The organism is Chitinophaga sp. YIM B06452, from assembly GCF_039655965.1.
Lineage (GTDB): Bacteria > Bacteroidota > Bacteroidia > Chitinophagales > Chitinophagaceae > Chitinophaga.
On record NZ_JAWLKY010000004.1, the window covers coordinates 288,358 to 345,351 of the forward strand.

The window sequence follows — 56,994 nt, forward strand, 5'->3', positions numbered from 1 at the left end:
GCTGGTCGTACCTGAAAAGCCCGGTATTGGCGGCCAGCCATAAGCCGCCCTTGCGGTCGGTTCTCAGGCAGTTGCCTCCCTGCACCTGGTTGTTCACAACAGCGAGCGTGTTGTTGCCGGCATCGTAGAGGCATAGGCCTTTGTTTTGTACGAACACCCAGGCATACCGCGCGTCCGCATCAAAATCGATCGCCATTACTTCGTAATCCACGATCCTGCCGGAGCCTTGCAGCAAAGGTATCTGCCGCCCTGTTCCCCCACCGGCGCCGAACAGGAGCAGGCCATTATTCTCGGTGCCTACAAGTACTATCTTCTTTTTGTCGGATCTTATCACATGGACATTCCCAGCCAGTTTTTCAGCCCTGGCTGAACCAGCGGGCAGGTACATAGCCGGTGAGAACTTTTCATGGAAAGGATCAAAAATGCTGACGCCCTTTCGGCCGCCGATCCAGAGCCGCTCTGCGCCATCCTGCTCCAGCGTCCATACACCGTTATCCGCCAGGGATGTGCTGTCGCCGGTCTTGTTCCTGTATATCCTGAATTTATAACCGTCGTAGCGGTTGAGTCCGTCGTAGGTGCCAAACCACATGAACCCTTTGCTGTCCTGGTAAATGTTCACCACGGCGTTGTTGGACAGGCCGTTCTCTATTCCCAGGTATCTTACCGGGTTGCTGGCAGCTAAAAGGGAGTTGGCTGTAATGATCAGCGGGAATAGTAGCCATGCTCTAATTCTCCTCACACTCATATGGCAATTTTAATTTCTATAAAAACTGGCAGAGCACCTTCGTTTAGATTTTGTTGCTTCGTAATAACGAAGCAGTAAATTGTCAATTTAACACTTTTTGGCGTTAAATGATTGTCCGTTTATTTATACCAACGTATTCGCGTCATTGCGAGGAGCTGCGGGGGATTTGTGGAAGGGGCGACGAAGCAATCTCCCAACGCTGGGTGTGACAATCCGATGCAGGAGATTGCTTCGTCGCGCCACCGCGTTGGCTCTACTGCTCCTCGCAATGACGCGCTGGGATACGCAATAAGGCAGGTCATGTTTTTCTTGCTGCAATTCATCAAAATTGCCTAATATTAAATAATGGAATATGCTTATAAAGAGGTGGATTCCCCGGTGGGGAAACTGAGGATAGTAGCCAGCAGCGAAGGCCTGGCCGCTATTTTATGGGAGAACGATAAGCCCAACCGCACGCGTGTGCGGAAGTATGTGGAAGAACCACAGCACCCGGTGTTGCTGGAAACAGAACGCCAGCTGGAAGAATATTTTGCAGGCAAACGCAGAACCTTTTCCGTTACATTGGACCCGGATGGAACAGCCTTCCAGAAAGAGGTCTGGCGCATACTCTCCACCATTCCCTATGGAGAAACAAGAACTTACCTGGACATTGCCCGGCAGATGGGCAACATTAAAGCCGTGCGCGCAGTAGGCGCTGCGAACGGGAGAAATCCTATTTCCATCATTGTGCCCTGCCACCGCGTATTAGGCACTTCAGGGGAACTGACGGGCTTTGCCGGCGGCATCGAAACAAAAGCGGCACTGCTGGCTATGGAAGGGGTAAAGCGGGGAACGAAGCAGGCCGAACTGCCATGGTAGCTCAGCGGCCGATCATTTTTGAAGTTCTTTTTCCAGCAACTGCAGTTTGCTCATATACAGCACATGTTTCCGGTGCTGCCTGCCCCAGGCGCTCAGTAAATTAACGATTTCCTTAAGCGATTCGCTGTATGGCGTAAGCTCGTAAGATACCTGGCCGGGGTTGCCGTTTACTTCGATCCGTTTCACAAAACCGTTCAGCTCCAGGTCTTTCAGCTCTTTTGAAAGCACCTTCGGCGTGATGCCGTCTATAGACCGCTCAATTTCATTGAACCGCTTTGCATTGTTGAGCAATGCGGAGATCACAAGCAGCTTCCACTTTCCGCCAATGGCGTAAAGTGCGTCCTGGACCCCGCCAATGTGCGACTTGCATCTTTCCACGTTATGGGTAAGTTCGTTCATTTTTAAGGAGAATTTTTGGTGTCACTATCCTTTTGTATACCGCTATCCCACTGGATAGTCGCGGCTTTTGTAAAGCTAGTGAAAATAATTTTGCCTTACCAAAAAGCAAAAAGAATGAACATTTTACATCTCATTTCGAGCCCGAGGCAAGAGGGCTCATTCAGCATTCAACTCGGCAGAGCCATTGTAGCGCAGCTGCAATCCAAATATCCCGGCAGCACGGTCAAAACCCGCGACCTGACCGCCGCGCCTTTCCCGCACCTGGAAGAGGTACATATCACTTCATTTCACACGCCGGTGGAGGCGCGTTCACTGGAGCAGGTGGAGGCGCTGAAGCATTCGGATGAAGCGATCGATGAGCTGATGGAGGCAGACGTGGTGGTGATAGGCGTGCCTATGTACAACTTCGGTATTCACTCCGGCCTCAAAGCGTGGATAGATCATATTTTCCGCGTGGGGCGCACATTTAAATATGGTGAACAGGGGATAGAAGGGTTGGTGAAAGACAAAAAAGTGTATCTCGCCATTTCAACCGGGGGGATTTACAGCGAAGGCGCCATGAAATCGTTCGACTTCACGGAACCTTACATGAAAAGCGCGCTGGGCTTCATTGGCCTTACGGACGTTACCGCTTATCGTGTAGAAGGGGTGGGGCTTCCAGATGTGAAAGAAACCGCCCTCGCGAAAGCGATCGAAAAGGTGGCCGTGTAAATTTTTATGTTGAACAGGAAAGGGCTTTCCCGTACGGGAAAGCCTTTTTTATGCGCCTTCACTGATCACTTCCCCGTATACTTCTTCAAACGGCCGCCCGCGGTGTTTGGGCCAGAGGGCAGAAAATTTTATCTCGACGTTCTTCAGCAACTGGATGCACAGTTGTTTATCGTCTTCCGTCAGGTCGTTCAGCATCATTTCCGCCATTTTCCGCACCCTGGGAAAACTCATGGCGATCACCTTTTCGCCTTTGGCGGTGAGCTCAATGCGTTTGGAGCGCTTGTCTTCCACGTCGTCGTATTCTTTGATAAGCCCTCTTTTGATCATGCGGCCCAGCATATCCGTGCCGCTGCTCAGCTCGAAAAGGTTGGCATAGATCACTTCCGTTTTCCGCGGATTCTTTTCCTGCTTGATAGTGAGCAATATCCCGAATTCTTCGATCTGGTTCAGCTCCGTGCCTTTCAGCGCCATGTTGGCGTAGGAGAAGTTCAGCTTATGTATGCGGCCGATGATCTTTAATAATAACCCATCGGCCACAGGCGGTACCACGCCGCCTACGAGCGGGTCTTTGGTCTCTTTGGCCTGCGGCCGCCGCCGGGCAAGATAGTGCCGGCAAAAATCTTCAATATCCCCGTCCGGGTGGTTCTCCTCAAATTTTCCCCAGGCATTGACCAGTGCAACAGTCTTATTCATAAATAGTTAGTTCGATTTCGGAGCAAATATAAAAAATATGCTTCGGTTATTTGGTTTTTGCTACGTTATCGTCTTATATTTGATATAAATTTATTCGAAAACGAAATAAAAGTATTTACCATGACGACCATGACTATTTACAACATTGCGCTCATTACGCATCTCGCGGGGCTGGCCATAATGGCGGGCGCCACCATACAGGATTTTTCCATCACACAGCAATTCTGGAAACATTTCGCCGCCGACCGGTCGCGCGGGCTGGCTATCCGTGAAGCGCGTGCCCGGTCGCCTTTGTTTTTCGGCATCGGCGCGGCCTGCCTGATTGTTTCCGGCGTTACCATGATGTTTCTCACCAATGGTGTGTTTGGTGAGCAAGTGTGGTTCCGGATCAAGTTCGGGCTGGTGATCCTCCTCATCATCAACGGCATCCTGCTGGGCAGGTTGCAGGCGGGCAGGCTGGGCAAACTGTTGAAGGAAGGCGCGGGAGAAAGCAGCCTGCTGAAGGTGAAAGGCAATATCAGCCGCTTTCACCTGCTGCAGCTGACCTTGTTCCTCGTGGTATTTTGCCTGAGTGTATTCAAATTCAATTAACCTTTCATTTGCTTCAACATGGAAAAGACAAAAAGGAATCATTTTGCCATCACCGCGTTTATCAGCGCGTTCATGCTTTTCAGCGCTTATTTTACGCTTACCAACAAAGTGGCCATGGGTCTGCTGGGTTTCCCGGATTATTTCAGGATAGAGCTGACGGTGGCCAAGATCATCGGCGCCATCGTGATCCTGCTGCCGGGCGTGCCGCAGCGTTATAAGGAATATGTGTTCGTGGGTTTTTCCATCTGCCTGGTATCCGCTTCCATCGCGCACTACTTCAGCGGCGACCCGTTCTATAAAGTGATACTGCCGCTGAGCGAGCTGGTATTGCTGCTGCTGGCTATGCGCTATTTTAATAAACAGGCTGCGAAAGCGAAATGATGGGCAGTGGGGCGGGTTCTGATGGAATATTAGCTGTAAACGCTATCAACGTGTGATTTTCTTAAATTCACGGTATGAAATTCAATTGCGTTATCCCCATATTGTATTCGGCCAATGTACCGGCGAGCCTCCGTTATTACACAGAAGTGCTGGGGTTTGAAGAGCACTGGGGAGGGGGCGACCCTCCTGATTTCGGCGGCGTCTCCAAAGGAGAGGTGTCTGTTTTCTTTTGTGAAGGCGGGCAGGGGCAGCCAGGCACCTGGTTGTCCATTTTCGTGGAGAATGTGGATGAGTATTACGAAAGCATCAAAGCGAAAGGAGCAAAGATCGTTTCCCTCCCGGAAAATAAAGATTGGCACGTGCGGGAAATGCTCGTGCAGGATCCTGACGGGCATTATATCCGTTTCGGGCATGGCATTTAGTTTCCTTCCTGCGGCCAGTGGAATACCACCAGGAACCCGTCCGGGTCGCGGAAATAAAGTGCTTTGAAGCCGTAACCGGTATTCACCGGGCCTTCCACTTCCACGCCGTTGGCCGTTAGCCGCGCATGCGCGGTATCCAGGTCCGGGCATCCGAAATACAGTACCATGTCTTTCTTCTGCGTCGCCGGCCCGCGTTCCGCGGGTTGCGCATCTTCTTCGTAAATAGATTCCAGCATCAATTGGATGCCGCCCAGTTCCAGCAGCACCCAGTGGTAGTTCTCCGGCTTTACGGGTGGCACGGAGGTTTGCGTGAGCTGCAGGCCGAGCACGTCCCGGTAAAAGCGGAGCGAAGTGGCCATGTCGGCCACGGGGATGAGCGGCGCCATCCCGCGGAGGTCAAGCGGATTTTCGGGCATAGATCATTTTTCTTTGAGGTAAGCTTCGATCACGGCGTAATTTTCCTTTTTCTCCGGTGTGCTTTCATCTGTGCTTTGCATATACACGGCCCAGCCCAGCGGCGTGCCGTGATATACCCGGTCGGGAATGGCTGGGTCTGCGCCGGCTTCCATCAATACTTTCACGGCATCGAGTGAACCAGAGAACACTGCCTGGTGCAGGGCGGTGGCATGATGGTGAAAACCGTGGTCTTTTTCAGGCAGGGCATTGATGTCTACACCATGCTCCAGCAGCAGGCGCAGCATATCGGCGTACCCGTAGAACGCCGCGGCAACAAACGCCACCTGCCGCTCGGCAGCGCTGGACCGTTCCAGCAGCGCGGGCAGCCAATCCGTACGCCGCAGGCAAACCGCCGCGGCCAGCGTGAGATCGCCTCCCCGGTCTATCAATCTTTGCGCGGCATCTATATTATTATGCGCCAGCGCGCCGATCCCACTGCCCGGCCTTGCGCCGTTGTCGATCAACAGGTCAATAAGTGTCAATTGCACACCATATTCCCTCGGTACCCTGCCGGTGGCTACCAGGCCGAGCGCATAATCCAGCTGTTCCTGCAGGGTTTCGGGAGCGTGCTGCCGGATAGCCTTTATGATGGCGGCGGCGATAGCAGTGATGTTTTCAGGCAGCTGGCCCTTTTCTACGGGATTGTCTGCAATGAACCAAAGGAGATATGGATGCCTGAAATACCCGTCTTCCGGTGTATGATGACGGTAAGATGCAAGCTGCGGATGCCAGGCAAGCAGGTGTTCCAGTTCAGGCAGGTCGCCGGAACTGACGGCGTCCGCCGCTTTCATGAAAATGGTATCTGTGATGGCAGGGTCGGGCATATAGATAGTTTAAACGGCTCTGCTGTCAATTTACTGAATTTGATCTTGCGCATAAAACAAACAGCGGAGATTAACAATCTGCGTCCTTATCCGTGATGAAATGTTAAGCGCTAAAATTTATTATTGATAATCAATCGAATGTGATAAAAGGTATACATTTCAATACCTAATTATCAACATATGCCTACCCCCGTTCATGATGCGTTCAGTTAATTTCGGGCATGATCAGCTTGAGATCATCCACAGCAAATTTATTGAGAAACGAACGTTATGATATCCAGACAGATTCTTCGCACAGCATTATTTTCAATTTCATTTTTGTTATCCATTCACGTTTTTGCGGGCGACCCGGTAAGGTTTATCCGCGAAAAGGACGGGGTGACCGTATACCCGGAAGCGTACCTGTCGGGCAACGCGCGCGCCGTTAAATTGCAGGTGATCACAGACCGCATCATCCGCGTCACGGCTTCGCCGGAAAAAGAAATTTCCCCTCGCAAAAGCCTCATTACCGTTTACAGCGCGCCCTCCCCGGAATTCACCCTCACCGAGAGCCCGGACAAGATCGTACTGCAAACTTCCGCCCTCACCGCTACTATGACGCTGGCCACCGGGGCGGTCGCTTTCACCGATAAAAACGGCCGGCCGCTGCTGGCTGAAAGATCGCACAATGGCCGGGCCCTGCAACCCGCAGTGTTCGAAGGCCAGCCCGCATACGGCGTTACGCAGACCTTCGAAACCACCGAAGGCGATACATATTACGGCCTCGGCCAGCACCAGGATGATGTGTTCAACTACCAGGGCCGCCAGGTATTTCTTTTCCAGAACAATACCGAAGTAGCCGTGCCATTCCTGGTGAGCAGGAAAAACTACGGTATCCTCTGGGATAATTACTCGCTTACCAAAGTGGGCGACACGAGGGAGTACCTGCCGCTGAACAGGCTGAAACTCTTTTCCGCCAAAGGCGAGGCAGGATGGCTGACCGCTTCCTACAGCAATAACCATCTTCAACCCGGGAAAGTGGCTTTCACCCGCGCGGAATCCAACATCGACTATGCTTACCTGGACGATACCAAAAAACACCTGCCTGCGGAATTCACGATGAAAACCGGCATGCTCACCTGGGAAGGAAGCATTGCTTCAGACTTCGAAGGGCTGCATACCCTGCGCATGACCTACGGCGGTTACCTGAAAGTGTGGGTAGATGGTAAGTTGCTCGCCGATAAATGGCGGCAGGCCTGGAACCCGGGTACTGCGTTGATGGAGATCCATTTGCAGAAAGACAAAAAATATCCCATCAAAATATCCTGGGTGCCCGATGGCGATGCCTCGTACATCAGCGCCCGGTGGATCAATCCTGTTGCGGAAGAAGACCGCAACACCTTTACTTTTCAATCCGAAGCCGGCCGTATGCTCGATTATTATTTCATTCACGGCGATAATATGGACGAGGTGATAAGCGGCTACCGGCAGCTCACCGGCAAAGCGCCCATTGTGCCGAAATGGGCCATGGGCTTTTGGCAGAGCCGGGAAAGGTATAAAACGCAGCATGAATTATTGCAGGCAGTGGCCGAATACCGGAAAAGAAAACTCCCGCTGGACAATATCGTGCTGGACTGGAGTTATTGGAAAGAAGACGCCTGGGGCAGCCAGGAATTTGACCCGCAGCGTTTCCCTTCGCCGGACAGCATGATACAGGCGCTGCACAACCGCTACCACACGCATTTTATGATCTCGGTATGGCCCAAGTTCTACGAAGGCATTCCGGCCTACCGCGATTTTGACAAGCAGGGCTGGCTGTACAAGCGGAATATTGCGGACCGGCAGCGCGACTGGATAGGAAAGGGGTACGTGTCCACTTTCTATGATGCGTTCAATGACGAAGCGAAAAAAGGATTCTGGGAATTACTGAACCGGAAGCTGTATAGCAAAGGAGTAGACGCCTGGTGGATGGATGCCAGCGAGCCGGATGTATTGAGCAATGTGAGTCCTGAAAAGCGCAAAGAGCAGATGTCGCCCACCGCAAACGGCACCGCTGCCGAATACCTGAATGCCTACCCGCTTGAAAACGCGAAGGGCATTTACAACGGCCAGCGCAGCGCTGATCCCGGCAAGCGGGTGTTCCTGCTGACGCGTTCCGGGTTTGCAGGTTCGCAGCATTATGCGGCGGCCATCTGGAGCGGCGATATAGGGGCCAGGTGGGAAGATATGCGGACGCAGATCTCCGCGGGCCTGAACTTCTCCCTGTCCGGCATACCTTTCTGGACGATGGATATTGGCGGGTTTGCGGTGGAGCCGAGGTTTGAAAAACCATCCGCCAAAGACCTTGAAGAATGGCGGGAATTGCAGGCGCGGTGGTTCCAGTTTGGCGCGATGGTGCCGCTGTTTCGCTCCCATGGGCAGCTTCCGTTCAGGGAGATCTATAACATCTCGCCTGAAGGTCATCCTGCTTACAACAGCATGCGTTATTACAGCCAGCTGCGTTACCGGCTGATGCCTTACATCTATACACTGGCAGGAATGGCCTATCACCGCGATTACACCATCATGCGCGCGCTGGTCATGGATTTCCCGGGAGATGATGCGGTGAAGGAAACCGGCGATCAATTCATGTTCGGGTCCGCATTGCTCGTGAACCCGGTATACACCTACAAAGCGCGTGAGCGCGACGTATACCTGCCGGCGGGCCAGGGCTGGTACGACCTCTACACCGGCGCCTATCATGAAGGCGGGAAACATATCACCGCCAAAGCGCCGTACGAAACCATGCCGGTATTCGTGAAAGAAGGTTCCATTTTGCCTTCGGGGCCGGCATTGCAATACACCGCGCAGAAAAAAACGGATACGCTTACATTGTATGTCTATACCGGGAAAGACGGGTCTTTCACCTTGTATGAAGACGAGGATACCAATTACAATTATGAAAAAGGCGCTTTCAGCAATATACCGCTGACATATTCAGCATCAGACCGGAGCTTATTGATCGGGGAGAGGCAGGGCAGTTTTCTGGGTATGCTGCACAACCGCGTTTTCCGCATCATCTGGGTAAGCCGCAACGCCCCAAGGGCCTGGCTTCCGGATGCAGCGGCCGATGTGACCGTGCAGTATAACGGCGCGCCCGTAAAAGTTCGGGAAGCACAATAACCTGACTATTTATTTAATATCCAAAATCAAAAAAACGAGATGTTTATGGCAGTTCATTCCACGAAAGGGAAGCCCCCGGCTTCCTGAATCTACAGTTTCACGTTACCATTTCAATTAACCATCTAAATCGAAGCAAAATGTTCTTAAAATTACTCCCGGTGCTGCGGCAGCTGTCCGCACGCGCCATCCGGGCCATCCCGGTGCTGTTGCTGCTATGCTGGTCGGCAACCGTGATGGCGCAAAACACTAAAGTGACCGGCAAAATAACTGACGATAAAGGAGTGGCGCTGCCCGGCGCTTCCATTGGAGAGGAAGGTACGGGTAACGGCGTATTATCTGACGGGAACGGCAATTATTCCATCACCGTAAAACCCGGTGCCCGCCTCCTTGTTTCTTACATAGGTTTTGCAACCCAAACTATAACGGTGGATGGGAAGACCACCATCAATATCACTCTCCGCCCCGATGCAGACGCCAGTCTCAACGAAGTGGTGGTGATCGGTTACGGTACTGCGCGCAGGCGTGATGTGACGGGCGCCATCAATACCGTTACCACGAAAGATTTCGGGAACAACTCCGCCACCACGCCCAGCCAGTTGCTGCAGGGTAAAACGCCCGGCGTGCAGGTGCTCAACACCAGCGGCGTGCCAGGTAGTGGCGCCAATATCATCATCCGCGGGGTAGGTTCTTTCACGAACGTAAGCCCGCTGTATGTGATAGACGGCATACAGAGCGATGCCGGCCTTTTCAACGCCATCAACCCGCAGGATATTGAAAGCATCACCATCCTGAAAGACGCTGCATCCACCGCTATTTATGGTGCGGCTGCGGCCAACGGCGTGGTGCTGATCACCACTAAAAGAGCGAAAACGGGCGCACCTAAAGTATCCGTTACCAGCCAGTGGGGCTGGGCCAAACGCTCCAAAAAGCTGGATGTGCTGGATGCCGCGCAATACGCCGAACTGGCGAAAGATTACGCAGCAGCACAGGGCTCCACGCTTCCTGATAAATTCAATTCACCTGACATACTTGTTACCCGCACCGACTGGCAGGATGCCATCTTCCGTACCGGCGCGCTTTCCAACAATGCCGTGAGCGTAAGCGGCGGCACCGATCATGTGCTTTACAACGCTTCCTTCGGTTATATCGACCAGCAGGCCATCGTGCAGGATTATCGCTACCGCGCCATGAACTTCAGGATCTCCCTTGAAGAAAAGCTGGGCATATTCCGTTTTGGGCAGGCACTGAATGCACAATTCCTCAACAATAAAGGCAACCTCGCGGATGTTACGTCCGCGCTGTACATGCCTCCTTACTTCAGTATCTACGATCCCTCCCGACTGGGCGGCTACACGGCGGCCACCAACGTGCTGGACCTCAGCAATGCCGGTAACCCGCTCGTGAAAATAGGCAACACCAACACGGTGAACAGGAACTACATCCTGTATCCGCAGTTCTTCGGGGAAGTGAACATATTGAAGTCGCTGAAAGTGCGCTCGCAGATCGCATTGTCTATCGGCGGGAATAACCTTTCCGAATATCAGCAACCTTATATCGACGGGAACGACCTGGCTACCGGCCGCTCCGCCACCGAAGCGCAGAGCAGCTACAACTGGTACCTGCTGGAAAACTACGCCACGTGGAACCAATCCTTCGGCAAACACAATCTGGAACTGACCGTAGGCAATACCTACAAGGACAAAGGCCGTAGTTCCTTTGTGCGCGCGCAGGGAACGGGCATTGCCAACGACCAGGTGCAGAACATTTCCGTGGCGCTTACCAACACCGTTACCGGCGCGAATGTGGGCTATGGCAACAACAATGTTGGTATCTCCTACTTCGGCCGTGTGATGTACAACTTCAACGACCGTTACATCCTGACCGCCAGCCTCCGCCGCGATGGGTCCTCCGTGTTCGGCCCTGAAAACAAATTTGGTAATTTTCCCGGCGTGGGGCTTGCATGGAATGTGTCCAATGAAGAATTCATGCATAAAGTTGCATTGATCACCGACCTGAAACTGCGGGTGAGCTGGGGCAAAACCGGGAATAACAATATCGCCGCATTCCAGACCACGCCGACCACTTACAGCGGCAGCCCGACCGGCAACCTGGTGTACAGCTTCGGCCCGGGTGAAACATTTGTTTCAGGCACAACAGTCAATTCTATTCCCAATCCCGGGCTGAAGTGGGAAGAAACCGTGCAGACCAACGCAGGGTTCGATCTCGGCATGTTTGACAATAAACTGAACCTGAGCTTCGATTGGTATAACCGCAAGAACAACGACCTGCTGGTGCAGGTGCCTGTGCCCAATTCCACCGGGGCGGGCGGTGTGTCAGGCAGTCCTACTATTGCCAGCAATGCCGCTTCTGCGAAAAACACCGGCGTTGAATTCGCGGTAACATACCGTGCGCAGACCGCGGGCGGTTTTGGTTATAGCATCGGCGTGAACGGTGGATATAACAAAAATGAAGTGATATCCCTCGGTAACGAATTTTCCGCGCCCATCCGCGATGGTGCATTTAGTCAGAACAGCGCTGCAACCTACACTGCCAAAGGTTTCCCGATCGGTTCGTTTTACGGCAGGCTGGTAGATCATGTTGCCATCGACCAGGGCGATATTGATACCTACAACGAAATTGCCCGCAAAGCAACGAACGATCCCAATGCCGTGTACCAGGCCAACCTGAAGCCCGGTGATTTTATTTTCCGGGACATCAACGGCAACGGCTTCATAGACGACCAGGACATGACCGTGCTGGGCAACCCTATTCCCAAGTTCGTATTCGGCGGCACCATCAACCTGAGCTACCGCAACTTTGATTTCAACCTTGCGGCCGCGGGTGTTTCAGGATTAAAACTTTACAAAGAACAAAACTCCGTACTGCTTGGCACTTCAGCTTTGCATAACGTAAGTACTGATATGCTGAACCGTTGGCGGAAACCCGGCGACCGCGCGCCATTGCCGAGAGCGGGGCAGAACCAGACAGCCAATCTCCAGCCTTCTGATTTTTATATAGAAGACGGTTCATACCTGCGTGTGCGGATGATCACGCTGGGGTATACCTTCCCGCGTTCCATGCTGAATACCGCCACGAAAGGGGTGCTCAGCAGCGTGCGCCTGTACATATCCGCCGAAAACCTTATTACGCTTACAGGCTATAGCGGGTACGACCCGGAAATAAGCACGCCGTCCGGCTCCAGCTTCATTTTTGCGAGAGGCATAGACAGGGGCCAGCTGCCGCAGCCTAAAACTTTTTTAGTAGGTGTTCAGCTTGGCCTTTGATTCTTTCAGTTTTAAAAACGAACGTATGAAAAAGATACTTTCCATCATATTCGCCGCTGCTTTGCTGACAGGCAGCAGCTGCAAAAAATCCCGCCTGGACGTGGTGAACCCCGGCGCTTACGGATACGACAACTACTTCACCAGCGCGCCGCAGATCAATGAAGCACTGGTAGCATCGTACGCAACGCTGCTGCACCCTGGCCTCTGGAGCCGCGAATATTATTTTATCCTCGACCTGATGGGGAACGATGCCGAGCGCGACGCTCCCCTGCAGGGCGACATCCGGCCTATTTCAGATTATACTTTCACGCCTGCCAACAGCATCCTCACCAACCTATGGGCTTCGTTGTACAGGCTGGTGCTGCGTTCTAACGTGGTGATAGACCGCGCCGGCGTATGGAATCCCACCGCCGCGGCAGACCAGGCGCTGAAAAAACAATATACTGCCGAAGCGCGCTTCCTGCGGGCTTATGCGAATATGCAGCTGGTAACGTTGTGGGGAAGGGCGCCGCTGCGCAGCAGCTATTCAGAATCCACCACGGACCTCTATCCCAAACGCGCGGATGTTTCCGCCCTCTGGGCCGCTGTGGAAGCCGATCTCACCGCCGCTATCACAGACCTGCCGCTGCCTTCGGCCCAGGCTGCTGCCGACCTCGGGCGGGTGAACAAAGGGGCCGCCATTGCGCTGCTGGGCCGGGCATATCTCTATCAAAAGAAATGGGCCCAGGCGCAAACCACGCTGCTGCCGCTCACACAGGCGCCTTACACTTACGACCTTGCACCGGCGTACGACAACCTGTTCAGCACCAGCAACCAGGTGAACGTGGAAACCATTTTCCAGGTGATGCATGCCAAGTGGACAGACTGGGGCATCGGCAACCAGTACTACGTATTCGGCGGCCAGGAAACCTGGGGCGGTAAAGCCACCCACAGCGACCGTGCGCAGGAATATGGTTTCAACGACTGGCGCAACGTGTATGTGTCTGACGCATTGGTGAAAGCCTTTAAATATACCACACCGCAGGGCGCTCCTTACACAGACCCGCGGGCCGCGATGATCATGTACGGCGATGCTGCCAGCGGCGGCAAAACCACGTACTGCGATAAATGTCCCGGCGGCGCGGTGGCTTATCCCTTCGCACAAAGCCAGGGCGGTTACCGCTGGCGGAAATACGAGTATTACGAAGAAGTAGCCAGCTACGGCGGCCCTCAAAGCAGCATCAATTCGCAGGTGATCCGTTTTGCGGACGTGCTGCTGATGATCGCGGAAACATACATTCAAACCAACGCGCCCGAATCTGCCCGGCCATACATCAACCGTGTGCGCCAGCGCGTGGGCGCTTTCCAGTACGCCACGCTGGGCAGCCAGGCCGCAGCTATGCAGATACTCATGCGTGAACGGCAGATCGAGCTGGCCGGCGAGCAATCCCGCTACTTCGACCTGCTGCGCTGGGGCTTGCTAAAGCAGGTGCTGAACCCTGAATTGCAGGCGCAGTACGGCGCGGCCACTTTCCAGGACCGGAATGTATTGCTGCCGATCCCGCAGCAGGAAAAAGACACGAACCCGAACGTGGCCAACGACGTAGCCAACAGCTGGAATTAACCATATGGGGCCGTTTTAAAAGTAATTTGAAGGGCTTGAGAACTGCGTAAGCAAACTTTTCTCCACCAGGTACCCGGAAAAATTGGGTGAAAATTACTTTTAAGACGGCCTCATTTTTTCTATATTTCATAAACAGGATGGACACCATGAGATCAATCGCGCTAATGCTCCTGGCTTTACCTGCCGCGGCGCAACAACAGATACAGCTGAACCAGTCAGGCTTTTACCCGCTGGCGCCCAAAATTGCCGTTGTTACCGGGAAGGTTTCCGCAAAGGAATTTTTTGTACTCACCCGAAATGGTAAAGACACCGTGCTCAGCGGCGTGCTGGGCCCGCAACAGCATTCCGCCCATTCATCCACCCTTACCCGCATCGCGGATTTTTCTGCCCTTGCCAAAAAAGGCGAATACGTATTGCATGTTCCCGGTGCTGGCACTTCGTATCCTTTCCAGGTGTCGGCGGATGCGCTTAAACCCGTGGGGATCGGCAGCCTGAAAGGGTTTTATTACCAGCGCTCTGATCTCCCGCTGGAAGAAAAATACGCCGGCAAATGGCGCCGCGCCGCCGGACATCCTGACAATACCGTGCTGATCCATGCTTCCGCGGCCGACAGCAAGCGCCCTGCCGGCACCGTGATCGCTTCGCCGGGCGGATGGTACGATGCGGGCGATTACAATAAGTACATCGTGAACTCCGGCATTACCATGAGTTCGCTGCTTTCCGCATACGAAGACTTCCCGGAGTATTTCGCAACGCTCCGGACCAATATTCCCGAAAGCGCGGATGCGATCCCCGACATCCTCAACGAAGCCATGTATAATCTCCGCTGGATGCTCACCATGCAAGATCCTAACGACGGCGGCGTATATCATAAATGCACCAACGTCGCGTTCGATGGAATGGTGATGCCCGGTGTAACAAAGCTGCCGCGCTACGTGGTGCAGAAAAGTACCGCCGCTGCGCTGGATTTTGCGGCCGTCACCGCGCAGGCTGCGCGCATCATGGGGCCATTCAGTAAACCCCTGGCAGACAGCTGCCTGAAAGCTGCACAGATGGCCTGGCAATGGGCCGAAAAACATCCTGCCGTGCTGTACGATCAGCCTGCCATGAACAAACAATACCAGCCCGCAATCTCCACTGGTACCTACGGTGATAATGACGTGCGTGATGAATGGAGCTGGGCCGCCGCTGAAATGTTCGCCACTACCAGGGATGAAAAATATTACGCAGTATTCCGCCGAAGCCTGCAGGACAGTGTGTATCTGCCGGCCTGGCGGAATGTAGCCATGCAGGGGTATTACACGATCCTCCGCACATCGGCCGGGTTGCCCGGTGCCGTGCAGCCGGATATAAACATCATCAAAGAGCGGGTGCTGCGCATGGCCGGCGAATACATCCGCAAACAGCCGCAGAGTGCTTTCCGTACGGTCATGGGCCAGTCGCGCCGCGACTTCAGCTGGGGTGGAAGTTCTGTAGCGGCCAACCAGGGTATATTGTTAGTATATGCTTACCGCCTTACAAAAGATAAAACCTACCTTGATGCCGCGCTCAGTAATATGGATTACCTGCTGGGCCGCAATGCTACCGGTTATTCCTTCCTCACCGGTTTCGGCAGCAGGCATACGATGCATCCACATCACCGCCCGTCCATTGCGGACGGTGTTGCGGAACCTATACCAGGCCTGCTTTCAGGGGGGCCGAACCCGGGGATGCAGGATAGCTGCCATTATGAACATACCGAACCTGAAACCGCCTATTCAGACACTGCTTGTTCCTATGCTTCCAATGAGATCGCCATCAATTGGAATGCGCCGCTCGCGTACCTTGCCAATGCCCTGGAGGCGTTGAAGAAAGAGGCTGCATACGTGGAAAAATGATCATTTTTTCTTTGTCGCGGTGGTAGATTGCCCTCCTTTTGTAAGCTGAAGGAAGATCACCTGTCCGTAGCTGTCCATTTCAAACTGGGCGAGGATCTCTTTATCAGGCACATAGAACTGGTGCTGCCCGGTGCGCACCATCAGGTGTTTGTTGCCGCTTTTGGGTATGCCATATAGCTTTCCTTCTTCCAGGATGATATCCAGGTCTGGGTCGTCCGGTATCAGGTAAGTGCCGGTGTATGCCGCCAGCATTCTTAGGGAATCCGGCTGCGCGGGCTGCTCCGGCAGGCTGTCGCGGTGCGTCGCAATGGTGGCGGATTGAATGGTTGCAGGCCGGGCAGACGTATTGCCAATGGCAAAAGCGCCGGTCACGAAACAGATGGCAAAGCAATGCCAGGCCCCGGAAGGCAATAAAGATCGGAGTTGCATGTATTAAGAATTAAGCGTGAATATTAAGGTTGCCCGTTGTATTTGAGGTACAGGAAATAGGCGAGATAACTCAATGCGGTGCTGAATGCCATGATGGCCAGCGAATGTATATCCAGCGGCAGCGTATAATACACGGCAGTAAGCCCTATGCCTGTGCCGGCAAGCATCAAACACCATTTAAGCGCCTGGGCGCGGAGGTCGCGGTTGACGGGCTGAAGAAATTGCTCAGCTACTTTGTCCGTCACGCCCTTGTCTACCAGCTTCGACCGCAAACGGTGATCCAGCGCGGTCCTGATAATATGCAATATGAAAGCGCCCACAAGGTACATCGCCAGGATGGTGGCGGGAATGGAAATGAACTGGCTGCTGATCCGCCGGTTGTCCGGCAGGTGGTAATACTCCTGCGCAAAAAGCGCTACAGGAGCCAGTATGGCTATCGTCATTACAAAAAACTTCTTCATTGGGTGAGGGTTTATGATCCTTTTATTTTGTGCTTGTTGTTATTCCTTCAGTGCCTGGTCAATAATATTCCAGCCGCGTCATTTTCTGCCGGTGCGAACTGAACAGATCCGCTGCCAGCACTACCAGCAGTGTGAGCGCAGCAGGACCGAGGCAGTACAGCAGGTAGGGGACGGACGGGTCAGCTATCCCGCTGAGATATTCCCTGAAATACCAGCCCGCGCCCCCAAGCGCCAGCAAGCTGCCGGCGATGACCACTAATACCGGGACCAGTACTGGCCGTGCTTTTGCCCGCGCCGGCAGTTGCGGCAGCACCAGTTCTTTCACCTCAAAATCAAACGTGGCCACGGGCATTTCTTCCAGGGCTGAAAACATCCGCGCATACGATTCCGCCATCGCCCTGCATGTTTCACATTCATGAATATGCGCCACCACGAGTGGATCTTCATGCGTTCCGTTGAGCGCATACGCCTGGATAATTTCTTCGGTTAAATGAACACTACGCATAATGTTGCTTTAATTGATCAGAATAGTTTCGGATAATCATTTCTCCTCCCGCTTCGTATCCTTTTCCCCGTAATACTCCGCCAGCTGCTCTTTCAGGGCTTTTCTCGCCCTAAACAGGTAACTCTTCACCGTGCCCGGCGGCATGCCGGTGATCTCGCCGATCTCTTCATAACTCAATTCCTCCTGGTGATACAAAGTGATCATGGTGCGGTATATTGGTTGCAGCTTATCCATTCCTGACTGTAAAATGCCCGCCAGCTCTTTGCGGTGCACCACATCGTCCGCCAAACCGTTGCCTGGCCTGTCTACCAGCTCCCCAGGGTACAGCAACTTCTTCTTCCGCAGGTAATCCATGCAGGTATTGTAACTGATCTGCGCGATCCAGGTAGACAGTTTCGAAGCATGTTTGAACACTGCCAGGTTCCGGTATGCCTTCAGGTAGATCTCCTGCGCCAGGTCCTTCCGGTCTTCCACATTGCTCACCATCCGGCAAACGATCTGTCCCACCAGCTTTTCAGTATCACGGATAATAATCCCGAAAGCCTGGGCGTCGCCGCTCAGCGCTTTGTGAACCAGTTGCTTGTCAGCCAGTTTATCGGGATCTGTGTACATTGACCTATTTGACGGGTATGGGTGGATAATGTTGCAGTTTGATGAAAATAAATTTTAAACGCGGATTTGTCGCATTTTGCCCCCTTATTTGACACGCCCGGCCCGGCTTTTTTCCTTTTTTGTCCTGAAATTTGTTTAAAATCCTGCCATATGGAAATCCGCGAAATGCAGATCGAAAAAGACATTCCCGTTTTCTACGTGAAAGCTCAATCCATGGCCGCCATCTGGGGCGCGTTCAGCAGCCTTCACACGAGCCTCGAAGATGCGCATGAACGGGCATCATACGGCGTTACCGAAATGGTAGATGGCGAACTGACCTACAAAGCCTGCGCAGCCTTGTTTTCCCCGGACGAAGCCGGGGAGATCGACCTTCCCGTATGCCACATCCCCGCCGGCAAATACCTCTTCATGAAAATACAACCCTTCGGCCCGCAGATGCAGAACTTCCCGCAATTCTTCCAGGCGCTGCTGGACCATCCCATGGCCCGGCCCGGTGCCATCGGCATTGAGCATTACAAAACAATGGATACAGCCATCCTGGCGGTACAGGCACGCTGAATTTGCATAAGGCTTTCCCGCCATATGCAGAATTTCAATAAACCCTTCCTGCTTCCCCGCAAATGTATTTTCTTTGATACCTGGTAAATGGAACGCACTTTGCAGTAGCGCCCCCGCCAATGATATCAATATGCATTTATTACAGGTTTCCGATATATACAGGAAGGATCAGCTGGGATTTGAACTGAAACCCATTTCCTTTACGCAGCAAAAGTTCCAGAAACTAGCCATAGCAGGGGCTTCCGGCTCAGGCAAAAGCACGTTGCTGCGCATCATCGCGGGATGGATACAACCGGATGGGGGAACAGTGCTGTTTGAAGGGAAAAAAGTGAAAGGCCCGGCAGAACAGCTCATCGCCGGCCACCCGCAGATCGCCTACCTCTCACAGCACTACGAGCTGCGGAATAATTACCGCGTGGAAGAGCTGCTTTCCTACGCCAATAAACTCACGCAGGAACAGGCGGGCCGCCTTTTCGAGATATGCAGGATCGGCCACCTCGTGAAACGTAAAACTGACCAGCTTTCCGGCGGAGAAAAACAACGCATTTCCCTCGCCAGGCTGCTGCTCACCATGCCCAGCCTGTTGCTGCTGGACGAGCCCTTTTCCAACCTCGACCTCATTCATACCCGCATCCTTAAAGATGTGATACAGGACCTCGGGCAGGAACTCAATATCACCTGCCTGCTCGTTTCCCACGATCCAGACGACATCCTGCCCTGGGCAGATGAAGTGCTGATCATGAAAGACGGCGCCATCGTGCAGCAGGGGCCGCCCGCGCAGGTATACCGCCAGCCGCAGAACGAATACGTGGCCGGGCTGTTGGGCGCCTACCATCTTTTCACGCCGGAAAAAGCAAAGGTCTTTTCCCTTATGCCGGGCATTACCGCGAATGGTAAAAGTCTTTTCGTAAGGCCCGAACAGTTCCGCCTCGTGCGCGAAGGCGGCGATGCGCTCAAAGGCCGCGTGAAGGCCGTGTATTTCGGCGGCAGCTACAACGATGTGGAGGTGGAAGTGCCGGGCAATATCATCCGCGTGAGAACCACCGCCGGCAACTATAAAAGCGGGGACGCGGTGTTTGTTTCGCTGCCGTCTAAAGGCATCTGGTACATGCCGGTTGCGGAATAACGGCGCTTTTGTTTATTTTGATCTTCAAATTTCAACATCTTGAACCTTACCTCGAAGCTGCCGAGCTCAGGCACCACTATTTTCAGCGTGATGAGCGCGCTGGCGGCGGAACATAAATCGGTGAACCTCGGCCAGGGTTTTCCCGATTACCCGATGAACCAGGAGCTGATCGCGAAAGTGAACGAAGCCATGTACCAGGGGTTCAATCAATACGCCCCCATGCAGGGCTACCTGCCGCTGCGCGAAGTGCTGGCACAGAAAGTGCAGTTCCTCTACGGCACCGCCATTGATCCAGACAGCCAGATCACCATCACGCCCGGCGGCACTTATGGCATTTATACTTCGCTCACTACGGTGCTGCAGCCCGGCGATGAAGTGATCATTTTTGAACCGGCGTACGACAGCTACGTGCCCAATGTGCTGGTAAACGGTGCGGTGCCTGTGCTGATAGACCTGCAATTCCCTGAATACAGGATCAACTGGGAAGAAGTGCGGGCAAAGATCACCCCGCGCACCCGCATGATCATGCTCAACACGCCGCACAATCCCACGGGTTCGGTATTAAGTGAAAACGATATCGTTGAGTTGAGAAGAACGGTGGAAGGCACCGGCATCTTCATCCTGAGCGATGAAGTGTATGAGCATCTTATCTACGACAACATTCCCCACCAAAGCATCCTGCGCTATCCTGACCTGCTGGAAAGAAGCTTCGTGTCTTTTTCATTCGGAAAGCTGTATCACTGCACCGGCTGGAAGCTGGGCTATTGCATCAGCTCGCCCGCGCTGATGAAGGAATTCAGGAAAGTGCACCAATACAACTGCTTCTCCTGCCACAGCCCTTCGCAGGTGGCGCTGGCGGAGTTCCTGCAAAACAGGGATTCGTACCTGCAGCTCAGCAGTTTCATGCAGGCAAAGCGCGACCGCTTCCACAGCCTGATGGCGGGCACGCGTTTTACGCCAATGCCCAGCTACGGCAGCTATTTCCAATGTTACCAATATCACCGCATCAGCGAAGAAAGTGATCACGAGTTTGCCGTGCGGCTCACGAAGGATTTTGGCGTAACGCCGGTGCCCGTGTCGGCATTCTACCAAAATGGCACCGATCACAAAGTGATCCGCTTTTGTTTTGCGAAGAAGGATGAAACGCTGGAAAAAGCCGCGGAGCTGCTGATGAAGGTCTAGTTATTCAATTCCTCTTACTTTCATTTTAAGCGTGTATACGGCCACACCGGCTGTAATGAAGAGCACGTCCCTGTTCTCTCCGCCGAAACACGCATTGGCTGTCCATTTTTCAGGTACGGGTATCTGCGCGATCTGTTTGCCCCCGGGATCGAATACGGAGATGCCGTTGCCGCAGATGTAGAGGTTGCCGCGCTCGTCCAGCGTAATGCCGTCGCCGCCTTTGCTGGTGAAGAGGATGCGGTTGGCGAGGGAGCCATTGGGTTGTATCTCGTAACGGTAGGTTTTGTTATCCCCGATATCCGCCACGAAAAGATATTTCCCATCCGCAGAGCCCACTATGCCATTGGGTTTCACGATATCGTCCGCCACTGCTACCGGTTCTTTTTCCCCTGGCGCGAGGCAATATACGCGCATGGCTTCAATATCCGGCTTTTGCCTTTCCCAGTATTTGCGCTGGTAGTAAGGGTCTGTGAAATAAATATTGCCATTGGGGTGGATCCAGAGGTCGTTCGGGCCATTGAGCTTCTGCCCCTTGAAGTTCGTCATCAATACGGTGGGCCTGCCTTTGCGGTTAAAGGACCATAGCTCGTTCTGCTCATCCGCACAGGCAATGATGCGCCCTTTTTTATCGACGTACAGGCCGTTGGAACGGCCGCTTTGGGAGGCGAATTCGGTGAGCTTGCCGCTGGTATGATAGATCCAGATGCGGTCGTTGGGCTGGTCGGTGAAATAAACATTGCCTTTTTTATCCCGGGCAGGTCCTTCGGTGAAGCTGAACTGGCTGGATACAAGGGTTACCTGCGCATTGTCTGCAACCAGGGATTGCAGTGAATCGGACTGTGCCTGCACGGAAAGCGAAAGCAGCATTAAGGCAGCTATTTTCATGTGGAATCTCTGTTTCCGTTCAAGATAGTAAAAAAAGCATGCAAAGCATAGCTATACGGATTGCAGCTGCCGCAACAGGCTGTTTTTGTCGGTAGTGCCCGCGTGCCGCCATACGATCTGCCCTTTCCGGAAAATGATGAACGTCGGCACGGCGCTTACGTTGAACTGCTGGGCTGCCGCCTGGTTCTTGTCTATGTTCACTTTCACCACGCGGGCTTTGCCTTCTACCGCTTTGGCTACTTCTTTGATCACGGGCGTCATGGCGTGGCAGGGCTGGCACCAGTCTGCGTAGAAGTCCACCAGCACCGGCTGGTCGGATTGAATAAGGTCGTTGAATGCTCCCATGGCTCTTATTATTTTTGAAGGGCGGCCATGATGGAATCCCGGTCGTGGCTGCCGTTGTATCGTATTTCGTTGATAAAAAACGTGGGCGTACCGTTCACCCCGCTGCGCACGCCGCTCTCAAAGTCTTCTTCCACTTTTTCTTCCAGCGCGCGGTCGTTGATGTCTTTTTCAAACTGCTCCATATCCAGCCCAATGATTGTGCCGAATTCCCACAGGGCTTCCACGCTGAGCAAAGCCTGGTTTTCGAATATCTTATGATGCATGGGCCAGAATTTCCTTTGCCTGGCTGCGGCCTCGGAGGCAATGGCGGCGGAAAGGGCCAGTGGATGGGCGGTGGCCAGTGGGAAGTGCCTGTAAACGAAACGCAGGTCATGGCCCAGCTCGCGCACGATATCTTCTATGATAGGATATGCCTCGCCGCAATGCGGGCACTGGAAATCGCCGTATTCCACGAGAGATACGGGAGCGTTGGCATGGCCTCTTATATGATCCTGCTTGCCGATAGGGGGCTTGAGTTTAGACATCGGGTTTATTTTTTGGCGTTGATCTTCCCGAGCGCATCCAGGATACCATCTGCTCCGGGGTTCACAGATACCGGCGAGAGGTAATTCCAGCGGACGATACCGTCTGCATCCAGCACGTATAGTGAACGGAGGCTCTGGCCTTCCTGGTCGTCGTAAGATTCATAGGCCTTTGCGATGGCGCCTTTCGGCTCAAAATCGGCCAGCAGCGGGAAGTGCAGGTTGCGGCTTTGCATATAGGCCTGGTGGCACCATTTGCTGTCTACCGAAATACCCACGATAGCCGCGTTCTGCTTGCGGAACAATTGCAGCATTTCGTTGTAAAGCGTCATCTGGTCGCCGCAAACCGGGCTCCAGTCTGCCGGGTAAAATGCCAGTATGAGATTCTTCCCGGAAAAGTCCTGTAATGAATACTGCTGGTCTGGGGTGGAGTGAAGCCGGAAATCCGGCGCTGCGCTTCCGATCGGTAACATGCCACAAGATTTTAATGCTGCAATGAGGTTTTTCGAATACTGTAAATGTACGAGCAAAAACCGTGCGCGCCGTCCGGCGGCATTGTATTAACAACCAGGATACGTTGTACATCACCACCCGATACCGTAATCTTCCCCGTGATTGCTGCTGCCGCCCCAGATGCTGCCATGCAGCCTGTCCAGGAAAATGGCGTTGATGGGCCCGCTGCTGCGCGGCGTGAAGCTGAGGGTATAACCCATCTTCTGAAGAGCGGCGCGGGTACTTTCGGGCGTATTGCTGTTCAGCAGCAGGCTGCCGGGCTTGGGCATGCGGTCTTTCAGCGAAGTGCCGCCAAGGCTCAGCCACAGCTGGTTGCTGTTGATATTCGGGGCTTCGGTGGCCTGTTGCACCGTCATCCCGAATTCCACCATGTTGAGGAAAAATTGCAGCAGGTTCTGGTCCTGTGTGTCTCCACCCTGTACTGCGAAAGAAATGTAAGGCTTGCCATTTTTCAGTGCCATGGAAGGCGTGAGCGTAACGCGTGGCCGCTTGCCGGGAGCTACTACGTTGAAGGGGCTGAGCGCAGAATCGAGCACAAAGCTCTGGAGCCGCTGGCTCATGCCTACGCCTGTGCGGCCTGCAATGCAGGCGGGCAGCCATCCGCCGCTGGGTGTGATAGATACCACCCAGCCTTCTTTATCAGCGGCTTCCACGCTGGTAGTGCCGCGCCAGAGACGATCTGTATAAGCGCTGTCTGCCTGGCGCATATACGCCACGGCGTCGTGCCTGGGCACGAAGATCTCGTTCTTTTTTTCGAGGGTGGTGTCGGCGTATGCTCTTCTTTGTTCCAGCAGCCGCAGCAAGGGATTCTTCTTTCCTTCAAAAGGGTAGGGGTCGCCCGGCCCTGCGCCTGCATCGTTGTGCTTGCGGTTGATCTGCGCAGCGCGCTGTTTTGCGTATTCCTTGCTCAGCAAACCTTTGATGGGCGTGCGGGAGAAATAAGGATCGCCATAATAAAAATCACGGTCGGCAAAAGTGAGGTTCAGCACCTGGTACAGCGTGTGAATGTATTCGGGGGAGTTGAAGCCCATCTTTTTCAGGTCAAAATTCTCCAGGATGTTGAGGCCCTGGAGCAGCATGGGCCCTTGCGTCCATTCCTGGAGCTTGTATACTTCTATGCCTTTGTAGTTCACATGCAGGGGCTCTTCTTCGATGGGTTTCCACCTTGCAAGATCTTCCAGGGTAATGAGCCCGCCCTGTTCCTGGCAGCCCCGCACGAATTCTTTCGCAATATCTCCTTTGTAGAACCGGTTATAAGCAGCCATGATGGCTTCTTTCCGGGTCTTTTTATTTTTCAGTGCCTGCTGTTCGGCTTCCACCATTTTGCTGAGGGTGGCCAGCAGGTCTTTCTGCACGAATATTTCACCGGCCTCCGGCGCTTCTCTTTTTTCCCCGGGATGTGTGAGAAAAACGTTTTTGCTGTACGGCCACTGTTTGATGTGATCTTTGCCGCGCTCAATGGCGTTGGCGGTCTGCGCTTCTATCGGGTAGCCGGCGGCCATTTCCATGGCGGGCGCGAGCACTTCTTTGAGGCTCATGGTGCCGTATTCAGCCAGCATGTGGCAGATGCCGCCGGGCGTGCCGGGCGTTACCGCGGCCAGCGGACCATATTCCGGCGGGAAGTTATAGCCTTTGCCTTTGAAAAAAGCCGGTGTGGCGCCGGTAGGCGCAACGCCCAGGGCATTGATGGCGATCACTTTACCTGTTTTTGGATTGTAGATCAGCGCCTGTGTTTCCCCTCCCCAGCTGAGTACGTCCCACATGGTGCAGGTCGCTGCAAGCATGGCGCAGGCAGCGTCTACGGCGTTGCCGCCTTTCTGGAATATCATGGCGCCGGCGGTAGCGGCCAGCGGTTTGCCGGTAACGGCCATCCAGTGTTTGCCGTGCAGCGGCGGTTTCTGTGTCTGCTGCGCAAACCCGGCAGCTGCCAGCAGCAGGAATAGGGGGAGGAAGATTCGTTGCATAGGTCTAAATTAATAAAAAAGGAAGCGCGGAACAGCATATGCCGTTCCGCGCTTCCTGTAAATATCGTGCCTGGGGATTACCCGAGCTTATTGCTTTCTTTCACTTTCACCGGTACACCCCTGATGTCCCATACAATGCCCATCCAGCCGAGCATGCGGATGATGTAATAGGTGATGTCTATTTCCCACCAGTAGAATCCCTGCCGGGCGGCGCTTTGGTAGTAATGGTGATTGTTGTGCCAGCCTTCGCCGAGGGTAACCAGCGCCAGCACCAGGCTGTTCTTGGATTCGTCGCCGGTTTTATAACGCGGGCGGCCCCATTTGTGCATCAGCGAATTGATGGTGAAAGTGCCGTGAAACAGCAGGATGGTGCTCAGGAAAAAACCGATGAACAGGGTGGAAAGCCCTGCAGACCAGTCGAACCATCCCGTTCCGTTCACTTTGTTGCCGATGAAATATACTATCACGGCCAGCACCAGCGGCGGCACGAAATGATATTTATTGAGCCAGAACAGCTCTTTGTGTTTCATGTCCTTGATAAGGTCGTAACGCGTTTCTTTATGCTCCTGGTCCATGATCCAGCCGATGTGCGCATGCCAGAAACCATATATTTTAGCCGAATGCGGGTCTTCTTCGGTATCGCTGTGCTTGTGATGCACGCGGTGATTGGCAGCCCACCACAGCACGCCTTTCTGGAAACTGCTCTGCGCGCCGCAGGCCAGTATGAACTGGAAAAAGCGCGAGGTCTTGAACGAACGGTGCGAAAAATAACGATGATAACCGCCGGTTACGAAAAACATCCTTACAAAATAAAGCACTGCGCAAACGATCCAGTCAAACAGCCTCACGTGCGTAAAAAATGCGAGGAAAGGAACCAGGTGTATCCCGATGAAATCCAGCTCATGCAGCCAGTTAATTCCTTTGTTCGGTTTAAGGGTAGTATTCATTGCCCAAAAGTAATGGACGTTTTTAAAAAGACCAATGATTTATATCAATGTTAATATAGATAAGATATATAGATTTAACATTGCTTTAACGTATGGTGTATCCGGCGGACCGTGCGCCAGGGCATAGCCTATAACGGCAACGGGTATACAAAACCGGCAGCGGTCTTTTCATTGGATTTTACATTTCTTATAAACTGAAAACGGCTCCTGTTATTGCGGTAACATGGAGCCGTTTAGCATATATGTAGGAGTTGAGATGTAAAACGTTTAGGCAAGAGACTCCTGGGCTTTGCCGCTCATCTTTTTTGCTTTGTGATTCATTTTGTGATAAGCGTTCCTTGCTGCGTCTTTTACATCATTCAACGCCTGGTCGGCACGGTGGCGGTTCTTCATATACCAGAAAACGCCTGCTGCGGCTGTGCCTAATACGGATGCTGCAATGATTATCTTTCTCATGACTATGATGATTTAGTACGTGAAATAACAAACAATGCGCGTGCCAAATTGAGCGCCATATTCTGAAAAAAATGCGCTGGGTAGATAATTCCACACCTTTTGTTCCCGACTGTCCGGCTAAAACCTTTCCCCTCGCGGAATGCAACAGCAGTAAGGCTTTGGCGCACTGATTGCGCCTATTTCCCGTGATATACTATCCTTCTAAATAATTACAAATCACGGTTATGGCAAATCAGCAAAATGGGAACAGCAAAGACCCTAAAAAACAACAGTTGGAAGAATATACCGAAGAATCTACCGGCCAGTTTCTCACCACGAACCAGGGAGTTAAGGTAAACGATGATCAGAACACGCTGAAAGCAGGAGACAGGGGGCCTTCGCTCCTGGAAGATTTTATCATGCGCGAAAAGATCACGCATTTCGACCATGAGCGCATACCCGAGCGCATTGTGCATGCAAGAGACTCCGCCGCGCATGGCGTGTTTAAAGTGTATGATAATAAGATGAGCAAATATACACGCGCTGCATTTCTTACCAATTCATCGCTGGAAACGCCTGTGTTCGTGCGCTTTTCCACCGTTGCAGGCTCGCGCGGGTCAACAGACCTTGCCAGGGACGTGCGCGGTTTTGCCGTGAAGTTTTATACGGACGAAGGCAACTTCGACCTGGTGGGCAACAACATGCCCGTGTTTTTCATACAGGACGCTATTAAGTTCCCGGACCTCGTACACGCCGTGAAACCTGAACCGAATAATGAAATGCCCCAGGCTGCCAGCGCGCATGATACCTTCTGGGACTTCATTTCCCTGATGCCCGAATCTGCCCACATGATCATGTGGCTGATGAGCGACCGCGCCATTCCCCGCAGCTACCGCATGATGGAAGGTTTCGGCGTGCATACCTTCAGGCTGGTGAATGCGAAAGGCGTTTCCACCTTCGTGAAATTCCACTGGAAGCCATTGCTGGGCGTGCATGCTGTAGCGTGGGACGAAGCACAGAAAATATCCGGGAAAGACCCGGACTTTCACCGCCGCGATCTTTGGGAGGCAATCGAAAGTGGTCATTTCCCTGAGTATGAGCTGGGCGTGCAGTTAGTGCCCGAAGAAGACGAACATAAATTTGAATTCGACCTGCTGGACCCGACGAAGATCATACCGGAGGAGCTGGTGCCGGTGCAGAGAATAGGCAAGATGACGCTGAACCGTAATCCCGACAACTTCTTTGCGGAAACGGAGCAAGCCGCGTTTCACCCCGGCCACATTGTGCCGGGCATCGATTTTACGAACGACCCGCTGTTGCAGGGAAGGCTGTTTTCCTATACAGATACGCAGCTGATACGCCTTGGCGGCCCCAATTTCCACGAAATACCCATTAACCGCACCGTGGCGCCGATGCACAACAACCAGCGCGACGGCTTCATGCGCCAGGAGATCAACCGCGGCAGGACCAGCTACCAGCCCAACTCGCTGGGCGGCGGTTGCCCGTTCCAGGCCAAGATGGTGGAAGGCGGTTATAATTCTTTTTCGGAAAGGGTAGACGCACATAAAGTGCGCGGCCGCAGCAAGAGCTTCTTCGATCATTTCAGCCAGGCCACGCTTTTTTACAACAGCCAGTCCGGGGCGGAGAAGGCCCATCTCGAAGATGCACTGAGCTTTGAACTGGGCAAAGTGCAAACCGTGGAAGTAAGGCAAAGGATGGTAGGAATTCTTACACAGATCGATGTAGGGCTGGCCACGAAAGTGGCAGATGCACTGGGCCTGCAGGTGCCGGCACGGCCCGAACATCCTGTCAATCACAGTATCCCGGCGGATGGCAACCCGCAGGACTTCCAACCTGTAAAAGTCAAAAGTTCCATTACCGCTTCCACGGCACTGAGCATGGCCAATACGCTGAAAGACACGATCAGGAGCCGCAAGGTGGCCATACTGGCAGCAGACGGCGTGAACGCAGCGAATGTGGAAGCCATGCGCAGCGCATTGCTTGCAGCCGGCGCCGTTGGAGAGATCATTGCACCCAAGCTGGGTACGGTGGAAGGCGACACAGGTAAAGAGTTGCCGGTAAAGAACAGCTTTCTCACCGCTGCATCCGTGTTGTACGACGCAGTATACCTGCCCGGCGGAACGGCTGCACTGGCGGGAAATGGAGACGCGCTGCATTTCCTGAATGAAGCATACCGTCACTGCAAACCCATCGCTATAGACGCGGATGCGCTTGATGTAAGACGATCTACCTGGTTTGGAGAAGGCGAAACACCGGGCGTTTTCACCGGCAACGCCATCGGCAAGCTGGCGGAAAGTTTTATGGAAGGCATGAAGCAGCACCGTTTCTGGGAAAGAGAAAAGATGGGGAAGGTGCCGGCATAAGATCTATTTTATTTTTTCCTTGGCCGCTTTGGGCAGCAGCCCCGTCCAATTTTTGAAAGCGCGGCGGAAGCTGGTGTGGTCCGCATATCCCAGCAGCACGGCTATTTCGTTTACATTTTTATTATCGCTTTCCATGAGGGCCAGCGCGAGTTCCTTGCGCAGGCTGCTGCAAATGGCGCGGTAACTGCTGTTTTCTTCCGCCAGCCTCCGCTGGAAGGTGCGCGTGTTCATGCCCAGGTGCGAGGCGGCTACGTCTACCGGCGGGGTTTGGCCTTTGAAATCCGTCAACAGTGCCAGGCGCAGCTCTTCAGAAAATGTTTTGCGCGCGGACAATTTTTTCTGCTTTTCAGTAAGCATGCTGTTAAAAAGCGCGAAGAGCGATTGATCGTGGCTGGTTACCGGCACATCGAGTACGGACCGGTGAAAGGCAATGCCGTCGCGGGGGGCGTTGAATACCAGCTCGCACTGCAGTACACGCTGGTATTCCGTGACGTGCTTTTTGCCGCAGGTAAACAATGCTTTTACCACCGGCGCGGGTTTGCCGGTGAGTATCTGAAAAGTGCGCAGGGCCGATGATTTGCCTATGTCTGCCGCCTGCTGTGCGCTGCTGGGGTATTTGCTCCACCAGAGCGGCATGGGTTCCATGAAAAGATACACCAGGTCGCCTTCATATTCCAGGGAATAACGTAAGACGGTGGAGAAGGTGTCGTTGAAGCTGCATACGGCCTGCATGACCTCGCCGAAATTGCTGCATGACTGCAGCAGGTAGCCGATCATGCCGTAGCCCGTGGGGCGGGATTCCTGGCCGATATGCAGGCCGATCAGCTCGTCTCCCGTCATTTCCACAATATGATCCCAGAGGTAAGGTGAATATTCCCAGTGCACCATTCTTTCCGCATCGCTGAGTTCCTGGGGTGTAACGCCCGCCTTCCGGCAGAGCTGGTGGAAATTGGCGCCATGAGAAGCGGCGCCGTAAATGAGGTCCCTGATAATGGAAAGCTGGAATTCCATGGCGTCAAAAGCATTGAATTTGTCGCAAAATACATCATTTGCCCGCCCGTAAACCATCTACTTTTGTTCCCGGTGGCCGAATTGAGTAAAAACGCCTCCGAAACCCCAAAAATCCTGCATGATGAAGCGATTTTTTAAATGGGTGCTCAGGGTATTCCTGGGCATAGCGACCCTTATTCTTCTATTGATCCTGTACATCCAGCTTACCTACAAGCGGAAATTTGACGCTTTGCCCACTGGCATCAAGGCCAGTACAGATTCCGCGGTGATAGCCCGCGGAGAATATCTTGTGATGGGCCCGGCGCATTGCTGGGCCTGCCATACGCCCGGCGCTCACGAGAACCTGCAGGAAGCCCCTTCCGGCGGCATGTCTGGCGGTCTTGAAATAAAACTTCCCTTCGGCACGCTCTACGCGCCCAACATCACCAACGACGCAGCCACGGGCATCGGCACGTATACAGATGAAATGCTGGCCCGCGCCATCCGCTTTAACGTAAAACACGACCGCACTGCGCTGGTCCCTTTTATGACCTACAACGGTATGAGCGACGAGGACCTTACCGCCGTGATCTCGTACCTGCGCAGCACCAAACCGGTGGTGCACGAAGTGCCGCAGCACGATCTTAATGTGTTGGGTAAAGGCGTGATGCGTTTCCTGATGAAAAGTTATGAGCATGCAACCCCGCCGCCTGCGGCTTTGCGGCCGGATACTTCCGCGGAGTATGGGAAATACCTGGCCATAAACGTCGCGAATTGCCACGGTTGCCATACCAACCGCGACAAGAGCAGTGGCCAGTTCATTGGAACGCCTTTTGCCGGCGGCTACGAAATGCCCACCAAAAGCGGCACATTCACTTCGGCCAACCTCACGCCGCATCCGGCAACAGGTGTGCTTGCGAAATGGAGCGCGGGCGATTTTGTGCAGCGTTTCCGGGCAGGTGCGGCATATCCCGAAAGTCCCATGCCCTGGAAGGCTTTCCAGGAAATGACGGACAACGATCTGAAAGCATTGTATTATTTCCTCAGGTCAATAGAACCCGCAGAGCAGAGGGTGACTGCGTTCAGGCCGAAATTGGCAGAGGGGGAAAAGGAATAGCTACCTGCCTGTTTTTTATTTCAATATAACCTTAACGGCTATACGGTGGGTGTTTCCAGGTACTTTCCCGGAAGGAATAGTGGTAAGCGTGATAAGTAACCTTAACGGCTATACGTGTAAATCTCAGGCGCTGTAGAGTTCTTTTCCGAAAGGGGTGAAAGTAAGCGTAAGCAGCTTGAAATGCTGTCGGGCAAGGGGTATGCCGATGATCGTGATGGCCAGCAACAGGCCGAAGAGCAAATGTCCCAGCGCGATCCAGATGCCGCCGCAGAATATCCAGAGGATATTCATCACTGTCGCCAGGCAGCCGGAAGAGCCGGGTATTTCACGCACCTGCGTGCCGAACGGCATCAGCGTAAGTATCCCGATCTTGAATAATTGCAGTCCAAACGGGATGCCGATAATGGTAAGGCAAAGCGCGAGCCCGCCGATCATATACCCGACAAATGTGAAGAAGCCGCCGAAGATCAGCCAGATGATGTTACCTAAAAGATTCATAGGGATAAATGTAACAAAAAAAGCCGCTGTGTTATACCCCCTTGTTATGACCGGCAAGCTGCGCTGCCACTTCAGTATGCCCTCTTCGTTCTGCCCATGCCAGCGGGCGCGCCCAGGCATGCTCTTGCGGCAGGCCGGGGTTTGCCCCCTTCCCCAGCAGGAATTCCACCATCTCTTTATGGCCGTGCTTCGCGGCGTAACCTAAGGGCGTAGTGGAATTTTCTTCATCCAAAGCATTCACATCCGCGCCGTGCTCTATGAAACTGGCCGCATTTTCAAGATCGTTGTTGCCTGCGAACTTGTGCAGCGGTGTAATGCCCAGCCAGCTGCGGTGGTTGGCATCCATACCCTGGCTGAAGAGGTAATCTCTCAGTTCTTTGCTCTGCACCGCTTCCTGCGGCCCGCGGCTGCTAACGCCAACGGCAATACGTTTTGCAAGGTTGGGCTGATAGCGGAGCATGAGCTTTACGAATAATTCATGCCCTTCACTGGCTGCATTTTCCAGTGCATTTACATTGTCGGCCAGCGAGGGTTTGGCGGCGAACATGGCGGCGGCGGTTAGCAGGTCGTTGTAATAAGCCAGCAAATGCACGTTGCGGTATGCGCCGTAGGAGCAGAGCAACGCTATCATCGGCTTGTTGTCGCGGTGGATGGCGGCTGAAAGGGTGTCTGCCGAGCTTTCGATTTCCACGTTGGGATGCGCGCCGTATTGCAGCAACAGTTTAACGGTTTCCATATCCCCGTTGATCACGGCGGAATGCAGGGCATGGCCTTTCGGGGCTATGCCTGGCTCGGGGAGGTTCGGGTCTGCCCCGCGCTCCAGCAGCAGCTTTACGATCTCGCGGTGCCCGCCTGAAGCAGCGTTGTTGATGGCGGAGCCGGAACCCTGGTAATAGGTCACGTAATCGGAGAGGCGGTTTACGAGGGAAGGATCTTCATCGAGCAGCTGGCGCACGCGGTTGATGTCGCCGGTGAGGCTGGCCATATAGATGTCCACGTTCGCACCTTTGCTCACCAGCAGCTGGTAGATATCTTTGGGGGTAGCTGGATTATCGGCGGGCACATCGCGCCATCCCCGAAAGCCGTAATCGCCGTTGCACAGCTGGATCGGGCGTGCGCCGTCGAAACGCCGGGCATGAATATCGGCCCCGCGTTCCAGCAATAATTCGATCATTTCAGGCTGGCGTGTCATGACGGCCCAGTGGATGGGCTGGTTCGTATGTTCATCGGGCGCATGCAGCAGCTGCGGGTTTGCATCCAGCATTGCTTTAACTTTTACCAGGTCTCTTTCTTTGATTGCTGCCGCAATTTTTTGCCCTTCGGGATGGATGTGCTGCCCCATTGCTTTCTCCAGCAGGGCCTGAATTTCAGTGAAACCGCGGTCTTTTGCCATTTGCCACAGCGTATCCGATGTCCCGGAATTCACAGGATTGGCGCCCTTTTCCAGCAGGAACTTTACGGCTTCCACACGGTTTTCTTTCACGGCAAAATACATCGGGCCGCGGTAATCATAATCACAGGAAACCAGCTTCGGATCGCGGACAAGGAGGGACTGAAGGGCAGGCAGGTCGCCGGCAGCGGCCGCCTGGAACATGTTCCATACGTCGGTGCCTGTGCCATAAGACCATACGAGCGGTTCGTTTTTGCTGAGTGCTTCAGGGCGCGTCATACAATAGCATTTAGGGGTGGGGGAGATGATTAAGGTAATAAATTCCACCGGTATTTTCGAGGGATGGGTGTTATTTTTGAGCTATGAACAACGAGCATCAATTCTACCTGGACCGATGCCTGGAATTGGCCGAAGCAGCCAAAGCGGCAGGCGAAAGCGCGGTAGGAAGCGTTATCGTAAAAGACGGGCAGATCATCGGCGAAGGGATCGAACAAAGCAGGCAGCTGAAGGACGTTACGCGCCATGCGGAAGTAATGGCTGTGCTGGACGCGACCTTCAAAGGCTACCAGCTTGCAGGCGCCACGCTTTATTCCAATGTGGAACCCTGCCTGCTATGCACTTACGTGATCAGGCACCACCGTATCGGCAGGGTCGTGTTCAGCAAGCCCTGTGGAGAACTGGGCAGTACCAATCCCAGGTTCAACCTGCTCACAACAAACGAATTAGGCCCGAGGAGCAATGCGCCGGAAGTGATCATTCTCTGAAAGAAACCAAATAAAAAGGCAGCTTCGCGAAGCTGCCTTTTTCAATGTACCGGTAGGAACTATATCTCCGGCTCCTGCTGGCTCAGGCAGTGGAAGCTGCCAAGGCCCCAGATAATATCGGTGCTGTCTATACCCACCACTTCACGGTCTTTAAAACATTCCGCGATCACGCCCAACGCTTCATCGTCTTTTTTGCATTGAAAAGTAGGTACGATCACGTATTTGTTGCTGATGTAAAAATTGGCATAGGACGCGGGCAGGCGCTGGTCTTCAAACACAACAGGGTCGGGCATGGGCAGCGTTACAATGTTCAGTTGTTTGCCGTTGAGCAGGCGCATCTGTTGCAGCTGTTTGAGGTTTTGCCGCAGCAGCTCATAATTCTCGTCCTGTTTGTCGGTCTCTATCACGGTGAGCACCGTGTCTTCGTTCACGAAACGGATCGTATCGTCGATGTGCCCGTCCGTATCGTCGCCTATAATGCCTTCTTCCACCCACAGCACTTGTTCTGCGCCGTAGTACTGGTACAGGTATTCTTCCACCTGGCCGCGGTTGAGATGCGGGTTGCGGTTCTCGTTCAGCAGGCAACAGGTAGAGGTGAGAATGGTGCCTTTACCGTTAAATTCCACCGATCCGCCTTCCATGATAATGCCGGGATTGAACAGCGGCAGTTGATAATGGTTGGCAATCAGGGTGGGAATGATATCATCCTGGTCGAACGGCGGGTATTTGCCGCCCCAGGCGTTGTAATTCCAGTCCACCACGGCCTTTTTCTGTTCTGCGTTTGGGTTGATCAGGAATGCGGGGCCATGGTCGCGGCACCAGGCGTCGTTGGTGGCGTGGAAAAAGAATTCCACGTTTTGCAGGTTCACGCCCGCTTGCAGGAGATGCCCTGTGGCGAAGGTTTTCATGGCTTCGTCCGCCACGTTGATGCGCACTTTTTCACTGTCTGCCAGGTATTTTACAAACCGGGCGTAGTGCGGGAAAATGGCATGGATCTTCCCGGGCCAGCTGGCTTCTTTATGCGGCCAGCTCAGCCAGGTAGCGGTATGAGGATGGAATTCTGCCGGAAAATAATACCCTAGTTGCTTGGGAGTTGGCTGCGTCATGCTTCGTCGTCAATATATCTTTTGGTAATAGGTTGGTAGGAATCGATCCTCCTGTCGCGCAGGAAAGGCCAGTGGGTGCGGTAACGGTCCGTTTTATCAAGGTCCAGTTCCAGCACGGTCACTTCTTCCGCTTCGTGGGAGCCCTGGTGGAGGATGGAGCCGAAGGGGTTGGCAATAAAGGAACCGCCCCAGAACTTCATGGCGCCGTCCTGTTCAAAGCCCACCCTGTTCACACTCACCACGTGCACGCCGTTGGCCACGGCATGGCTGCGCTGCATAGTTTGCCAGGCATTGTATTGTTCCACGTTCGTAGCCTCGTCCTGGCTCGTAGCCCAGCCGATAGCGGTGGGGTAGAAAAGGATCTGCGCTCCCATCAGCGAAGTGATGCGCGCGGCTTCGGGATACCACTGGTCCCAGCAGATCAGCACGCCAATGGTGGCGAATTTTGTTTTAAATACTTTATAACCCAGGTCGCCCGGGGTGAAGTAGAATTTCTCATAATAAGCCGGGTCGTCCGGGATGTGCATCTTGCGGTATTTGCCGAGGTAAGCGCCATCCGCATCCAGCACGGCGGTGGTGTTGTGATACAATCCTTCCGTCCTTTTTTCGAAGAGGGAAGCGATGATCACCACGCCCAGCTCTTTGGCCACTGCGCCCAGCGATTCCGTGGAAGGGCCGGGGATGGGTTCCGCCAGTTTGAAGTTCTCATAATCTTCCACATCACAGAAGTACAGGGAAGTGAACAGCTCCTGGAGGCAGATCACCTGCGCACCCTTGGCTGCGGCTTCTCTCACTTTGGTGATGGCTTTGGAAAGGTTCTGCGCCTTGTCTGCAGAACAGCTCATCTGTACGTATCCGACTTTTACTTTTGCCATGGATGCAAAGGTATAAAAAACGCAGGGTTTCATACCATATTCCCCCTGTTTCATCCCATTTCGGTAAAAACCGGAGAACTGTTCACTAATATTGCATGAAAGAAATATTAAATGGAAAGAATCAGGAAAACGGAATTCTGGCTGGTTACCGGTATTTACCTGCTGGTGATATTCACCATGATATTCCCTTCCCTCTATACCGATGGGGCCGCTTATTCAGGCTGGCTGGAAGAACGTTTTTTGGTGAACAACATGGAGTTCGACGGCTTCATGCATTTCCTGATGCCCAAAATGCTGATCGCCACGGTGAGTTACCTCACTTTCGCCGCGCTCAACAACTGGCTGGTCCCTTTTTTCTTTGAAAAGAAAGATGGGCTGGCATGGGGTATTATCCTTAGCGCGGCCGTACTGCTGTTTTACTGGGGAATGCTGACGATCGCCTTCACCTGGCGCTTCGGGTATATGCTGGGATACCGCGGCCTGGGCAGTTTTTATAATCTTTGCGGCTGGCGCGCTTTTATCGTGACATTTACCGCTGTACTGTGTTACGTGGTATACCACCTGGTAAAGCTGCTGTATTTCGCATACCTGCACAATATACTGGTGGAAAAGAAGGTCTGGAAAAAAGCACCGCTCGACCTTGTGCTGCTGCTGTTCCTCTGGGTTTTCACCCTGTTTATTATGGTGGCAGACAACCGGCCGGCGCGTGTGCAGGTTGTTGGCTGGGGCGGCGCCGCATACATCATGGCGTACCTGGCTTATTGCCGTTACGTTTTCCAGCCGCTGCTCAGGAAGGAGCAGCCTTTCAAAAGACTGTTGCCCGTCCTGCTGCTAATACTGGTGGTATCTTCCTTGTTCGCCTGTATTACGATAGATATGGGTACGCGGATCGGTGGCATGACTTCCATTTACCTGCTGATCGTTTTTTGCAACGTGATGTTCGTGATACCCCTTGCCTGGGGAGTGTCATATACCCGTTTATCGAGAAAGAATGAGGTGTTGAACCTGGAGAAGGCATTGGGTCGTTCTTCCGCCAATCTGGACTTCCTGCGTTCCCAGATCAACCCTCATTTCTTGTTTAACGCGCTCAATACCCTTTATGGAACCGCTCTCCAGGAAAACGCGCCCCGCACCAGCGAAGGCGTGCAGAAGCTGGGGGATATGATGCGGTTCATGCTGCATGAGAACAACCAGGAGAAGATCGAGCTGGACAAGGAAGTGGGCTACCTGCAAAATTACATCGCACTGCAGAAGCTGCGCACGCAGGCTTCGCCGGACATCAAGATAGAAGTGAACATCAACGAAGCTAACTGTGAGCACGATATTGCGCCCATGCTGCTGATCCCTTTCGTGGAAAATGCTTTCAAGCACGGCATCAGCCTCCGCAACCGTTCCTGGATCGTAGTGTCGCTTTCCTGCGATAAAAACCACATCTATTTCGACGCGTACAACAGCGTGCACCAGAAGCCCGACAACGACCCGGAGAAACACAGCCTTGGCATCGGTCTTGCCAACGTGCGCAACCGCCTGCAACTGCTGTATCCCGGCCGTCACGAGCTGAGCATCCGCGAAACGGCCAGCGAGTTTTTTGTGCACCTGACCATCACCACCACCAAATAAATCCAGATCGTTCTATTCCTTAAACCGACACAATGAACCAACAGCAACAACCGGTCACCGCAGAGCAGAAACCCTATGAGCCGGATGGCTTCACCCGCTTCCTCTGGTGGCTGGCCACCGCCGATGCGGATATTCTTAAACAATGCCAGGCAGACCGCGAGCGGTACCGCATCATCGGCATCGCCGTGCTGGTTACCGGGCTGTTTGCCGCGTTGGCCTGGGGGTACTTCTTTTCCACTGTAGTGCAGGACGATATTGCCATCATCGGCCTGGCGCTTTTTTTCGGTTTCGCTATTTTGTCTATAGACAGGAGCCTGATCGCCGCCATGCACCGCAACGGCGGCAAACCGCAATTCATGCCCGTCGCCTTCCGCCTGCTGCTGGCCATTACCATCGGTTTGTTCATCTCACAGCCCGTTGTGCTCATGCTGTTCAAAAAGGATATCCATGCGCAGATGGTGCTGGACCGCCAGGAGAAAATGGACAAGTTCCGGAAGGAGCAAACCGAGTTCAACGCGCTCAAAACAAAAGATATCCGCCAGCACCTCGCCAACTACGAAAAGCAGCTGGTGCAGAAAGAAACGCAGGTAAAAGAATATAAAGACGGCTATATCCGTGAAACCGACGGTACCGGCGGCTCCGGGAAGATCGGCGAAATGGCCGTTGCCCGCGTCAAAAAAAGCGAGTACCTGAAGGCCGAGGAAGAATTGCGCAAGCTGAAAAATGAACTGGAGCCGCTGAAGCTGGAACAGGCTGAAAAGCTGGCGCTGATCAGGACGGAAGACAGCGTGAAAGAAGCAGCTTACCACGCCACGCTCACAGACGGGTTCCTGTCGCAGGTGGAGGCGCTGAACAAGCTCACAGACGAGCATCCCCCGCTAAAACAACGGTACCGCCTCATCGTATTCATCATCACCCTTATTGAAGTGATGCCCCTGCTCACCAAGCTGCTGATGCCCAAAGGCGAATACGACGCCCGCCTGGCCGCGCTTACGGAAGGCAGTGTTCAATCGTCTGAACTGGCGAAGGAAAAACAAAAAGAACTACAGGAGCACTACCACGAAGGAGCAGCGGCGGCAGACAAGGAAGTGATGGACCACCTGTTCCAGCTCACCGAAAGCCAGCGCCGCCGCGAGGCGGAGAGGCTGGTAAAGGATTGGGAACAGACGGATGGGCGGAGCTTCCAGCGGCTATGGGCCGCCGCGCGCCGTTTACTGCTCCTTCATAAAATGTAATTTGCCGTATCTTGTATAACATGACCATGACTGCCATTGCGATAGACGACGAGCCCGTTGCCCTGAGCGTGATACAGGCGCACGCGGCCAAAGTGCCATTTATGGAGCTGAAAGCCTTGTTCACCAATGCCTTCGAAGCCATGGACTTTCTCCGTAAAGAAAAAGTGGACCTCATTTTCCTGGACATCAAAATGCCGGATATTTCCGGGCTGGACTTCCTGAGCAGCCTACATGAGCCGCCCATGACCATCTTCACCACCGCCTATTCGGAGCATGCCGTGCAGAGCTTTGAGCTGGACGCGATAGACTATCTGCTGAAACCCTTTTCCCTGGCCCGTTTCCTGAAAGCCTGCAATAAGGCCCACAGCCTCATGCAGCTGAAGCAGGAGCGTGCGCAAAACCCCGTGCAGGCAGATTACATCTTTATCAAAAGCGGTTACGAGCAGCTGAAGATCCAGTTGCAGGATGTGCTTTACATCGAAAGCGCGGGCAATTACGTGAACTTCGTGCTGCCGGATAAAAAGCTGCTCTCCCGCCTGTCTATGCAGGAAGCGCTGGCCCTGATGCCTGCGGCCCGTTTCACGAGGGTGCACCGTTCTTATATTGTGGCAAACGATAAAGTGGACAGGATAGACCGGAGCTGCGTTTACATCCGGCAGGCCGTGATCCCGATCGGCGCGGCTTTTGGCGAGGCGGTGAACAGGATCGCGGGAGAAGAGTGATACCCCGGGAAAAAAACAGGCGCTGCAAAAGCAGCACCCGTGTCCTGTCAGTGTACTCGGTTTTAACACTTTCTTATATAGGATCCAAATTATAAACCTTTTGAGCAAAGTACAAATATATATTAAAATTATTTGCAAATTAAAATAATATTAATATAGTTGGATGCAGTGGAAATATCTATATTTGGACAAATACCTCCAGATGAAAAAGTTATATGTATTGTTACTGGGCGGCCTGTTATGCAGCACTGCAACGTTCGCCCAGCAGGAGATCGCCCCTGCCCAGCCTGGCGTAACCTATGGAAAATCCATCAACGCGGAAGCAGCGATCGGCATGGCCGACCTGGGCGCGAAATTGCAGGCCGATACGGCTTATACCGGTAAAATTGAAGGCAAAGTGGTGGAAGTATGCAAGAAAAAAGGCTGCTTCATGAAGCTGGAAAGGGCTTCCGGCGAACCGGTGATGGTGAAGTTCAAAGACTATGGTTTCTTCATGCCCCAGAACATCGTGGGCAAGACCGTGGTGCTGGAAGGCGTGGCCAAAGTAAATGAAACCTCTGTGGAGAGGCTGAAACATTTCGCGGAAGATGCCGGTAAAAGCAAAGAAGAAATTGCGAAGATCACTCAGCCAAAGAAAGACATCGTGATCGTGGCAGATGGTGTGGTAGTGGTGAAATAAAATATGTTTACAGTGCATGAAAGGCTCCCCGGCTCAACCGTGGGGCCTTTTTTCATTCCAGGATGCTCATAACATCATAAAACTCCGTATCTCCCACAACAGCAACGCGTTATTCACCTTGTCCAGCGGATGTTTGGTATCCGGCAGCACCGCCATGGAAGCCTGTGGCAGGCTTTTGAAGGCGGCCAGCGTTTCTTCGATGCCCACCATGGCGTCGCGGTCGCCCACCATCAGCCGTACGGGGATATTGATCCCCGCGAGGTTTTCTTTGGTGAGCAGGGGATGGGTGCCCAGGGCGGTCATGAGTCCTGCCGTGGCGGTCAGCAGGTTCTTCCAGCCTTCGTCTCCATGCAGCGCCGCAAGCTGCTCCGCGAATGCCGGCGCTTTCTCCAGTAAAAATGCGGCATCCAGCTGCCGGGCTTCTCTGGCGGCTGTTTCGGGCGACCAGTTGAACTTGGTGGCCAGTGTTTGCACCCGCCCTACGGCGCCCGGCGCCTGCAGGGCTGCGCGCAGGGCTACGTAGCCGCCCATGCTGTAACCGAATACCGCCACCGGCCCGAGCTCTCTCGCGCGGATATAATCCAGCAATTGCGCAGTATATAATTCAATGCTCAGCGGTGCTGCCGGTAACGCCGTACCCCCGTGACCGTGAAAGTCGAAACGGTGAATAGTGTATTGCTCATTTAAGACGGGAACGATAGGATCAAAGTGCCGGGATGCGCCAAGAGCGCCGTGTAACAGCAATAAGGCTGGCTTCATGAAACAACGGGGTTTTTAAAAAAGACTTAGAATGTTGGCTAATTTACTTATATTTATTGTAAATCTGGACTTGCTATCTCCCAACACCGATCTCATCTATTTTATATAAAACGTATTTCCGTTTATAAACGCATTGTCCTCGAAAACCCTACCGGCGCAGAAGGAAAGTGAGTAAAAATGGATAATATCCGCAGCGTGCGCGCTGCGGTTTTTTTTTTGCATAGCCGTACCCGGAGCTTGCAGGAAGCTCTTTTTTTATGTAGGAAATACGATGAAATAAAGATCAGGCGCTCGCCCTGATCTGCTCTCCGAATTGCAGCAGGTACCCGTTGTTGTCGTAGATACCAAATTCGCGCATCCCGTAGTCGAAATTCTGTACGGGGAAACATACTTCGGCTTTGTCTTTCACTTTTTCCCATAGTTCATCCACGCCTTCCATATGTATATAAATGGCGCCGGTAAACACAGGCTGGTCGAAAGGATCTTCGCTGCCAAAAGGGAATTTGGCCTGAGGGTGTACCAGTTGCATGGTCACCTGGTCTTTTTTGATGGAAGCAAATTTCCATTGCTCGTCCATCGTTTTACAGGTGAAGTCCAGCACGTTCACATAAAAATCGATCGTTTCCTGCAATAAAGGAGTAGTTAATGTCGGGATTGCGGCCAGCAGTTCCATACTTGCAATATTGTTTTGGGTTAAAGGTGAATAACAGTTGTAATATGACAGTTATGACAGTTGAATAAAATGACTCTCTTTATAAATGTAATAAATTATTCTGCATCATAATTGCTGTTCCATTAATTTTTCTGCACATCGCTTTATCCTATATTTGTCCCGGAGGCAAATTCAGTTCGGGCTATGCAGCAATCATCTTTGTTAACACTATTAAAGCATCATTTCGGTTACACGCATTTCCGCCATAACCAGCAGGCAATCATAGAAAACGTTCTCGCAGGGAAAGACACCATGGTGCTGATGCCCACCGGGGGCGGGAAATCCATCTGTTACCAGCTGCCAGCGCTCGCGCTGGACGGGGTGACGGTAGTGGTATCTCCCCTCATAGCGCTGATGAAAGACCAGGTGGACGCGCTGAAGCAGAACGGCATCGCCGCTGCCTTCCTCAATTCATCCCTTTCCATGGCGGAGCAGCAAACCGTTATCCACCAGCTGCGCACCGGGCAGCTGAAGCTCCTGTATCTCGCGCCGGAGCGGCTTGTAGGCGAAGGCAACTTCATGGCCCTGCTGGCAGAAGTGAAGGTGGCGCTCTTTGCGATAGACGAAGCACACTGTATCAGCCACTGGGGGCACGATTTCAGGCAGGAATACCTGGCGCTGGGCCAGCTGAAAGACCGCTTCCCCCGCACGCCCGTGATCGCCCTTACTGCTACGGCAGACGGCGTTACGAAGCAGGACATCCTCGAAAAGCTCAACCTCCGCGGGTACACCGTATTCGAAAATTCCTTCAACCGTCCGAATATATTTTACGGCATCCGGCCCAAACGCAACCACTACGACCAGTTGCTCACTTACCTGGGTGAGCACCGGGACGACAGCGGGATCATCTACTGCCTGTCCCGCTCCTCCACCGAATCCCTTGCGGCCGACCTCCAGGCCGAAGGCTTCTCCGCCGCGGCATACCACGCGGGGCTGGAGCGGAACGTGCGCGAAGAACGGCAGGAGAAATTCCTGCGCGACGAAGTGCGCATCATGGTAGCCACCATCGCCTTTGGCATGGGCATCAATAAAAGCAATGTGCGTTTCGTGGTGCATGTGGACCTTCCGAAGAACATCGAAGGGTATTACCAGGAAACAGGCCGCGCGGGCCGCGACGGGCTGGCCAGCGAAGCCATCCTGTATTACGGCGCCGGCGATGTTTTTAAAATGAAACGCTTCGCCAGCGTGGAAGGCAACGAAGAGCAGAGCGCCGTGATGCTCAAAAAGCTGGAACAGATGGCCGGCCTCGCCGAAACCCGGCAATGCCGCCGCCGGTACCTGCTGCAATATTTCGGGGAAGATGCGCCGGAACATTGCGGCAACTGCGACAATTGCCTGGGCCAGTATGAACGGGCAGACGGCACCATTGCCGCGCAAAAGCTCCTGAGCGCCGTCTACCGCCTCCAGGGCCGTTTTGGGCTCAATTACGTGGTAGACTTCCTGAGGGGCAGCACGACAGTCCGCGAAGCGCATAAGGAACTTAAGACCTACGGCATCGGGAAGGATATTTCAAAAGAACAATGGAAACAATACGCCCGCGAGCTGATACAACTCGGCTATCTCCAGCAGGCAGCGGGCGAATATCCCCTGCTGCAGCTCACCGATACCAGCTGGCAGGTGCTGCGCGGGGAAGATAAAGTGGAATTCACCGTGGCCGCCGCAGGCAAAGAGCAGCCTGCCGGGCCTGCGCCTACCAAACAAAGCGCCGAGATCGCACACCCCGCACTGTTCAACGACCTGAAACAATTGCGCCGGCAGATAGCGGACCGCGAGAATGTGCCGCCTTACATCGTGTTCTCCGACGCTACGCTCGCCGAGCTGGTGGCTTACCTTCCCGTTACGAGAACAGACATTTCCCGCATCTCCGGCTTCGGCGATGTGAAGCTGGCCAAGTACGGCGATCCCTTCCTCGACGCGGTGCAAACCTATTGCCTGCGGAATGGCCTCAGCACGCAGATACATCTTAAAGCGGCCAAACAGCGCCCGAAAAAAACGGCAAGGCCCGATGCGGGCGGCAGCCAGCGGCAGAGCCTCCAGCTTTTCCTGGAAGGCAATGCCATCGAAGAAATTGCCGCACGCCGCAGCCTGGCCGTGAGCACTGTGGAAAGCCACCTGAGCGAATTCATCCGCAAAGGCGAGCTGGACATCCGCGATGTGATACCCGACGAAAACCGCCTGGCCCGCATCCTGAAAGCAGTGGAAGACACAGGCGGGTATTCCCTGGGCACCGTAAAAGAAAAGCTGGGAGACGATGTAGGCTACGGCGAGATCAAGGCTGTGCAGAATTATTATCACTGGTTGCAGGAGCAGGCATGATAATTTTAACTTTTTTTCAGTACTTTGTTCAATGCTTCCACGTTTCATACGTTAAGCGTATATTCTTTACAGTTATGAACTCATTACAAATCTCAAACTCTTAACACAATGTCATCATCCACGAACCGCAGACATTTCCTGCGCCAGCTGGGCCTGGTAACCGCAGGCGCAGCATTCGGCCCCGCATTTCTCGCAGCCTGCAACAGCGGCGGCACCAACGGGGGAACTGATACCAGCAAGACCGATACTACCGGCACAGGTGGCGGCGGTACCGCGAAAGACCTGTTCTTCAAGATCTCCCTCGCTGAATGGTCCTTCCATAACGCCCTGTTTTCCGGTAAAATGACCAACCTGGATTTTGCGGAGAAAGCCAAAAAAGATTATGGCATCACCGGCGTGGAGTACGTGAACCAGTTCTTTAAAGACAAAGCGAAAGATAAAACATACCTCACCGAGCTGAAAAAACGCGCGGACGACAATGGCGTTACCAGCGTGCTCATTATGTGCGACGGCGAAGGCGAGCTGGGCGACCGCGATATCAAGAAGCGCACACAGGCTGTAGAGAACCATTACAAATGGGTGGAAGCCGCGCAGTTCCTCGGTTGCCATTCTATCCGCGTAAACGCTGCGGGCGCGGGCACCGAAGAAGATGTGAAAAAGGCCGCCATCGATGGCCTCAGCCGCCTCACAGACTTCGCGAAAGATTTCAACATCGGCGTGATCGTGGAAAACCATGGCGGTTATTCCTCCAACGGCATCTGGCTGAGCGATGTGATGAAAGGCGTGAACAAACCCGGCTGCGGCACCCTGCCGGACTTCGGGAACTTCTGCGTAAGGCGCCAGAAAGACGGCGATTACAGCACGCCCTGCGCTGAAGAGTACGACCGATACAAAGGCGTTACCGAGTTGATGCCCTTCGCCAAAGGCGTAAGTGCCAAAAGCCACGATTTTGATGCACAAGGCAACGAAACGCACACCGATTTCCGGAAAATGTTGGAAATTGTGAAGGCCGCCAACTACAAAGGATTTATCGGCATAGAATATGAGGGCAGTAAAGACAGTGAAGAAGTTGGCGTGCGCAAAACCCTGGAGCTGCTGAAAAGAGTAGGCCAGGAGCTAAGCTAAACAGGGCAAATCCCGTAAATGATCGTATATGGAAACATCTCCCAATGGAATGACCACGCTGAGCGGCGTGATGGAAGTACTGAAAGAACGCGGTGTGGATCATGAGCTGCGGCTGCTGGAAAACGGGCAGCTGGAAGACCAGGATTCAGGCCGGGTATACAACCCGCAGGGCATGAAGATCATCCGCAGCTACCGCTTCGAGGGCGACAGCAATCCCTCCGATTCCGCGGTGCTGTACCTGCTCGAGAACGCAGACGGTTTCATCGGCTACATCATCAATGCCTATGGCGCTTACGACGATTATGAAGGGGATCTTTTTGATAACCTGATCAGGAACCTGCCGGTGGAAGAACGCGAGTTCTGAAGCCCGGGCTTAAAAATAAAATGCCGGTTGTCTGCTTCGCACAACCGGCATTTCTTTTTTTGTTGCGGGTCAGCAACTATCTAGGATATGGAAATTCCTGAAGTTCAGAATTTGATCACCACTTTATCGCGGGTGATGCGGTAGGTGAAACCGATGCTGTCTCCCAATGTAGCCAGCAAATCCTGTACCGAGTCATTATTGAATACACCGGTGATGTGTTTGCTGCGGCCGCTGCTTCCCCGCATTTCCATTTCAACCCCAAACCAGTCTTCCATCTTCTTTAACGCTGCGGGCAGCGGTGTGTTGTTGAAAACCAGCTTTCCCTGCAGACAATCTTCCTGCTCGGCCAGTTCAAAGGTCTCTTTTTCCATGAGGTCTATACCCTTGTTGGCCAGCACGCTTTGCCCGCTGGTCAGTTCTTCTATGGCATTGTCTGTCGGGGAATGGTAGCTTTTGCCCACGGTGGCCTGCCCGCTGAGCACCAGGCAATACGCGCCGCTCTGGCTTTCCAGGGAACGGAGGCGGAAAGTGGCGCCGGGCGTGCGGGTTTTGAGCTTATCCGTTAAAATGACCATCTCCCCGCCGGCAGCCGGCACGGAAAAGAACGCTTCGCCATCCAGCACCAGGGTGCGGGTTTGCGGGAAGCCTTCCGGCATATAGAGCTTTGAACGGGAGTTGAGGATCACGAGCGTGCTGTCTGGCAGCTTCACCTCTTTGCGCTGGCCGTAGCCGCTCTGGTAGGTAATGTACCGCTTGCCGGGCTCCAGCATTACGGAGCTGCGCTGGTGGCGGCCTGCCACATAATACAGCGTGCCGGCTGCTATGAGCATAACGACGATCAGCGTAAGGGCAACGGGTTGCCAGTTACGCCGTTTTTTCATATACAGTGGAAGCCTTGGCCGCCGGAATTGCGTATGTGCTGCGCTCATGGTTGGGAATACGGATTTTGGTGTAACACTGTCCCGGGATAAATATAATAAAAAAAACACCAGATCACAGTAGCTCTTTCTGCTTGTATGTCAGAAAACTATCATGAGTGAACGGACTTTTTTGTTAAACCAGCAGCAGCCCCTTAACTTTGCCCGCCATGGAAAAGCAGCAACCACCATTAACATTCGAAAACACGGCCATCGCATTCGAGCATATGTCGGATAAGGCATTGAAGCGGGCCAATTTCCTGTTCAGTAATATCGGCAAACCCTGGCTGGTGAAGCTCGGAGCATTTGCGACCCCTCTTGCTTTCAAACTGCGCCTGCCTGTTAAAGGCATCATCAAATCCACCATCTTCAACCAGTTCTGCGGCGGCGAAACCCTCGAAGAAGCCGTGAAGGCAGCGGAAGAGCTGGGCCGCTTCGGCGTGGGCGTGGCGCTGGATTATAGCGTCGAGGCCGTAGAAGGGGAAGATAACTACGACAATGCCGTGCCGGAATTCCTCCGTGCCGTTCAATATGCTGCAGGCAAACCGCATATCCCTTTTATTCCTATCAAGGTGACCGGCTTCGCCCGCTTCGGGCTGCTGGAAAAGATGCATAAAGGCGAAACGCTCACGCAGGAAGAAAAAGAAGAGTTCGAAAGGGTGCGCAAACGCATCCATGCCATTTGCGCCGCTGCGGCCAAAGGCAAAGTGGGCGTGCTGGTAGACGCGGAAGAATCCTGGGTGCAGCAGCCGGTAGACGACCTGGCCGATGAAATGATGAGCCTGTTCAACAAAGAAATGGTGATCGTGTTCAATACTTTCCAGATGTACCGCCACGACCGGCTGGACTTCCTGCACCAGAGCCTTGCAAAGGCCAAAACCGCGGGTTACCTGCTGGGCGCCAAGCTGGTGCGCGGGGCGTATATGGAAAAAGAAAGGAAACGCGCAGAAGAAAATGCTTATCCATCGCCCATCCAGCCTAATAAGGACGCGGCGGACGAAGATTATGACGCGGCAGTGCGCTTTTGTCTTGATAACCTGGAGCACCTGGCCGTTTTCATCGGCACACACAATGAGGACAGCTGCATGCTGGCGGCCCGCCTGCTGGACGAGAAAAATATCCCGCACAACCATCCCCGGGTAAGCTTTTCACAGCTTTATGGCATGAGTGACAATATTACCTTCAACCTGGCGCATGCGGGTTACCGCGTATCCAAATACCTGCCCTACGGCCCCGTGAAGGACGTGGTGCCTTACCTGATCCGCCGGGCGCAGGAAAACACCTCCATTGCCGGCTCCATGGGCCGGGAGTTGAGCCTGATACGGAAAGAAATGAAACGCAGGGGTATTTAGCCCGCCGGGATAATGTAACATTTTGCCGGTTGTGCCCGTTATACGGGTTCAACAACGCAAATTACCAACGCATTATAACCGGGAACCAAATACTGCTATGCAAAGAAAAAAGCCGCTCCTTACCAGGGGCGGCTTTTTTATTCCCGTCAGATTGGCTGTTATTGGTTTGTTTCCGGCAGCGGGATGGGGAATTTATCCCACACTTTATCCTGCGGCCGGTCGTTGGGCAGCTGGTTCAGGCGGTTGTAACGCCGCATATCTATCCAGCGGTGGCCTTCTGCAAACAATGAATACCGGCGCTGGTTCAGCATTTCAGTGATGAGGGCGGCCGGGGTGATAACGCCTGCATATACGGGCAGGTTGTGCTTCGTCCTGATCACATTCAGCGCCACAATGGCGTCCGGGATCTGGTTCAGCTGGATCTTCGCTTCCGCGTAGATCAGGACCAGTTCTTCGTTCCGGATGATATAGATAGGCGCGGTGTTGCTGGTATGGATCCACACATCGCGGTTAGACACCAGCCCGTCCAGTGAGGCAGCGGCGGACCTGAGCGAGGCTTTGGCAAGGCGGTCGTCTCCCGCGGCTATCTGTGCGGCATACGAAGGATGGGCCAGGCGTTGTTCGCCGGCGTTGTTCTGCGGCAGGAACACCGGGTTCAGTATGTCGCCGGAATTAGCGCTGAAGATGTGTACATACCCATTGTATAACGGGCCGTTCAGGTCAAAGAAAGATTCGTTCAGCGCAGTGAGCGCGGCAGCCCATTGCTGGCGGTATACCGCCACACGCGCGGCCAGCGCGCGGTTGAAGCGCAGGAGCTTAAGAGGCGTCACGTCTGCCACGATAGACACCGGGAAAGTGATCTCGCTCCCTGTCAGTTCTGTTTTCCCCTCGTCCAGCAGTGCGGCAATATCTGCAAGGCTTTCAGGGTAACCTTTGATCGGCCCGAGGTTGTTCGGGTCTTTTACGTCTGTACGGATGCCGTTGGTATACTGCATGTTGAGCGTGATCAGCAACTGGTAGGCCATGATCGTTTTGGCGTAACCCAGGTATCCTTTTTTCTCGTTGGCGGAAAGCCTGGTGGAAGCGTTCACCGCGTCTATCAGCGTATTGGCCTGCCTTACCACCCGGTAGCGCGATGCCCAGGGGTTGGTGGTGTAAAAAGTATTGTTGTCCAGCCCGGTGCCGCCCATCAGTTCCTGGGTGTATCTTGGTTCGGAGCCGGAGAAACGGTATATCTCGCGGCCTTGCAGACCGATAGCGTCGAAATACGTATTCAGGGTAAAGCGCATGCCCGATTCCATGGCTACCGCCAGGTTATCGATCTGCTCCTTGCTGCCGTTGGCGATGATCTGGTCTGCCACCGGTGTGTTCAGGTTAGGTATCTCGCCCTTCTGGCAGGCCCCCAGGCCGAGCATCATTGCGCTAAACAGTAATATGCTATGTTGTTTCATAATGATTCTTTTTTAGGTTGAACGGATCAGAAAGTAACGCCCAGGTGAAACATTGCCCGCTTGGAAGCCGGGAACGGCGTTACTTCCACCCCGGTGCTGATGCCGTTGCTGCCACGCGCCGTGGCCGTGGAAATGGTGTTGCTGCCGAAGTTGGATGACTCGGGATCGTAACTTACATAGTCCGTCCAGGTGAACCAGTTGTTCGCGGATATGCCCACGTTCACAGCGGAAATGACATTGTTCTTCGGGATGGGAATGTTGTAATACAGGCCTATCTCACGGATACGTACATACGAAGCATCCTGCACCCTTACGCTGGCATCCCTGTTGCCGGCGGCATTCATCCTGTCCACCCCGTCTTTCACGCCGTTGCCGTTCTTGTCATCATCGTAATCAAACGAAGTCTGGAATATGTCGGACAGGTACTGGGTCAGGTTGATGTTGTCACCGCCTTTTTTCCAGTGCAGCATTACGCGAAGGCTGAAATTGGTGAGGAACGTGACGTCGTTGTAAAAGCTCAGCTGGAAATCCGGCTCTGAATTGCCCAGCACGCCCACGCCTTTGTTGCCGCCCAGTGTGCCGATGATCTGCGTGGCCGATTTGCCTTCTTCAATGAAGAAGTTGCCCAGAGTATTGCCGAACGCGCCCAAGGGGAAAGCAGGAATAGTAAGCTTGGTCACTTCTGAAGTGTTCTTCCAGAAATTCAACTGCGTATTCCAGCGGAAATTTTTACTGTTCACAGGAATGGCGCCGATGCCGATCTCCACGCCTTTGTTCTGCAGGTCGCCGCCGTTCACCCATTGCTGGGTAAAGCCGCTGGACGATGGTACGTTCCTGCGCAGCAGCAGGTCGTAGATCTTTTTGTTGTAGTAGGTGGCTTCCAGTGAAAGGCGGCCGTTGAAGAAGCTCACGTCGAGCCCTGCTTCCAGTTCTGTCTGGCGTTCCTGCTCGATGTCAGGGTTGCCAAACTGGTTATCTACAAAAGAGCCTGGCTGCCCGCCGATGTTGCTGGCGGTAAGCGCCAGGAATTTCGCGCCGTAAGGCGCTACGTTGCCCGCCTGGCCGTAAGCCGCGCGCACCTTGAAGCTGTTGATGGACTGGATGTTCCAGAAATCCATCTTGGCAAGGTTCCACGAAGCGGCTGCTTTGGGCAGCACGTAGTATTTTTTATAATCGCCATTGTTGGTACTGCGGTCGAAACGCACGCCGGCGCTCAGGGTGATCGCGTCCATGAGCAGCACTTCTTCCTGGATGAAGATGCCGTTGTCGCGGTACTTCTGGCGGAATTGCTGCAGCTGAGAGCTGGCGGCCTGGTCCACGTTGTTCTGGTCCGGTATCAGGTTGGTGGCGATAGACAGGATGTGGTCCAGGTAATTGGTTTCCAGCGTGGCGCCTAAGGATGTGGTGAAGTTCAGGTTCGGGTTCGGCGCGAAACTATTCACCAGTATGCCTGCCAGGTTAGTGTTGAGGTTGTTGGTATTTCCCTGGATGGAAGCGCCGTTGAGCTGGCCTTTCATGAACTGCAGCGTACGGGGGAAAATGGCTTCGGTCTTGAGGTTGAAGAAGTCTATGCCGCCGCGCACGATCAGCCTGGTGTTGGTGCGGTCGTTGGAATGCAGGGTGGCCTTTACTTCGCCGCCGGTGATCACGCGGTTGGTGGTCTCGTTGTTCCGCATCTTGTCCCTCGTTTCAAGCGGGTTGGCTGCTGCGGGGTTCACGGGATAGTTGCCGAGCGCATCGGGGTGCAGGTCGAGGTATTCCGGGATAGTAGCCAGCGACACGCCGTAGGTAACGCTGTTGTTGTCGTTGTTGGTGAGCCCGCGGTCTGCGGAAGTATTCATATAGGTTGCGCGCAAAGCCAGGCTGATGCGGTCGTTCAGCTGGTGGTCTATATTCATGCGCACAGAGTTGTTCAGGTATCCGCTGTTTTTGACGATGCCTTCTTCGCTTTTGCGGTTAGCGGAGAAGTACATGCCGGTGCGTTCTGTGCCGCCGTTCACGCTCACGTTCGTGTTGGAAACGAGGCCGGTTTCGCCGTACATCTCTTCTTCGTAGTCGTAGAGTTTGCCTGCGTTGCGGGCTGCGATAAACATATCCCTTTCGGTAGCACCGCCTCTTTCGAACGCGGTCTGCTCGGTGAAACGGCGTACGCCCAGCAGCTTGCGGGCTTTGGCAAAACCAATGTCCTGGCGTGCGCGCACGATGGTGCGCCCCAGGCTGGTGCCTTTTTTGGTAGTGATGAGAATTACGCCTGCCGCTGCTTTGGAGCCGTAAATGGCGGCTGCGGAAGCGCCTTTGAGTATTTCAATGTTCTCGATATCGTCCGGGTTGATGTCTGCCACGCGGCTGGACGGGTTGTCCTGGTTCTGCGGGTTGCCCGCGGTAGCCGCGCCGGTGATGAGGTTGAGACCGGCGGGCACGCTGATATTGGAAATGAACACACCATCTACCACGTACAGCGGTTGCGAGTTGCTGAAGATGGAGGTCACGCCGCGCATTTTTACTGAAATGCCGCCGCCGGGCGCGCCTGAACTGGCGGTGATCATTGCCCCGGGTATCTTGCCGCTCAACGCCGCGTCGAAGGTGGGCGCCGGCGCTACGCCGTAAAGTTGTTTGGCTGAAATGGTGGCCACGGCATTGGCAAGATTGCTTCTTTTTACAGAAGTGGCCAGGCCGGTGATCACTACTTCATCGAGGTTGGCGTAGTCTTCCGTGAGGGTAACATCCAGCGTTGAACCGCTGGCTACCAGGTTCTGTGTTTTGTACCCGGTGTAAGAGAAAATAAGTGTGCTGCCGCCGGGCGCTTCGATGGAATACCGGCCCTGGGCATCCGTAACGGTGCCCCGGTTCGTCTGCTGAAGCCTGACGGTAACTCCGGGCACGGGGTTACCGGAAGCGTCAGAAACTTTCCCGGTCACTCTAAGCTGGGCCGCTGCCGCAATGGAAATGCACAGCAGCAATACCAGCAATGTGAATTGTTTGGTCAGATACATGTTCTGGCGATTTAGAGGTTTAAGAATGATTACAGGTTGATAAAAAAAATCTTAAGAGCATGGCTTCGGGTAAGGCAATACAATGCCGAGCCATGCTTTAATGTGGTACATTTTGTTGCATGATAAAAGAGTTTAGAGGTTGATAAATTCATTATCAACTGCAAGGCCAGATGGGAAAGTTCTGCATTGTTGTGTCAGCTCTTCAGGCTCCGGGTTTCTATATTCTCACGTGTTCGTTCTGCTGCATGGTCTGACCCTGCAACGGATAATTTAGGGTTGATAATAAACGAGTAGTGCCTTTTTTCTTTATAAGCGTTTAGATTTATAGTTAGTGCCGTGATTTTGTTGATATGGTCTTATATAATATCGCAGATTAACGAAATTTGCCGGAAAGTAGATTTGTTTATTTACCCCCTTTTGTTTATATTATTTCTGACTGTAATCTGATAGCTGTGATAGGCTATTTCCCAATTTACATTTAACTTGCGGGGTCATGCAACAATACCTGGATTTACTACAACATATTATCGCTCAGGGGAATAATAAAACCGACCGTACAGGAACTGGCACCCGGAGCGTGTTCGGCTACCAGATGCGTTTTAACCTGCAAAAGGGTTTTCCGCTGGTGACCACTAAAAAACTTCACCTCAAATCCATCATCTACGAACTTCTCTGGTTCCTGAAAGGAGACACCAATGTGCGCTACCTACAGGATCATGGCGTGAAGATCTGGGACGAATGGGCGGATAAAGACGGCAACCTCGGGCCCGTTTACGGCAAACAATGGCGCAGCTGGGAAGGGGCCAACGGTAAAACGATCGACCAGGTGACGGACCTCATCAGCCAGATCAAAAAAAATCCTGACAGCCGCCGCCTGATCATCAGCGCCTGGAACGTGGCCGAATTGCCGGATATGGCGCTCAGCCCCTGCCATTGTTTATTCCAGTTCTACGTGGCGGATGGCAAACTTAGCTGCCAGCTTTACCAGCGCAGTGCAGACGTGTTCCTGGGCGTGCCCTTCAACATTGCATCCTACGCGTTGCTCACGCTCATGATCGCGCAGGTTTGCGGCCTTGAACCGGGAGAATTCGTGCACAGCTTCGGCGATGTGCATTTATACAATAATCACTTCGAGCAGGCACAGCTGCAGCTCACCCGCAAACCTTACGCGTTGCCGGTGATGAAGCTGAACCCGGAGGTGAAGGACATCTTCGCTTTTGAATATGAAGATTTCACCCTCGAGAACTATGAATTCCATCCTCATATCAAAGCCCCGGTAGCAGTATGATATCCATTATAGTTGCGGCGTCTGACAACAACGTGATCGGCATCGAGAACCGCCTGCCGTGGAACCTTCCGGCGGATCTCCAGTTTTTCAAGAACACAACCTGGGGCAACCCGGTGATCATGGGCCGGAAAACTTTCGAATCCATGGGAGGAAAGCCCCTCAAAGGCCGCCAGAACATCGTGATCACCCGCCAAAAGGACTACGCGCCCGAAGGCGCCACCGTCGTATCTTCCATCGATGCTGCCATCACCATAGCGGAAGATTTTGATGTAGACGAGATCTTTATCACCGGCGGAACCGAAATCTTTCTCCAGGCCTTTTCGCAGGTAGATAAAATATACATAACGCGGGTACATGCCACCATACAGGGCGATGCCTTCTTCCCGGCGATCAATCCCGATGAATGGGAACTGACGCATGCAGAGGATCATGCTGCGGATGAAAAACATGCCTACGCCTTTACCTTCCAGACCTGGGAGCGCCGTTAACATGCGTGTCAAATAAAAAGTAAAACTTTGCTGCGTTTTTATTCGCAGCGGGTACAGCTACTTTTTATTTGACACGCATGTTAACGGCTTTGCTGTAATAACCTGGTTTTTTTGTGGCTGGATTTTGTTGTTGGCTATTTGACACGCATGTTAACGGCTTTGCTGTAATAACCTGGTTTTTTTGTGGCTGGATTTTGTTGTTGGTTATTGGACATGGGTGTTAACGGCTTTGCTGTAATAACCTGTTTTTTTGTGGCTGGGTATTAATTTTATTGATTGTGGAAGTTTGACGAGGCGCATTAATATCCCTGATACTTTTCCTTTCTTCTCTGTTACCTATTCAATCAAGCCTGCACGCCTGGTAAGAATAAACCGGTTTCCTTTGCCTGAAATAGCGGTAAAGACTTTAAAAAAAATAAAAAAGTTCTGAGCCCATTGCTACTTACAGCCAAAGCCCAGTTTACTTTTTTATTTTTTTTAAAGTCTTTACTCAGCGCCCCTTATTTAATGATCACCGTCCCCACCTTATCCGTCAGCTCCTTCGCCATTTGTTTGAGCTGGATATCCATTTCAATGCATTTCCTGGCCACGTCGAAGTCTGTGGCGTCTTTCAGTTCCTGCTGGTTTTCTTCGATAAGTTTGCGGATCTTCCGCAGGATCAGGTAGTGGGTGGCACTTACGGTGTCTTTCACGAAAGCATCGTCGCCGTAAATGGTCTTGATCTCGAAACGGTCGCGCCAGTTGGCGCTGAGCTCGGCTTCTTTGTCTTCAAGAATAAGGGCGACGTTTTTGGAGATATCGGGATCCTGGTGATAGAGGAACCATTTTTTATCGAGAGGTGCTCCCTGGTCGTATTGGGCTTTGTATTCGTGCAGGATCTTTTTTACCACTTCGCTGTCTGCCAGTGATTCGAAGTCGTAGGGGAGATGGAAGATGTAATCCGCCACCGTGATCTTCTGTTCTTCGTCGAACATCATATCACCGAAGCGCAGCAGTACTTTTACCAGCTCGCGTTCCTGCTTTTCGTCTTTGTTGAAAAGATTTTCCGGGACGGCATCCGGCTGGGTGCCTTCGTCGAAGTACTCGGGGTACATTTCGGCGAGGGAAGGGCCGCCTTCTTCGCCGGCTGGCGCATCCTGCCCGCGGTTTTTGAAGCGGTTCTGCTCTTGTGTGGCCTGTTTGGTAAGACGGTCGCGGATGTATTTGTTCACCAGCGTCACCATGCCTTCCTCGTCTATTTTGAGGAGCTGGCTGCACTGGCGGATATAGTCCTGTTGTTTGGTGAAATCCTCCACCTTGTCTATCCGGGCGATGGTTTCGGCGATCTCGTTCACCAGCTGGCTCTTCTTCGTGGTGTCGTTGCCGGCTTCTTTCAGGGAAACCTGTAGCTTGAAGAGGATGAAGTCCTGCTTGTTGTCTGCAATGAACTGCCGGAAACCTTCCGCGCCGATCTTCCGCACGTAGCTGTCGGGGTCTTCGTTGTCGGGAATAAGGGCGAGCTTTACATTGAGCCCTTCTTCGATCGCCATGTCGAGCCCGCGCAGCGCGGCTTTCACGCCGGCGTTGTCGCCATCGTAAAGAATGGTGAGGTTGCGCGTATATTTTTTGATCAGCCGCAGCTGGTCGGTGGTGAGCGAGGTGCCGCTGGACGCCACTACGTTCTCCACGCCGGCCTGGTGTAGCGATACCACGTCTGTATAACCTTCCACGAGCAGGCACTCATCTTGCTTATCGATAGCATGCCGGGCGAAATAGGTGCCGTAGAGCACTTTGCTTTTTACGTAGATGTCGTTCTCCGGGGAGTTGATGTATTTGGGTGCGCGGTCGCTTTTTACAAGGATGCGCGCGCCGAAGCCGAGCACTTTCCCGCTCTGGTTGTGAATGGGAAAGATGACGCGGCCGCGGTAGTTGTCTGCCGGCTGGTCGTTGCGGATGGTAACGAGCCCTGTTTTTTGCAGCAGCTCCATGTTGTAGCCTTTATGCTGCGCTTCGCGCACGAAGGCGTCGCGCAGGTTGAGGCAGTAGCCGAGCTGGAATTTTTTGACGGTCTCTTCCGTGAAACCCCTTTCTTCAAAATAGCTGAGGCCCACGTTCTGCCCTTCCTCGGTTTCGTGAAGGGTTTTTACGAAATAGTCCCGCGCGAAGTTGTTGATGATGAAAAGGCTGTCTGCCAGCTGCTGCCGGGCCTTCACTTCGGGACTTACCTCCTTCTCCTCGATCTCCACATTGTATTTGGCGGCCAGCCAGCGCAGTGCTTCCACATAGGAGTATTTTTCATGCTCCATGAGGAAGTTGATCGTATTGCCGCTTTTGCCGCACCCGAAACACTTGTAGATCTCCTTGCTGCCGGAAACGGTGAAGGAGGGGGACTTTTCGTTGTGGAAAGGGCAGAGCCCCATGTAGTTGGCGCCGCGTTTCTTCAGTTTCACGAAGGAACCGACGATTTCCACAATGTCTATCCGGTTGAGTATCTGTTGTATGGTGTTCTGGGAGATCAAATCATTATCGGGTTTGCTCAGAAAACAGCAAATGTATTTGCCATTTGGTAAATATGTTTACCATCTGCAAACTTAGCGAAAAAACGGTAAGAGGGCGCCAGTTATTCTGCCGGATATCGTTGTCTGCCACTTCTGTATTGCCTGGGAATACCATTTTTGGCGCCGGGCCGGCAATTACCTAAATTTGAAAATTCTCCACGGGAGATTCACCAAAACAAAAGAGAAAAATATTATCCAGATGAAAGAAGTATTTATCGTTTCTGTAGCCCGCACTGCCATTGGCAGCCTGGGCGGCTCACTGGCCTCTGTGCCCGCCACTACGTTGGGCTCCACGGTTATCAGGGCGTCGCTCGAAAGGGCCGGCGTGGAGGTAGACCAGGTGCAGGAAGTATATATGGGCAACGTGATCAGCGCCAACATCGGCCAGGCGCCGGCTACGCAGGCCAGCCTGTATGCCGGGCTGCCCAATACCGTGCCCGCCACCACGGTGAACAAAGTATGCGCATCAGGCATGAAAGCCATTATGCTGGGCGCGCAGAGCATCCTGCTGGGAGACAACGACCTGGTGGTGGCCGGCGGCATGGAAAGCATGAGCAATATCCCGTATTACCTCGATAAGGCCCGCAGCGGCTACCGCCTCGGTCATGGTTCGGTGATAGACGGCATCCTGCGCGACGGCCTCTGGGACCCGTATTCCGATTTCCACATGGGCAATGCCGGGGAAATCTGCGCGAAAGAATATGGCATCACCCGCGAAGACCAGGATGCTTTTGCCCGGCAGAGCTATGAGCGCGCAGCAGCAGCGTATAAGAACGGTTATTTCGAGGGGGAGATCGTACCGGTGGGAGTGGGAGGAAAAACGCCCGTGGTCGTGAATTCCGAC

The 56,994-nt window shown here is 53.4% G+C and carries 53 protein-coding genes (2 of these 53 cut by a window edge); 26 read left to right on the top strand and 27 right to left on the bottom strand.

Annotated features, from left to right (window positions below; genetic code table 11):
• A protein-coding gene (locus R3I13_RS21100; RefSeq protein WP_346319956.1) for a two-component regulator propeller domain-containing protein crosses the window boundary here: on the bottom strand, positions 1–745 show its 5' end (the start). It extends 3,344 nt beyond the left edge of the window; only the first 745 of its 4,089 coding nucleotides appear in the window; it begins with the start codon at positions 743–745; its stop codon lies beyond the left edge, outside the window.
• Positions 746–1,090: 345 nt separating this feature from the next.
• Here R3I13_RS21100 and R3I13_RS21105 point away from each other — a divergent pair, with 345 nt between their 5' ends.
• Positions 1,091–1,603, top strand: a complete 513-nt coding sequence (locus R3I13_RS21105) for a methylated-DNA--[protein]-cysteine S-methyltransferase (RefSeq protein ID WP_346319957.1) — start codon at positions 1,091–1,093, stop codon at positions 1,601–1,603.
• A gap of 12 nt (positions 1,604–1,615) precedes the next feature.
• Here the strand turns inward: R3I13_RS21105 and R3I13_RS21110 are convergent, their stop codons facing one another.
• A complete protein-coding gene (locus R3I13_RS21110; RefSeq protein ID WP_346319958.1) occupies positions 1,616–2,002 on the bottom strand; it encodes a helix-turn-helix domain-containing protein in 387 nt (128 codons plus the stop codon).
• A 114-nt stretch (positions 2,003–2,116) separates the two neighbouring features.
• On the opposite strand from R3I13_RS21110, the gene R3I13_RS21115 reads away from it, so the two are divergent.
• Complete coding sequence (locus R3I13_RS21115) at positions 2,117–2,713, top strand: NAD(P)H-dependent oxidoreductase (RefSeq protein WP_346319959.1); 597 nt, start codon at positions 2,117–2,119, stop codon at positions 2,711–2,713.
• A gap of 48 nt (positions 2,714–2,761) precedes the next feature.
• Here the strand turns inward: R3I13_RS21115 and R3I13_RS21120 are convergent, their stop codons facing one another.
• On the bottom strand, positions 2,762–3,406 hold the full coding sequence (locus R3I13_RS21120; RefSeq protein ID WP_346319960.1) for a winged helix DNA-binding protein: 645 nt from the start codon (positions 3,404–3,406) through the stop codon (positions 2,762–2,764).
• A 120-nt stretch (positions 3,407–3,526) separates the two neighbouring features.
• Here R3I13_RS21120 and R3I13_RS21125 point away from each other — a divergent pair, with 120 nt between their 5' ends.
• The 3 genes from R3I13_RS21125 (at position 3,527) to R3I13_RS21135 (ending at position 4,800) form a co-directional block, all read left to right on the top strand.
• Complete coding sequence (locus R3I13_RS21125) at positions 3,527–3,997, top strand: hypothetical protein (protein ID WP_346319961.1); 471 nt, start codon at positions 3,527–3,529, stop codon at positions 3,995–3,997.
• A gap of 18 nt (positions 3,998–4,015) precedes the next feature.
• The gene (locus R3I13_RS21130; RefSeq protein ID WP_346319962.1) at positions 4,016–4,378 is read left to right on the top strand and encodes a DoxX family protein; all 363 of its coding nucleotides are present in this window, start codon (positions 4,016–4,018) and stop codon (positions 4,376–4,378) included.
• Between the two features lie 74 nt (positions 4,379–4,452).
• Positions 4,453–4,800, top strand: coding sequence for a glyoxalase superfamily protein (locus R3I13_RS21135; RefSeq protein ID WP_346319963.1), 348 nt, complete (start codon positions 4,453–4,455; stop codon positions 4,798–4,800).
• On the opposite strand, the gene R3I13_RS21140 is transcribed toward R3I13_RS21135, so the two are convergent.
• A complete protein-coding gene (locus R3I13_RS21140) occupies positions 4,797–5,216 on the bottom strand; it encodes a VOC family protein (RefSeq protein WP_346319964.1) in 420 nt (139 codons plus the stop codon). The genes R3I13_RS21135 and R3I13_RS21140 overlap by 4 nt on opposite strands.
• Positions 5,217–5,219: 3 nt before the next feature.
• Positions 5,220–6,080, bottom strand: coding sequence for an ankyrin repeat domain-containing protein (locus R3I13_RS21145; protein WP_346319965.1), 861 nt, complete (start codon positions 6,078–6,080; stop codon positions 5,220–5,222).
• Between the two features lie 318 nt (positions 6,081–6,398).
• Here R3I13_RS21145 and R3I13_RS21150 point away from each other — a divergent pair, with 318 nt between their 5' ends.
• The 4 genes from R3I13_RS21150 to R3I13_RS21165 all read left to right on the top strand — a co-directional run bounded on the left by R3I13_RS21150 (position 6,399) and on the right by R3I13_RS21165 (position 15,985).
• Positions 6,399–9,221: a TIM-barrel domain-containing protein gene (locus R3I13_RS21150; protein ID WP_346319966.1), complete on the top strand. Its 2,823-nt coding sequence runs from the start codon at positions 6,399–6,401 to the stop codon at positions 9,219–9,221.
• A gap of 137 nt (positions 9,222–9,358) precedes the next feature.
• Positions 9,359–12,505, top strand: coding sequence for a TonB-dependent receptor (locus R3I13_RS21155; protein ID WP_346319967.1), 3,147 nt, complete (start codon positions 9,359–9,361; stop codon positions 12,503–12,505).
• A gap of 25 nt (positions 12,506–12,530) precedes the next feature.
• Positions 12,531–14,108: a RagB/SusD family nutrient uptake outer membrane protein gene (locus tag R3I13_RS21160; protein ID WP_346319968.1), complete on the top strand. Its 1,578-nt coding sequence runs from the start codon at positions 12,531–12,533 to the stop codon at positions 14,106–14,108.
• A 146-nt stretch (positions 14,109–14,254) separates the two neighbouring features.
• Positions 14,255–15,985 carry a glycoside hydrolase family 9 protein gene (locus R3I13_RS21165; protein WP_346319969.1) on the top strand — a complete coding sequence of 577 codons (1,731 nt, stop codon included), beginning with the start codon at positions 14,255–14,257 and terminating at the stop codon, positions 15,983–15,985.
• On the opposite strand, the gene R3I13_RS21170 is transcribed toward R3I13_RS21165, so the two are convergent.
• The 4 genes from R3I13_RS21170 to R3I13_RS21185 are packed head-to-tail and all read right to left on the bottom strand — an operon-like array spanning position 15,986 to position 17,992.
• On the bottom strand, positions 15,986–16,414 hold the full coding sequence (locus R3I13_RS21170; RefSeq protein WP_346319970.1) for a hypothetical protein: 429 nt from the start codon (positions 16,412–16,414) through the stop codon (positions 15,986–15,988). It lies immediately after the preceding gene.
• A 23-nt stretch (positions 16,415–16,437) separates the two neighbouring features.
• Complete coding sequence (locus R3I13_RS21175; RefSeq protein ID WP_346319971.1) at positions 16,438–16,875, bottom strand: hypothetical protein; 438 nt, start codon at positions 16,873–16,875, stop codon at positions 16,438–16,440.
• A gap of 58 nt (positions 16,876–16,933) precedes the next feature.
• The gene (locus R3I13_RS21180; protein WP_346319972.1) at positions 16,934–17,380 is read right to left on the bottom strand and encodes a hypothetical protein; all 447 of its coding nucleotides are present in this window, start codon (positions 17,378–17,380) and stop codon (positions 16,934–16,936) included.
• 36 nt (positions 17,381–17,416) lie between these two features.
• Positions 17,417–17,992 (bottom strand): sigma-70 family RNA polymerase sigma factor, encoded by a 576-nt coding sequence (locus R3I13_RS21185; protein ID WP_346319973.1) that lies wholly within the window; start codon positions 17,990–17,992, stop codon positions 17,417–17,419.
• A 150-nt stretch (positions 17,993–18,142) separates the two neighbouring features.
• Between R3I13_RS21185 and R3I13_RS21190 the strand changes: the two genes are divergently transcribed.
• The 3 genes from R3I13_RS21190 to R3I13_RS21200 all read left to right on the top strand — a co-directional run bounded on the left by R3I13_RS21190 (position 18,143) and on the right by R3I13_RS21200 (position 20,858).
• Positions 18,143–18,550, top strand: a complete 408-nt coding sequence (locus R3I13_RS21190) for a hypothetical protein (protein WP_346319974.1) — start codon at positions 18,143–18,145, stop codon at positions 18,548–18,550.
• 130 nt (positions 18,551–18,680) lie between these two features.
• Positions 18,681–19,676: an ABC transporter ATP-binding protein gene (locus R3I13_RS21195; protein ID WP_346319975.1), complete on the top strand. Its 996-nt coding sequence runs from the start codon at positions 18,681–18,683 to the stop codon at positions 19,674–19,676.
• Between the two features lie 39 nt (positions 19,677–19,715).
• Positions 19,716–20,858, top strand: coding sequence for a methionine aminotransferase (locus tag R3I13_RS21200; RefSeq protein WP_346319976.1), 1,143 nt, complete (start codon positions 19,716–19,718; stop codon positions 20,856–20,858).
• Here R3I13_RS21200 and R3I13_RS21205 read toward each other — a convergent pair whose 3' ends face one another.
• The 7 genes from R3I13_RS21205 to R3I13_RS21235 form a co-directional block, all read right to left on the bottom strand.
• Complete coding sequence (locus tag R3I13_RS21205) at positions 20,859–21,743, bottom strand: SMP-30/gluconolactonase/LRE family protein (RefSeq protein ID WP_346319977.1); 885 nt, start codon at positions 21,741–21,743, stop codon at positions 20,859–20,861. It abuts the gene before it with no gap.
• A 51-nt stretch (positions 21,744–21,794) separates the two neighbouring features.
• Positions 21,795–22,088, bottom strand: coding sequence for a thioredoxin (gene trxA / locus R3I13_RS21210; protein ID WP_346319978.1), 294 nt, complete (start codon positions 22,086–22,088; stop codon positions 21,795–21,797).
• An 8-nt stretch (positions 22,089–22,096) separates the two neighbouring features.
• Positions 22,097–22,612, bottom strand: coding sequence for a thioredoxin domain-containing protein (locus R3I13_RS21215; RefSeq protein ID WP_346319979.1), 516 nt, complete (start codon positions 22,610–22,612; stop codon positions 22,097–22,099).
• Between the two features lie 5 nt (positions 22,613–22,617).
• Positions 22,618–23,082: a redoxin domain-containing protein gene (locus R3I13_RS21220; protein WP_346319980.1), complete on the bottom strand. Its 465-nt coding sequence runs from the start codon at positions 23,080–23,082 to the stop codon at positions 22,618–22,620.
• Positions 23,083–23,193: 111 nt separating this feature from the next.
• Positions 23,194–25,086, bottom strand: coding sequence for a gamma-glutamyltransferase (locus R3I13_RS21225; RefSeq protein ID WP_346319981.1), 1,893 nt, complete (start codon positions 25,084–25,086; stop codon positions 23,194–23,196).
• Between the two features lie 77 nt (positions 25,087–25,163).
• Positions 25,164–26,033, bottom strand: a complete 870-nt coding sequence (locus R3I13_RS21230) for an acyl-CoA desaturase (protein WP_346319982.1) — start codon at positions 26,031–26,033, stop codon at positions 25,164–25,166.
• A 267-nt stretch (positions 26,034–26,300) separates the two neighbouring features.
• Positions 26,301–26,489 carry a hypothetical protein gene (locus tag R3I13_RS21235; RefSeq protein ID WP_346319983.1) on the bottom strand — a complete coding sequence of 63 codons (189 nt, stop codon included), beginning with the start codon at positions 26,487–26,489 and terminating at the stop codon, positions 26,301–26,303.
• Positions 26,490–26,713: 224 nt separating this feature from the next.
• On the opposite strand from R3I13_RS21235, the gene R3I13_RS21240 reads away from it, so the two are divergent.
• Entirely contained in the window at positions 26,714–28,852 is a 2,139-nt protein-coding gene (locus tag R3I13_RS21240; protein ID WP_346319984.1) for a catalase, read from the top strand.
• Between the two features lie 3 nt (positions 28,853–28,855).
• On the opposite strand, the gene R3I13_RS21245 is transcribed toward R3I13_RS21240, so the two are convergent.
• Entirely contained in the window at positions 28,856–29,863 is a 1,008-nt protein-coding gene (locus R3I13_RS21245; RefSeq protein ID WP_346319985.1) for an AraC family transcriptional regulator, read from the bottom strand.
• A gap of 118 nt (positions 29,864–29,981) precedes the next feature.
• Here R3I13_RS21245 and R3I13_RS21250 point away from each other — a divergent pair, with 118 nt between their 5' ends.
• Positions 29,982–30,959, top strand: a complete 978-nt coding sequence (locus tag R3I13_RS21250; RefSeq protein ID WP_346319986.1) for a cytochrome c — start codon at positions 29,982–29,984, stop codon at positions 30,957–30,959.
• Between the two features lie 123 nt (positions 30,960–31,082).
• Here R3I13_RS21250 and R3I13_RS21255 read toward each other — a convergent pair whose 3' ends face one another.
• Both R3I13_RS21255 and R3I13_RS21260 read right to left on the bottom strand, forming a co-directional pair.
• Positions 31,083–31,457 carry a YccF domain-containing protein gene (locus R3I13_RS21255; RefSeq protein WP_346319987.1) on the bottom strand — a complete coding sequence of 125 codons (375 nt, stop codon included), beginning with the start codon at positions 31,455–31,457 and terminating at the stop codon, positions 31,083–31,085.
• A 31-nt stretch (positions 31,458–31,488) separates the two neighbouring features.
• Positions 31,489–33,126, bottom strand: coding sequence for an ankyrin repeat domain-containing protein (locus R3I13_RS21260; RefSeq protein ID WP_346319988.1), 1,638 nt, complete (start codon positions 33,124–33,126; stop codon positions 31,489–31,491).
• Positions 33,127–33,209: 83 nt separating this feature from the next.
• On the opposite strand from R3I13_RS21260, the gene R3I13_RS21265 reads away from it, so the two are divergent.
• A complete protein-coding gene (locus R3I13_RS21265) occupies positions 33,210–33,611 on the top strand; it encodes a deaminase (protein ID WP_346319989.1) in 402 nt (133 codons plus the stop codon).
• A 59-nt stretch (positions 33,612–33,670) separates the two neighbouring features.
• Here R3I13_RS21265 and R3I13_RS21270 read toward each other — a convergent pair whose 3' ends face one another.
• Both R3I13_RS21270 and R3I13_RS21275 read right to left on the bottom strand, forming a co-directional pair.
• Positions 33,671–34,717, bottom strand: coding sequence for an agmatine deiminase family protein (locus tag R3I13_RS21270; protein WP_346319990.1), 1,047 nt, complete (start codon positions 34,715–34,717; stop codon positions 33,671–33,673).
• Complete coding sequence (locus R3I13_RS21275; protein WP_346319991.1) at positions 34,714–35,592, bottom strand: carbon-nitrogen hydrolase; 879 nt, start codon at positions 35,590–35,592, stop codon at positions 34,714–34,716. The genes R3I13_RS21270 and R3I13_RS21275 overlap by 4 nt, the downstream gene beginning before the upstream one ends.
• Before the next feature lie 111 nt (positions 35,593–35,703).
• Between R3I13_RS21275 and R3I13_RS21280 the strand changes: the two genes are divergently transcribed.
• The 4 genes from R3I13_RS21280 to R3I13_RS21295 all read left to right on the top strand — a co-directional run bounded on the left by R3I13_RS21280 (position 35,704) and on the right by R3I13_RS21295 (position 39,848).
• Positions 35,704–37,212, top strand: a complete 1,509-nt coding sequence (locus R3I13_RS21280; protein ID WP_346319992.1) for a histidine kinase — start codon at positions 35,704–35,706, stop codon at positions 37,210–37,212.
• A gap of 32 nt (positions 37,213–37,244) precedes the next feature.
• Entirely contained in the window at positions 37,245–38,447 is a 1,203-nt protein-coding gene (locus R3I13_RS21285) for a DUF4407 domain-containing protein (RefSeq protein ID WP_346319993.1), read from the top strand.
• 20 nt (positions 38,448–38,467) lie between these two features.
• Positions 38,468–39,169 (top strand): LytTR family DNA-binding domain-containing protein, encoded by a 702-nt coding sequence (locus R3I13_RS21290; RefSeq protein WP_346319994.1) that lies wholly within the window; start codon positions 38,468–38,470, stop codon positions 39,167–39,169.
• Between the two features lie 202 nt (positions 39,170–39,371).
• Positions 39,372–39,848: a DUF4920 domain-containing protein gene (locus R3I13_RS21295; RefSeq protein ID WP_346319995.1), complete on the top strand. Its 477-nt coding sequence runs from the start codon at positions 39,372–39,374 to the stop codon at positions 39,846–39,848.
• Between the two features lie 66 nt (positions 39,849–39,914).
• Here the strand turns inward: R3I13_RS21295 and R3I13_RS21300 are convergent, their stop codons facing one another.
• Positions 39,915–40,607 carry an alpha/beta hydrolase gene (locus tag R3I13_RS21300; protein ID WP_346319996.1) on the bottom strand — a complete coding sequence of 231 codons (693 nt, stop codon included), beginning with the start codon at positions 40,605–40,607 and terminating at the stop codon, positions 39,915–39,917.
• A gap of 283 nt (positions 40,608–40,890) precedes the next feature.
• On the bottom strand, positions 40,891–41,280 hold the full coding sequence (locus tag R3I13_RS21305) for a VOC family protein (protein ID WP_346319997.1): 390 nt from the start codon (positions 41,278–41,280) through the stop codon (positions 40,891–40,893).
• A gap of 183 nt (positions 41,281–41,463) precedes the next feature.
• Here R3I13_RS21305 and recQ point away from each other — a divergent pair, with 183 nt between their 5' ends.
• From recQ to R3I13_RS21320, 3 genes are all read left to right on the top strand, one after another.
• Positions 41,464–43,635 carry a DNA helicase RecQ gene (recQ, locus tag R3I13_RS21310; RefSeq protein ID WP_346319998.1) on the top strand — a complete coding sequence of 724 codons (2,172 nt, stop codon included), beginning with the start codon at positions 41,464–41,466 and terminating at the stop codon, positions 43,633–43,635.
• A 108-nt stretch (positions 43,636–43,743) separates the two neighbouring features.
• The gene (locus R3I13_RS21315) at positions 43,744–44,760 is read left to right on the top strand and encodes a sugar phosphate isomerase/epimerase family protein (RefSeq protein WP_346319999.1); all 1,017 of its coding nucleotides are present in this window, start codon (positions 43,744–43,746) and stop codon (positions 44,758–44,760) included.
• 28 nt (positions 44,761–44,788) lie between these two features.
• Positions 44,789–45,124 (top strand): hypothetical protein, encoded by a 336-nt coding sequence (locus R3I13_RS21320; protein WP_346320000.1) that lies wholly within the window; start codon positions 44,789–44,791, stop codon positions 45,122–45,124.
• A 104-nt stretch (positions 45,125–45,228) separates the two neighbouring features.
• Here the strand turns inward: R3I13_RS21320 and R3I13_RS21325 are convergent, their stop codons facing one another.
• Entirely contained in the window at positions 45,229–46,005 is a 777-nt protein-coding gene (locus tag R3I13_RS21325) for a FecR domain-containing protein (RefSeq protein ID WP_346320001.1), read from the bottom strand.
• 206 nt (positions 46,006–46,211) lie between these two features.
• Between R3I13_RS21325 and R3I13_RS21330 the strand changes: the two genes are divergently transcribed.
• Positions 46,212–47,393: a proline dehydrogenase family protein gene (locus R3I13_RS21330; RefSeq protein ID WP_346320002.1), complete on the top strand. Its 1,182-nt coding sequence runs from the start codon at positions 46,212–46,214 to the stop codon at positions 47,391–47,393.
• A 158-nt stretch (positions 47,394–47,551) separates the two neighbouring features.
• On the opposite strand, the gene R3I13_RS21335 is transcribed toward R3I13_RS21330, so the two are convergent.
• Together R3I13_RS21335 and R3I13_RS21340 are read right to left on the bottom strand one after the other, a co-directional pair.
• The gene (locus R3I13_RS21335) at positions 47,552–48,844 is read right to left on the bottom strand and encodes a RagB/SusD family nutrient uptake outer membrane protein (protein WP_346320003.1); all 1,293 of its coding nucleotides are present in this window, start codon (positions 48,842–48,844) and stop codon (positions 47,552–47,554) included.
• A 26-nt stretch (positions 48,845–48,870) separates the two neighbouring features.
• A complete protein-coding gene (locus R3I13_RS21340) occupies positions 48,871–51,837 on the bottom strand; it encodes a SusC/RagA family TonB-linked outer membrane protein (RefSeq protein WP_346320004.1) in 2,967 nt (988 codons plus the stop codon).
• Positions 51,838–52,330: 493 nt separating this feature from the next.
• Here R3I13_RS21340 and R3I13_RS21345 point away from each other — a divergent pair, with 493 nt between their 5' ends.
• Entirely contained in the window at positions 52,331–53,125 is a 795-nt protein-coding gene (locus R3I13_RS21345; RefSeq protein WP_346320005.1) for a thymidylate synthase, read from the top strand.
• Positions 53,122–53,613, top strand: coding sequence for a dihydrofolate reductase (locus R3I13_RS21350; RefSeq protein WP_346320006.1), 492 nt, complete (start codon positions 53,122–53,124; stop codon positions 53,611–53,613). Before R3I13_RS21345 ends, R3I13_RS21350 begins: the two co-directional genes overlap by 4 nt.
• Before the next feature lie 500 nt (positions 53,614–54,113).
• Here R3I13_RS21350 and dnaG read toward each other — a convergent pair whose 3' ends face one another.
• A complete protein-coding gene (dnaG, locus tag R3I13_RS21355) occupies positions 54,114–56,111 on the bottom strand; it encodes a DNA primase (protein ID WP_346320007.1) in 1,998 nt (665 codons plus the stop codon).
• A 238-nt stretch (positions 56,112–56,349) separates the two neighbouring features.
• Between dnaG and R3I13_RS21360 the strand changes: the two genes are divergently transcribed.
• Positions 56,350–56,994, top strand: the 5' portion of a protein-coding gene (locus tag R3I13_RS21360) for an acetyl-CoA C-acyltransferase (protein ID WP_346320008.1). The gene runs 528 nt beyond the window's last position; the window shows 645 of its 1,173 coding nt (coding positions 1–645); it begins with the start codon at positions 56,350–56,352; the stop codon falls past the right edge of the window.

Bases quoted from the DNA above. Each gene is read 5' to 3' on its own strand.
- R3I13_RS21105 (WP_346319957.1), top strand. From the start codon at position 1,091: ATGGAATATGCTTATAAAGAGGTGGATTCCCCGGTGGGGAAACTGAGG.
- R3I13_RS21110 (WP_346319958.1), bottom strand. From the start codon at position 2,002: ATGAACGAACTTACCCATAACGTGGAAAGATGCAAGTCGCACATTGGC.
- R3I13_RS21115 (WP_346319959.1), top strand. From the start codon at position 2,117: ATGAACATTTTACATCTCATTTCGAGCCCGAGGCAAGAGGGCTCATTC.
- R3I13_RS21120 (WP_346319960.1), bottom strand. From the start codon at position 3,406: ATGAATAAGACTGTTGCACTGGTCAATGCCTGGGGAAAATTTGAGGAG.
- R3I13_RS21125 (WP_346319961.1), top strand. From the start codon at position 3,527: ATGACGACCATGACTATTTACAACATTGCGCTCATTACGCATCTCGCG.
- R3I13_RS21130 (WP_346319962.1), top strand. From the start codon at position 4,016: ATGGAAAAGACAAAAAGGAATCATTTTGCCATCACCGCGTTTATCAGC.
- R3I13_RS21135 (WP_346319963.1), top strand. From the start codon at position 4,453: ATGAAATTCAATTGCGTTATCCCCATATTGTATTCGGCCAATGTACCG.
- R3I13_RS21140 (WP_346319964.1), bottom strand. From the start codon at position 5,216: ATGCCCGAAAATCCGCTTGACCTCCGCGGGATGGCGCCGCTCATCCCC.
- R3I13_RS21145 (WP_346319965.1), bottom strand. From the start codon at position 6,080: ATGCCCGACCCTGCCATCACAGATACCATTTTCATGAAAGCGGCGGAC.
- R3I13_RS21155 (WP_346319967.1), top strand. From the start codon at position 9,359: ATGTTCTTAAAATTACTCCCGGTGCTGCGGCAGCTGTCCGCACGCGCC.
- R3I13_RS21160 (WP_346319968.1), top strand. From the start codon at position 12,531: ATGAAAAAGATACTTTCCATCATATTCGCCGCTGCTTTGCTGACAGGC.
- R3I13_RS21165 (WP_346319969.1), top strand. From the start codon at position 14,255: ATGAGATCAATCGCGCTAATGCTCCTGGCTTTACCTGCCGCGGCGCAA.
- R3I13_RS21170 (WP_346319970.1), bottom strand. From the start codon at position 16,414: ATGCAACTCCGATCTTTATTGCCTTCCGGGGCCTGGCATTGCTTTGCC.
- R3I13_RS21175 (WP_346319971.1), bottom strand. From the start codon at position 16,875: ATGAAGAAGTTTTTTGTAATGACGATAGCCATACTGGCTCCTGTAGCG.
- R3I13_RS21180 (WP_346319972.1), bottom strand. From the start codon at position 17,380: ATGCGTAGTGTTCATTTAACCGAAGAAATTATCCAGGCGTATGCGCTC.
- R3I13_RS21185 (WP_346319973.1), bottom strand. From the start codon at position 17,992: ATGTACACAGATCCCGATAAACTGGCTGACAAGCAACTGGTTCACAAA.
- R3I13_RS21190 (WP_346319974.1), top strand. From the start codon at position 18,143: ATGGAAATCCGCGAAATGCAGATCGAAAAAGACATTCCCGTTTTCTAC.
- R3I13_RS21195 (WP_346319975.1), top strand. From the start codon at position 18,681: ATGCATTTATTACAGGTTTCCGATATATACAGGAAGGATCAGCTGGGA.
- R3I13_RS21205 (WP_346319977.1), bottom strand. From the start codon at position 21,743: ATGAAAATAGCTGCCTTAATGCTGCTTTCGCTTTCCGTGCAGGCACAG.
- trxA (WP_346319978.1), bottom strand. From the start codon at position 22,088: ATGGGAGCATTCAACGACCTTATTCAATCCGACCAGCCGGTGCTGGTG.
- R3I13_RS21215 (WP_346319979.1), bottom strand. From the start codon at position 22,612: ATGTCTAAACTCAAGCCCCCTATCGGCAAGCAGGATCATATAAGAGGC.
- R3I13_RS21220 (WP_346319980.1), bottom strand. From the start codon at position 23,082: ATGTTACCGATCGGAAGCGCAGCGCCGGATTTCCGGCTTCACTCCACC.
- R3I13_RS21225 (WP_346319981.1), bottom strand. From the start codon at position 25,086: ATGCAACGAATCTTCCTCCCCCTATTCCTGCTGCTGGCAGCTGCCGGG.
- R3I13_RS21230 (WP_346319982.1), bottom strand. From the start codon at position 26,033: ATGAATACTACCCTTAAACCGAACAAAGGAATTAACTGGCTGCATGAG.
- R3I13_RS21235 (WP_346319983.1), bottom strand. From the start codon at position 26,489: ATGAGAAAGATAATCATTGCAGCATCCGTATTAGGCACAGCCGCAGCA.
- R3I13_RS21240 (WP_346319984.1), top strand. From the start codon at position 26,714: ATGGCAAATCAGCAAAATGGGAACAGCAAAGACCCTAAAAAACAACAG.
- R3I13_RS21245 (WP_346319985.1), bottom strand. From the start codon at position 29,863: ATGGAATTCCAGCTTTCCATTATCAGGGACCTCATTTACGGCGCCGCT.
- R3I13_RS21250 (WP_346319986.1), top strand. From the start codon at position 29,982: ATGATGAAGCGATTTTTTAAATGGGTGCTCAGGGTATTCCTGGGCATA.
- R3I13_RS21255 (WP_346319987.1), bottom strand. From the start codon at position 31,457: ATGAATCTTTTAGGTAACATCATCTGGCTGATCTTCGGCGGCTTCTTC.
- R3I13_RS21260 (WP_346319988.1), bottom strand. From the start codon at position 33,126: ATGACGCGCCCTGAAGCACTCAGCAAAAACGAACCGCTCGTATGGTCT.
- R3I13_RS21265 (WP_346319989.1), top strand. From the start codon at position 33,210: ATGAACAACGAGCATCAATTCTACCTGGACCGATGCCTGGAATTGGCC.
- R3I13_RS21270 (WP_346319990.1), bottom strand. From the start codon at position 34,717: ATGACGCAGCCAACTCCCAAGCAACTAGGGTATTATTTTCCGGCAGAA.
- R3I13_RS21275 (WP_346319991.1), bottom strand. From the start codon at position 35,592: ATGGCAAAAGTAAAAGTCGGATACGTACAGATGAGCTGTTCTGCAGAC.
- R3I13_RS21280 (WP_346319992.1), top strand. From the start codon at position 35,704: ATGGAAAGAATCAGGAAAACGGAATTCTGGCTGGTTACCGGTATTTAC.
- R3I13_RS21285 (WP_346319993.1), top strand. From the start codon at position 37,245: ATGAACCAACAGCAACAACCGGTCACCGCAGAGCAGAAACCCTATGAG.
- R3I13_RS21290 (WP_346319994.1), top strand. From the start codon at position 38,468: ATGACCATGACTGCCATTGCGATAGACGACGAGCCCGTTGCCCTGAGC.
- R3I13_RS21295 (WP_346319995.1), top strand. From the start codon at position 39,372: ATGAAAAAGTTATATGTATTGTTACTGGGCGGCCTGTTATGCAGCACT.
- R3I13_RS21300 (WP_346319996.1), bottom strand. From the start codon at position 40,607: ATGAAGCCAGCCTTATTGCTGTTACACGGCGCTCTTGGCGCATCCCGG.
- R3I13_RS21305 (WP_346319997.1), bottom strand. From the start codon at position 41,280: ATGGAACTGCTGGCCGCAATCCCGACATTAACTACTCCTTTATTGCAG.
- recQ (WP_346319998.1), top strand. From the start codon at position 41,464: ATGCAGCAATCATCTTTGTTAACACTATTAAAGCATCATTTCGGTTAC.
- R3I13_RS21315 (WP_346319999.1), top strand. From the start codon at position 43,744: ATGTCATCATCCACGAACCGCAGACATTTCCTGCGCCAGCTGGGCCTG.
- R3I13_RS21320 (WP_346320000.1), top strand. From the start codon at position 44,789: ATGGAAACATCTCCCAATGGAATGACCACGCTGAGCGGCGTGATGGAA.
- R3I13_RS21325 (WP_346320001.1), bottom strand. From the start codon at position 46,005: ATGAAAAAACGGCGTAACTGGCAACCCGTTGCCCTTACGCTGATCGTC.
- R3I13_RS21330 (WP_346320002.1), top strand. From the start codon at position 46,212: ATGGAAAAGCAGCAACCACCATTAACATTCGAAAACACGGCCATCGCA.
- R3I13_RS21335 (WP_346320003.1), bottom strand. From the start codon at position 48,844: ATGAAACAACATAGCATATTACTGTTTAGCGCAATGATGCTCGGCCTG.
- R3I13_RS21340 (WP_346320004.1), bottom strand. From the start codon at position 51,837: ATGTATCTGACCAAACAATTCACATTGCTGGTATTGCTGCTGTGCATT.
- R3I13_RS21345 (WP_346320005.1), top strand. From the start codon at position 52,331: ATGCAACAATACCTGGATTTACTACAACATATTATCGCTCAGGGGAAT.
- R3I13_RS21350 (WP_346320006.1), top strand. From the start codon at position 53,122: ATGATATCCATTATAGTTGCGGCGTCTGACAACAACGTGATCGGCATC.